The following is a 57,671-nucleotide window of genomic DNA, read 5'->3' as shown; positions in this document are numbered from 1 at the left end:
GGTCCCGCGGGGTGGCTTCCGCGGTCTCCGGGGCCCGTGCGGCCGGACGGTCCGGGGCCGGAGGCTCAGGGGGCGTCGGGCTCCGCGGTCACGTAGTAGGCGGCGAACGCCTCGAGGATCTGCTCCTCGCTGATCCGGTCGTCCCCGTCGGAGTCCAGCGCGGCGGCCACCGCCGTGCAGCGGTCGGGCTCGACGCCGAGGGCGCGGAGCACCCGCTCGGCGCCGCCCCGGGTGACCCCGGAGCCGTCCTCGTCGGCGATCGCGACGACCGCGTGCAGGAAGGGCCGGGCGATCTCCGCGAAGCGGCGGGGGTTGTCACGCAGGCGCTTGACGGCGCCCGTGACGAACTCCTGACGGGAGACCCGCTGGTCGCCGTCGACGTCGGCGATGCCCGCCATGCCCTGCCAGAACGCCTCCGCGCCCGAGTACAGGGCCTGCCCCTTGTCGGAGCGGGCGGTCGTGCCGAACTCGGAGAGGAGCACCGCGGCCGCCTTGCTGAAGTCCGCGCGATCGATGTAGCCGTTGCCGTCCTGGTCGAACTCGGCGAACCGGTGGGCGATCTTGCGCTCGTATTCTGCGCTGTCCATGCGGGGAGCGTACGTCGTCAGAGCGGTCCGTGCGTCCCGTTACGCGGACAGGGGCCGCGTCTCGTCGTCGGTGGCGGCGTCCACGTCCTCGTACACCTCGAACAGCCGGCGCACCCCCAGAGCGGCGAGCACCCGGTTCACATGCGAGCCCTCGACGGCTCCGCGGGCGGGCAGGATCAGCCTCAGTCGCCCGCGGCAGGAACGCAGCAGCCGGCGCGAGGCGATCAGCACGCCCACCCCGCTGGAGTCGCAGAACACCACTTCGGAGAGGTCCAGTACGACATCGCGGCGCCCCACGGCCACGGCGTCGTGCACATGGCGCCGGACCTCGGGGGAACTGACCAGATCCAGTTCGCCCTGAATGTGCAGTATCGTCCAGGGGGTCTGCTCGGTTCGCTCCACCCTGAGCGTCTCGCGCGGCTCTCTCGTCACGCCGGTCCCCATCCGGAAGTAGTCGTTCCCTTCCGGCGCTGCTGCCCCGCCCCACCGCGGCGAAACCCTCTACCACGCACAGTCTCCGCCGGGGCGGACTTGCCATAAAGGGGCGTGCGTTTCAGCCGCGTCGCATTACATTCGAGTGGACGACAGGACGAGCAGAAGGCGACGAGGACGGGCAGAGGCTTGGGGGCCGCCGGATGGGCAAGGACGCACCACCTCGCTGGGACCGCAGGATGCAGCAGCGGCTGGCGCGGGGCGAGGCCGCCGCGCTCGGCGAGTTGTACGACCGTTTCGCCGCCCTCGTCCACAGCCAGGCCCATCGCGTGCTCGACGACGACGCGGCAGCCGACCAGGTGACCCGCGAGGTGTTCGGCTACGTGTGGGAGAACCCGGACGCGTACGACCCCCGGCAGGGCTCGATGCGCTTCTGGGTGGCGCGTCTCACACACGACCAGGCCGTCCACCGCCTGCGGGAGCAGGAGCGTGCGGCGGCCGCCGAGAGCGGTGGCGGCACGGAGGACCTGGAGCAGAAGGTGCGCCGCGCCTCCGCCGCCGCCCGCGCGGACTACATCGTGACGTCGATGCCCGCGCCGCTGCGGGCCGCACTGGAGCTGGCCTACTTCCAGCGCAGGGACTACCGGCAGACCGCAGCCGACCTCGGCGTCACCGAGGACGAGGCGCGCCGCCGGCTGCGACTCGGGCTGCAGCTGCTGGCGACGGCCAACACCCGTGCGCTGGACGGCTCGTCGCCTCCCGGACCGGGAAGCCGCCGGTGAACGGGCCCCTGGACGGCGGCCGCGGTCCCGGCGGCCCCGACGACATGCCGGGCGCGCCGCCGCGCATACCCGGACCGCGTGCGGCGGGGGACGACCTCTCGCCGCCGGACGTGCTGCCCTCGCCGCCGCCCGAGCCCCTGGCCCACGGCGTGCTCAAGTCGCTGCTCGGCGCCTGGGCGCTGGCGGCCTGCTCGGCCGAGGAGACCGCGGCGGTGGAGGAGCACCTCACCGGCTGCGCACCCTGTGCCGAGGAGGCGCTGCGGCTGCGGGACGCCGTGGGGCTGCTGCACACCGACCGCGACCTCGACCTGGATCCGCTGCTGCGCTCCCGGGTCCTGGAGAACTGCCTGGGCCGGCGGCCCGCCCGGACCCCGGTGCCCGTCTGGGCCGGTGCGTACGACGCGGAGACCGCCCGGCTCGACGCGCTGCTGCGGGACATCGGCGACTCGGAGTGGCACGCCCCGGTGCGGCTGAAGTGGTTCGACGGCGAGGCCAAGGTGAGCCGCAGGACGACGGTCGCCGGGGTGATAGGCCATCTGATGTCCGTGGACGGGCTGGTGGCCTCGGCCCTGGGGCTGGGCGATCCGGCCGGCCCCGACGCGCCGACCTCCCCGGCCGAGCGCACCGAGCGGCTGTGGAGCTCGGGTGGGCGCCCGGTGACTCGCTCGGTGCGCGTCCCCTGGCGCGAGCAGAGCCATGCGCTGGTGCGGACGGTGTCGTTCGCCGGGCTCGGGGTGGAGCAGCTGTCGGTGTCCTACGGGGACTTCGCGCTGCCGCTGCAGGACGCGATGCTGGACCGGGCCTTCGAGTGCTGGGTGCACGCGGACGACATCGCGGCCGCGGTGGACTACCCGTACGAGCCCCCGACCGGCGCGCATCTGCACCGGATGATCGACCTGGCGGCCCGGCTGCTGCCCGGGGCGCTGGCCGCCCGGCGGCGGGCCGGGCTCGCGGCGCCGGCCCGCCGCCTGGTGACGGCCGGTTCGCCCGGTCGCTCGCTGCACCTGGAGGTGGAGGGCGCGGGCGGCGGCCACTGGTACATCGCGCTGGACTCGCCCGCGGCGGTGGGCGACCCGGACCACACGGTCGCCCAGATCGCCCTCGACAGTGTGGAGTTCTGCCAGCTCGTGGCGGGCCATGTGCCGCCGGCCGACGCCGCGGCCGGTCAGGACGGGGACCGCGAGGCCGTGCGGGACGTCCTGTTCGCGGCGGCCTCGCTGTCCCGGCTCTGACGGGGGCGTGCCCGTCGTGAGCGGCGGGCGGTGCGTGCGGTCCTCCCCGGCCCTCCTGGCCGAGGGCAGCGGTCCCGCAAGGCGCCGGACCCGTCTCCTGGTGGGCCTGCCCGGTTGATTCGGCGGCGCCCCGGGCCGCCGTGCCGGGCGTCGCGGCGGGGCGAGCGACGCCTCTGGCGGCACTCGGTTCGGGTCCCGCGGCGCGGCGTCAGGCGCCGGCCCGGAAGGCCCGGGAGGCCCGGGAGGCCCGGGTGGCGGGGTGCGGCCGGACGGCAGTGGTGCTCAGGCGGTGGAGAGCGAGATCTCCGTCGCCTTGACCAGGGCGACCGCGGCGCCGCCCGCCGCGAACCCGAGCTCGTCCAGCGCGTCCTTGGTGATCACCGCGGTCAGGTCCTGGCCGCCGTCCAGCCTCAGCCGGACGGTGGCCATCGCCGCGCCCGGGGTCACCGATGTGACCGTGCCGGGAAGCTGGTTGCGGATGCTCAGGCCCTCCACGCGCGCCGTCGCGAGGGCCACCTCGCTGGCCTTCATCAGGACGCTGACCGCTCCGCCGGGGAAGATGCCCAGCTCCGAGACGGCGTCAGCGGTCACGGCCGAGGTGACCTCCTCACCGCTGTCGAGGCGGATCCTCACCGTCGCCATGGCGGGGCCGCCGGTGACCGCGATCACTGTGCCGGGCAGCTGGTTGCGGATGCTCAGGCTCATGTCGTGCCGTTCGTGTCGGGGGTGTCGTTCACGCCCTGGATGTCGTGTCCGCCCCAGTGAACCGCTCGCGCAGCTTGTACTTGAGCACCTTGCGCAGTGTGTCGTTGCGGGGCAGCGCGTCCACGAGCTCCAGCTGTTCCGGGAGCTTGTGCACGGCGAGGCCCGCGCCCCGCAGGTGCCCGGTGACCTCGTCCAGACTCAGCGGTGCCGCGCCCTCGGGCTGCTGGACCACCGCGCAGACCCGCTCGCCGCGCTCCGGGTCGGGCAGTCCGATCACCGCCGCCTCGCCGACGCCGGGGTGCTCGTGGAGCAGGTCCTCGATCTCCTTGGCGGAGATGTTCTCGCCCTTGCGGATGATGACGTCCTTGAGGCGGCCGGTCAGGACGAGATGGCCGGACTCGGTGAGATGCCCCAGGTCGCCGGTGATCAGGAAGCCGTCGGCGTCGAACGCGGCGGCGGTCTGCTCCGGGTCCAGATAGCCCCGGCAGACGGCCTCGCCGCGCAGCCGAACCTCGCCGTCGACGATGCGTATCTCCATGCCCTCGGGCGGCCGTCCCTCTGTCGTCGCGAGGTCCTCCGGCCGGTCGTCCGGCGAACCCATCGTGATCATGGGGACCTCGGTCATGCCGTAGCCGTGGGTGAGCTGCACGCCCATCTCCCTTACGACGGCGTGGTACAGCTCGGGCGGTTTGGGGGCGCCCCCGCCGGCGAGCAGCCGGAGCGTGGGGACGACGGGCACGCCCGGCTGCCTGCGCTGTTCCTCGAGGAACAGCGAGTAGAAGGCCGTGGATCCGCCGGCCGTGGTGACCCCGTGCCTGCGGTAGGTGTCCAGGGCCTCGGGAAGGGCGAACCTCTCGAAGAGCACGGCGGGGAAGCCGTGGAGCAGCAGCATCACCAGGTAGTCCGCGCCGCCGATGTGGGCGAACGGGAAGGCGATGGAGCCGACGTCCTCGGACGTCGGCCGCAGCGCGTGGGCGAGGCAGGAGCCGCCCGCGATCAGCGAACGATCGGTGTGCAGGACGCCCTTGGGGTCGGAGGTGGTGCCGGAGGTCCAGTAGATCCAGCGCACCTCGGTGCCGTCGGCGGGCGGCGGGGGCAGGACGGAGGGGTCGCCTTCGGGGAGGTCCCCGTACGCCTCGAAGATCCCCCGGGCGCCGATCCGCCGGGCCATCGCCGCGTGGTCGAAGTCGCGCCAGACGCCCGGTACCGCGAAGAACTCCGCCGCACAGGCGTTCAGGGCGAAGCCGACCTCGCGGTCCCGGTAGAAGGGGATCACCGGGGACTGCACGGCGCCGATCCTGGCCAGCGCCCCGGCCAGTACGACGGACTCGATGCGGGTGGGCAGCTGCCAGGCCACGACCGTGCCGGGCCGCACCCCGCGCGCGAACAGCCCGGCGGCGACCCGTTCGCAGCGCCCGCGCAGTTCCCCGAAGCTGAGGCGACGGTCGTCCTGGAGCAGGACGGTGCGGCCGGGGGTGAGCCGGGCGCGACGGTCCACGAGCTCCCACAGCGTGCGGGATGCGCCAAGGGATCGTGCGGTGTCGGTCATCACGGCGGTTCCCTCCTTCCGACTGCAACTGACGGAGCGTCAGGTAACGCGGGAAGCGTAGGGCTCGTCGCCTTGTCGGTCCAGGGGTGCGCGGCTAGCCTGCTATCTGACGACCCGTCAGGCCAGTGGCGAACGGAGGGGCCCGATGGAACGGGAACTGCCTCGGATCATCAGCGTCGACGACCATGTGATCGAGCCCGCGCATCTCTTCGAGACCTGGCTGCCGGCGAAGTACCGGGACCGCGGACCCCGGCCGCTCACCGCCGGCATCGGCGAGCTCGCGTACGTCGGGGGGAAGTACCGGATCACGATGGACCCGGACGGACCGCCCACGGACTGGTGGATCTACGAGGACCTGGAGTTCCCGTACAAGCGCAACATCGCCGCCGTCGGCTTCGACCGCGACGACATGACGCTGGAGGGCATCACCCGGGCCGAGATGCGGCGGGGCTGCTGGGACCCCAGGGCCCGGCTGGACGACATGGACCTCAACCACGTCGAGGCGTCCCTGTGCTTCCCCACCTTCCCCCGCTTCTGCGGCCAGACCTTCGCCGAGGCCAAGGACAAGGAGGTCGCGCTCGCCTGCGTCCGCGCGTACAACGACTGGATGGTGGAGGAGTGGTGCGGCGACAGCGGCGGCCGGCTCATCCCCCTCTGCCTCATCCCCCTGTGGGACATCGACCTCGCGGTCGCCGAGATCCGGCGGAACGCGGCGCGCGGCGTACGGGCGGTGACCTTCTCCGAGATCCCCACCCACCTGGGGCTGCCGTCGATCCACTCCGGCTACTGGGACCCGTTCTTCGCCGTCTGCCAGGAGACCGGGACGGTCGTCAACATGCACATCGGCTCCTCCTCGCAGATGCCCGCGGCCTCGCCCGACGCGCCCCCCGCCGTCCAGGCGTCGCTGTCCTTCAACAACGCCATGGCGTCGATGACGGACTTCCTCTTCAGCGGGGTGCTGGTGAGGTTCCCGGCGCTCAGGCTCGCCTACAGCGAGGGCCAGATGGGCTGGATCCCGTACGCGCTGGAACGGGCGGACGACGTGTGGCAGGAGCACCGGGCCTGGGGCGGGGTGCGCGACCTGATCCCCGAACCGCCGTCCACGTACTACTACCGGCAGATCTTCTGCTGCTTCTTCCGCGACAAGCACGGCGTCGCCTCGCTGGACGTGGTGGGCCGCGACAACGCCACCTTCGAGACGGACTACCCGCACGTGGACTCGACCTTCCCGCACACCAGGGAGGTGGCCCTCGACCATGTGAGGGACCTCGACGACGAGACCGTCCACAAGCTGATGCGCGGCAACGCGATCCGGATGCTCGGCCTGGACCTGGACGCGTAGTGGACCTCGCGTACACCGAGGAGGAGGAGGCGTTCCGGGCCGGACTGCGGGACTGGCTCGCGGTCGCCCTCCCCGAGCTCCCGCCGCCTCCCCCGCCGGACGACTGGCCGGCCCGGCGCGCCCACGACACCGCCTGGCAGCGGGTGCTGTACGACGCCGGGTACGCGGACGTCCACTGGGACGCGTCCCCGACCCGGCGGCTGATCTTCCTGGAGGAGACCGAGAAGGCCGGGGCCCCGTACGTCGGCGCGAACTTCGTCGGACTGCTGCACGCCGGCCCGACCATCGCCGCCGAGGGCACCCGTGAGCAACGCGAGCGCTGGCTGCCGCACATCCTGCGCGGCGACGAGGTCTGGTGCCAGGGCTTCAGCGAGCCCGACGCCGGGTCCGACCTCGCCTCCCTGCGGACCAGGGCCGTCCGCGACGGTGACTCCTACGTGGTGACCGGCGCCAAGATCTGGACCTCGCACGCCGAGGTCGCCGACTGGTGCGAACTGCTCGTGCGCACCGACCCGCGGGCTCCCCGCCACCGCGGCATCAGCTGGCTGGCGATGCCGATGGACGCGCCCGGTGTCACCGTCCGCCCGCTGCGCACCCTCGCCGGGTCGACGGAGTTCGCCGAGGTCCACCTCGACGGGGTGCGGGTGCCGGTGGCGAACCGGGTGGGGGAGGAGAACGACGGCTGGCGCGTCACGATGGTCACCCTTTCCTTCGAACGCGGCACCGCCTTCGTCGGCGAGGTCGTCGCCTGCCGCCGCACGCTCGCCGCGCTGGCCCGCACGGCACGGGAGAACGGCCGCTGGGACGACGCCGTACTGCGTCGCCGGCTCGGCAGGCTCAACGCGGAGTTCGGCGCGCTGTGGCGGCTCATCCAGTGGAACGTCGGCGAGGCCGAGGCGACCGGCGGCGTCCCCGGCACCGGCGGCTCCGTGTTCAAGCTGCGCTACTCCCACGCCCGCCAGGAGCTGTACGACGCGGCCGCCGAGGTGCTCGGCCCGGACGCGCTGGACCTGTCCCACGAGTGGACCCTCGGCAGGCTGGCGTCGCTGTCGTACACCATCGCCGCCGGCACCTCGCAGATCCAGCGGAACATCGTCGCCGAGCGGATTCTCGGCCTGCCGAAGGAGCGGTGAGCAGCCGTGCACTTCCAACCGACCGAGGACCAGCGGGCGTTGCGCAAGGGGGTCCGGGAGCTGCTGGGGGCCCGCTGCGACCGGGACGCCCTCCGCACGGCCGGGACGCGCATCGACCGGTCCCTGTGGCAGGAGCTCGGCCGGGCCGGGTTCTTCGCGCTGCGGCTGCCCGAGGCGGAGGGAGGTGTCGGGCTCGGACTCCCGGAGGCGGCGCTGGTCTTCGAGGAGGCCGGGCGGGTGCTGCTGCCGGGACCGCTGGTGGCCACGCACCTCGCCGCGGGTGCCGTCCCCGGCGCCGCCGACGGGACCACCGTCGTCACCCGGGCCGACGGGCGACTAGTCCCCTGGCTGGAGGAGGCAGACGTGGTGCTCGGGGACGCCTCCGGCGCCGTGCCCGTACGGTCCGTCGATCCGCTGACGCCGCTGCACCGGCTGCCGTCCGCACCCCCCGGCGAGCCGGATCCGGCGGCCGTGCTGCTGACTGCCGCCGAACAGCTGGGCTCCGCGGGGCGCACCACCGGCATGGCCGTGCGGTACGCAGGGCAGCGCGAGCAGTTCGGCCGGCCCATCGGCGCCTTCCAGGCGGTCAAGCACCTCTGCGCGCGGATGCTGGTGCGCACCGAACTGGCCCGCGCCGCCGTGTACGCGGCTGCCGTCACCGCCGACCCCGTGGAGATCGCCGGTGCCAAGCTCCTCGCCGACGACGCCGCTGTCCGGGGTGCCCGGGACTGCCTCCAGGTGCACGGCGGCATGGGCTTCACCTGGGAGGCAGAGGTGCATCTGCACCTCAAACGGGCCTGGGTGCGCGCCGCGCTGGGCCAGACGGCCGCGCAGGCGGAGGAGGCGCTGGCGGCCGCCCTCTGAGCGGCGGCCGGGAATCGACGGGGAGGACAGCGGGTGGGCCGGAGGCGAGCCGGGCGGCGGGCGGACGAAAGTCACCCTGCGTCGATATCGGGTTGTGTCCTTGGCACGGGCCGTCACGGCCCGGAGTCGGGCCCGCCCTCGGGTACGCTCCGTGGGGTGCGAGACGCGTACTGCCCGAGGGCAGTGATCCCGACGCCCCGGCCGGATCCAGACAGGGCCGGCGGGGAAGAACGCGCCGCTCGCACAGGGTGTTCGACTATTCGCAAGGTGCGCCGCACAGTATGCACCACGGGTACTCCTTCGCGCTGGAATATGCCCGAAGCGCTTGTTGCGGTGACTGTACGTCAACCATGCTGTCTCGCAGGGAAATCACATTCCGTGATGGCTGTGAGGCGCGAGGCGATGTGTCCGCCGGTTCGGATGGTGTGAGCGGTGCAGGTGCTTCAGGTTCAGTTGGAGGTCGGGCCCGATCCCGCGGAGGTGGGACGGGCCAGAAGATGGGCCCGCTCCCGGCTCGCCGGTTCGGGCATAGGGGACGACGAGCCGCTGGCCGAGACGCTGGTGCTGCTCATCTCCGAACTGGTCACCAACGCGGTGGTCCACACGGGCTGTCCGGCAGTGCTGAGGATGCTGTTCGGCCTCGGGGCGGCGGAGGCGGGCACGGTGCGGGTCGAGGTGGCGGACACCTGCGCGCGGCCGCCGCAGCCGCGCCGCGCGGCCGGTGACGACACGGGAGGGCGCGGACTGGAGCTCGTCGACGGGCTGGCCGACCGCTGGGGCTGGAAGCGCGAGGGCGCGGGCAAGAGCATCTGGTGCGAGGTGGACCGCTGCGTGGTGCCAGGCGCCGCCGTGCCGTCCCCCGTGCTTCCCGTCGTCCAGGTCCTCCCCTCGGGGCTGACGCCCGGCGCGTACACCGCCTGAGGGTCCCGCCCGCGCCGGTGGGGTGCCGGGTCAGAGCACCGCCACCGGTGCGACCGGTGTCCCGGTGCCGCCGACGAACGGCTCGGGGGTGGCCGACAGCAGGAAGGCGTACCGTCGTTCCTCCGCGCAGGCCGCCGAGAGTTCCTCCAGGTTCCAGTTCTGGCCCTGCAGCATGCCCATCTCCACCAGGTCGAGCGCGTGCACGGGCAGCCAGAGGTTGTCGATCTCCGGCGGGAAGATCTCGAAGGTGAGGGTGTCGTTCGCCACGGCGGCGGTGTCGCGGGTGTGGAACCACTCGGGCGCCCGGACCGAGAGGCCGGGTGAGGGGTGGGCGTACGCGTGCCTGTCCCCGCCGAGGTACGCCCGGATCTGACCGGTCCTGACGAGCACGACGTCGCCCGCCCGGACCCGTACGCCCCCGAACTCCTCCGCCTCCGCGAGGTCTTCCGGCGTGACGGCATGGCCGCCGGCCAGCCGGTCCACGCCCTTGGCGCGCGCCACGTCGAGCAGCACCCCGCGTGAGACGAGGGTGCGGACGGTGTCGATGCCGCTGTAGCGGGCCCCCTCGTGGGCGGTGATGCTGTCCGCGGGGCGGCCGTTCCAGATCCTGCCCGAGTGCGAGACGTGTGTGAGCGCGTCCCAGTGGGTAGCAGCCTGCAGCCCCATCGTCACGGTGTCGTCGCTGGTCGCCACCGTACCGGGCCCGAACAGCTCCTGGTTGATCTGCACCATGGTGTGCAGGGGGTTGACCCGGCCCGGGATCACTCCGGTCTGGACGCCGTCCTGCCGTAGCGGCAGGGCGAGCGGCACGCGCCGGCCGGCGCGCACCGTCCCGGCGGCCTCCCGCACCACCTCGTCGGTGATCAGGTTCAGCGTGCCGATCTCGTCGTCGGCGCCCCAGCGCCCCCAGTTGTTCACCCGCTCGGCGATCTCGTGGAACTCCTCCGGCAGTGACATCTGCGCCTCCCTGGGGCTTGTGCTCATGCGTCCGGCGGACCATAAAATCTAACGGTCCGTCAGAAAACGGAAGGGGCCGGACGTGGGGAACTTCTTGGCAGGCAGGACCGTCGCCGTGACCGGCGCCGGACGCGGCATCGGCCGCGCCGTGGCCCTCGCGTGCGCCGCCGAGGGGGCGAAGGTCGTCGTCAACGACCACGGCGTCTCCGTCGACGGCGGAGAACCGGCCTCGGAGGTCGCCGGGGCGGTGGTCGAGGAGATCGAGGCCGCGGGCGGGGAAGCGGTCGCCGTCGCCGACGACATCTCGACGATGGAGGGCGGGCAGCGGGTCGTCGACACCGCGCTGGCCCGCTTCGGACGGCTCGACGGTGCCGTGTGCGTCGCCGGCATCCTGCGCGAGCGCATGCTCTTCAACATGACCGAGGACGAGTGGGACCCGGTGGTCGCCACCCACCTCAAGGGCACCTTCACCGTCTTCCGCGCGGCCTCCGCGGTCATGCGCGCACAGGGCGGAGGCACCCTGATCGGCTTCACCAGCGGCAACCACCAGGGTTCCGTCGCCCAGGCCAACTACTCGGCGGCCAAGGGCGGCGTCATCTCGCTGGTGCGCAGCGCGGCGCTCGGCCTGCACAAGTACGGCGTGACGGCCAACGCCGTCGCACCCGTCGCCCGGACCCGTATGTCGGCGGGCGTCCCCATGGAGCTCAAGGAGATCGGGGAGCCGGAGGACGTGGCGGCGCTCGTCGTCTACCTGCTGTCGGAGCGGGCGCGCGCGCAGAACATCACCGGGCAGGTCTACACGATCGCCGGCCCCAAGATCGCGGTCTGGGCCCAGCCGCGCGAACTGCGGGCCGCCTACGCCGACGGCGCGTGGACCCCGGAACGGATCGCGGACTTCCTCCCGGGGACCGTCGGCACCGATCCGATGCCGATGCTCGCCCACCTCGGGGCCATGGCGAGGGCGGCCGCCTCGGGCGACCGCCCGAACCGCTGACGCGGGACCGCGGCCATGGACTTCGCCTTCGGCCCCGACGACACCGCCTTCCGGCACGAGGCGCGCACCTGGCTGGAGGACCATGTCACCGGCGCGTACGCCGACGCCGCCGGGCACGGCGGACCCGGCAGCGAGCACGAGCGCGTCCGCACCCGGCTCGCCTGGGAGCGGGAACTCGGCGCCGGCGGCTGGATCGGGCTCGGCTGGGAAGCCGACCACGGCAACCGCCGCGCCACCCTCACCCAGCAGGTCGTCTGGGCCGAGGAGTACGTGCGCGCCCGCGCGCCCGCCCGGCTCGGCCACATCGGCGAGAACCTGCTGGCCCCCACCCTGATCGCCCACGGCGACACGGACCAGCAGGCCCGCTACCTGCCGGGCATCGCCCGCGGCGAGGAGTTCTGGTGCCAGGGCTTCAGCGAGCCCGGCGCGGGCTCCGACCTGGCGTCGTTGCGGACCACCGCGGTCGCCGACGGCGGCCGCTACCGGGTCACCGGCCAGAAGGTCTGGACCTCGCTCGCCCGCGAGGCGCACTGGTGCTTCGTCCTGGCCCGAACCGAACCCGGCGCCACCCGCCACCGCGGACTGTCGTTCCTGCTCGTGCCCATGGACCAGCCGGGCCGCGTGGACGTACGGCCCATCCGGCAGATGTCCGGCAGCAGCGAGTTCAACGAGGTCTTCCTCGACGGCGCCGAGGCCGTCGGGACGGTCGGCGGCGAGGGGAACGGCTGGCAGGTCGCGATGGGCCTGCTCGCCCTCGAACGCGGGGTCTCGACGCTCGTCCAGCAGATCGGCTTCGAGGAGGAACTTGGCCGGGTCCTCCACGCCGCCGCCGAGGGCGGACTCGACCACGACCCCGTGCTCCGGGACCGCCTGGTCCGCCAGTGGGCAGAACTGCGCACCATGCGCTGGAACGCGCTGCGCACCCTCGGCCGCACCGGCGACCCGGGTGCGCCGTGCGTCGCGAAACTGCTGTGGGGCGGCTGGCACCAGCGGCTCGGCGAACTGGCCGTGCAGGTACGGGGCGCGGCCGCCGCCGCCGGCCCGGGAGCCTGGTCGCCCTCCTACGAACTGGACGCGCTGCAACGGCTTTTCCTCTTCACCCGCGCCGACACGATCTACGGCGGCTCGGACGAGATCCAGCGGAACATCATCGCCGAGCGGGTGCTCGGCCTACCCAGGGAGCCGCGATGAGAGGTGTCGTCTTCGACGGCGAGCGGGTCGAGGTCGCCGACGACCTCGAGATACGCGCCCCCGGCCCTGACGAGGTGCTCGTCCGCGTCGCCGCCGCCGGACTCTGCCACAGTGATCTGTCGGTGATCGACGGCACGATCCCCTTTCCCGTGCCCGTCGTTCTGGGGCACGAGGGCGCGGGTGTCGTCGAGGCCGTCGGCGCGGACGTCGCCCATGTCGCGCCCGGCGACCACGTGTCGCTGTCGACGCTCGCCAACTGCGGTGCGTGCGCGGAGTGCGACCGGGGACGGCCGACGATGTGCCGCGCCTCGATCGGCAGGCCCGGGCGGCCGTTCACCCGGGCCGGGAAGCCGCTGCACCAGTTCGCCGCCAACTCGGCCTTCGCGGAACGCACCCTGGTGAAGGCCGTCCAGGCGGTGCGCATCCCCGGCGACATCCCGCTCACCTCGGCCGCCCTCATCGGCTGCGGGGTGCTGACCGGAGTGGGCGCCGTGCTCAACCGGGCCAGGGTGGCCCTCGGCGACACGGTCGTGGTCATCGGCGCGGGCGGCATCGGGCTGAACGTGCTCCAGGGGGCCCGTCTCGCGGGCGCGGTGACGATCGTCGCCGTGGACACCAACCCGGCGAAGGAGGATACGGCCCGCCTCTTCGGCGCGACGCACTTCCTCACCTCCGTGGAGGAGGTACGGGACGTGCTGCCGCACGGCGCACACCACGTCTTCGAGTGCGTCGGGCACACGGGCCTGGTGCGCCGGGCGATCGACCTCCTGGACCGCCACGGCCAGGCGGTGCTGCTCGGCATGCCGGCCCCGACGGCGGAGGCGACGTTCCTGCCCGCGGCGATGTTCCTGGACAAGGCCGTGCTCGGCTGCCGCTACGGCTCCTCGCGCCCGCAGCACGACATCGCCCTGTACGCCCGGCTGTACCGGGAGGGGCGGCTGCTGCTGGACGAACTGGTCACGGAGACGTACCCGGTGGAGGACTTCGCCAAGGCGGCCGAGGACGCGGAGCACGGGCGGGTGGCGCGAGGGGTGCTGACGTTCTGAGCACGGGTCCGGCGGGTCCGGTGGGTCCGGCGGGTCTGCGGGCCGGGAGGGTCCCGCGGCGTCAGGGCGAGACGGCCGTCGCGCGGAACGTCCGCCGGTAGACCGTCGGTGCCACGCCCAGCGCCGCCATCAGGTGCTGGCGCATCGACTGCGCCGTACCGAACCCCGAGTCGCGGGCCACCCGGTCCATGGACAGCTCCGTTGACTCCAGCAACTGCCGGGCCCGCTCCACACGCTGCCGGGCCAGCCACTGGCCGGGGCTCACGCCGACCTCCTCGCGGAAGCGGCGGGTGAAGGTCCGTACGGACATGGACTCCTGACCGGCCAGGTCGCGCAGCTGGATCGGCTCGTGCAGGTGCGCCAGCGCCCACGCCCGGGCCGCCGAGGTCGTCGCGGTCTGCGGCTCGGGCACCGGGCGGTGGACGTACTGGGCCTGGCCGCCGTCCCGGTGCGGCGGGACGACCGTGCGCCGGGCGACGTCGTTCGCGACCGCCGTGCCGTGGTCGCGGCGCACGATGTGCAGACAGAGGTCGATGCCGGCGGCCACTCCCGCGGAGGTGAGCACGTCCCCGTCGTCGATGAAGAGCACGTCCGCGTCCACCCGGACCTTCGGGAACGTCCTCTGGAAGTGCTCGGACGACGACCAGTGCGTCGTCGCGGGCCGGCCGTCGAGGAACCCGGCGGCGGCGAGGACGTACCCGCCGGTGCAGATCGACACCAGCCTGGTGCCGGGCCTCAGCCGGGCCAGGGCGGCGGCCAGCTCGGGCGTCAGGACCCCCTCGTCGTGGACGGGGCCGAGCTCGTACGACGCCGGCACGATCAGCGTGTCGGCCGTGGCCAGGGCCTCGGGGCCGTTCTCCACCAGCACGGCGAAGTCGGCGTCGGTGCAGACCGGACCGGGCGGTCGCACCGAACAGGTCACCACTTCGTACAGCTTCCGCCCGGCGGCGTCGGCCGCACGGCCGAAGATGCGTTGCGGAATGCCCAGCTCGAAGGGGAGGCAGCCGTCGAGCGCCAGGACGACGACGCGATGGGGGCGCGCGGCGTCGCGTGGCCCGGCGGATTCCGGGGACGGGTCGGACGGCGGAGACGGGACGGCTGCCCGAACCCGAGCCGCGGCCGGTTCGGGAGGCGTGGCGCGGCGAGGGGTGGCGGATCGCGGAGGCGCCACGGATGTCTGGTGACGAGCCATGGCCCGATCGTATCGAATGCTGTCCTTCAGGCCACTCGTTGCCGATGGCCCGCGCACGGATGCTGGTGACGTGACCCAGACAAGCGATCTCCCCGCAGCTCGGACCGCCTCCCCCGTGGGGGAGGCGGTCCGCCGCCGTCGAGTGCACCGCGCGTGGTTCGTCGCCGCCGTCGCATTCGTGACGATCATCGGCGCCGCTGCCTTCCGCTCCCTGCCGGGGTTGTCGATCGATCCGCTGCACCAGGAGTTCGGCTGGTCACGCGGCACGATCGGGCTCGCGGTCTCCATCAACCTCGCGCTGTACGGACTCACCGCGCCGTTCGCCGCCGCCCTGATGGACCGGTACGGCATCCGCCGGGTCGTGGCTGTCGCGCTGACGGTGATCGCGCTCGGCTCGGGCCTGACGGTCTGGATGACGGCGGCCTGGCAGCTGCTGCTCTGCTGGGGCCTGCTCATCGGCCTCGGCAGTGGCTCGATGGCACTCGCCTTCGCGGCTACCGTGACGAACCGCTGGTTCACCGAGCGCAGGGGCCTGGTCACCGGCATCCTGACGGCGGCCGCCGCGTCCGGCCAGCTGATCTTCCTCCCCCTGCTGTCCTGGATCGTCCAGGAGCACCAGTGGCGCCCCGCGGCCGTCACGGTCGCGCTGGCCGCGCTGGCCGTCGTCCCGTTCGTCTGGCTGCTGCTGCGCGACCACCCGGCGGACGTGGGGCTCGCCCCGTACGGAGCCAAGGAGTTCGTGCCCAAGCCGCCGCCGGTGCCGGGCGCGGCCCGTCGCACCCTGGGCGTCCTCTTCTCGGCCGCGCGCACCGGGCCGTTCTGGCTGCTCGCCGGCACCTTCGCGATCTGCGGCGCCTCCACGAACGGCCTCGTCCAGACGCACTTCGTCCCCGCCGCCCACGATCACGGCATGCCCATCACGGCCGCCGCGTCGCTGCTCGCGGTCATCGGGGTCTTCGACGTCGTGGGCACGATCGCCTCCGGCTGGTTCACCGACCGCTTCGACGCCCGCCGGCTGCTCGCCGTCTACTACGCGCTGCGCGGCATCTCGCTCCTCTTCCTGCCGATGCTGCTGGCGCCGTCCGTGCACCCGCCGATGATCTTCTTCATCGTCTTCTACGGCCTGGACTGGGTCGCCACGGTTCCGCCGACGATCGCGCTGTGCCGGGAGCACTACGGCGAGGACAGCGCGATCGTCTTCGGCTGGGTCCTCGCCTCCCACCAGGTCGGCGCCGCGGTGGTCGCCTTCGCGGGCGGCGTCGCCCGCGACGTCTTCGGCACCTACGACGTGGTCTGGTACGCCTCGGGCGCCCTGTGTGCGGCGGCGGCGCTGATGGCGCTGGTGATCCGGCGGGGGGCGCCTTCGCGGGCGGTGGCGGCGGTCTGAGCCCGGGGAACCCTCCGGTCGGAAACGCCCGTTGTTCATTCGCCCGGGTGTCGCGCCTGCGGCGCTTGACCACGGCGGGCGGGCCTCGCGCCCCGGACCTCGAAGCGTCCGAACCGCCCCCGGTGGAACAGCAGCGGATCGCCGTCGTCCTCCGCGCCCAGGGCCTCCACCCGTCCCACCACGATCAGGTGGTCGCCGCCGGTGTGGACCGTGCTGATCGTGCAGTCGATCCAGGCGGGGACGGAGGCGAGGCGGGGGGAACCGGTCACCGGTGCGGGGGTGTGGGCGACGCCGGCGAACTTGTCGGCGCCGCTCACCGCGAACGCGCGGCAGAGGCCACCCTGGTCCGCTCCGAGGACGTTGACGCAGAACGCCCCGGCGCGGGCGATGCGCGGCCACGTAGTCGACGTACGGGCGACCGTGAACACCACCAGGGGCGGGTCGAGCGACAGTGAGGCGAAGGACTGGCAGGCGAAGCCCGCCGGGCCGCCGCCCGCCGCGTCGTGGGCCGTGACGACCGTGACCCCGCTCGCGAAGTGCCCGAGCACCCGCCGGAATTCGGCGGGGGCGACCGGCAGCCGTTCGTCCTCCCCTACGGTGCGCAGCGCGGGACGCGGCAGTGCGTCGAAGTGCGGCTCGCCCGGCGGGGCGGTGCGGGTGGAGCGGAGGTATCGGACGGCGGTCGCGGCCATCCCGGCGTGTCCCATCACGACACCCATTGAACCTGACGGTACGTCAGATGAAAACCCTTCGCCCGCCCGCCCTCTTCTCGCGAAGGGCCCCGGTGGCCCCCGCCAGGCACCGGCCAGCACGCGCCCTCGGCCCGCACCCGGCACCGCCCGGCGACGGTCCGGCACCGGCCCTCGCCCGCGGCCGGTAGCGTTGCGGCCGACCAGTCGCCGCAGGAGCAGTTACGGAGAGCACCGACATGGGCACACCCCTGTTCGTCAAGGTCTGCGGTCTGCGCACGGAACGGGACGTGGACACCGCCGTCGAGGCCGGTGCCGACGCCATCGGCTTCGTCTTCGCCGCGAGCCCGCGCCGCGTCGACGCCGGTACCGCGCGTCTCCTCGCCGCCCGAGTGCCCGAATCCGTCCTGACCGTCGGCGTCTTCCGCGACCAGCCGCTGGACGAGGTCCGCGCCCTGATGGGCGAGACCGGCATGCGCGCCGTGCAACTGCACGGCCAGGAGGACCTCGCGTACTACGACGCCCTGCGCCCGGACGGCCGCACCCTGATCCGGGGGGTCGCCGTCAGGGGCGCGGTACCGCGGTACGGCGAGCGCGGCGAGGACGTCCTCCTGCTCGACGCGCCCGTGCCCGGCGCGGGCGAGACCTGGGACCGCACCGGCAAGCAACTCCCGGCCCCCGGCCGGCGCTGGCTGCTCGCCGGTGGACTCGACCCGCACAACGTCGCGGAGGCGGTGCGCACGGCCCGTCCCTGGGGCGTGGACGTCTCCAGCGGCATCGAGATCAGCCGCGGAGTGAAGAGCCCGGTACTGATCACGGAGTTCATCGCGGCCGCGCGCGGCGCCCGTACGGTGTCCTGACCGGCGGCGGCAGGCCGGGCGCCTCCCGGCCCCACGGGCTCCACGAGCGCCCTCGCTCCTCGGCCTGGGTGATGGGCGAGTTCCTGGACGAGGTGCTGCTCGGCCTCCTCGTCCGGGACTGGGGGCGGGACCCGCAGCCCCGGGCTGCCGTCCGGCCGGCGGGGGCGGGGGCGGGGGCGGGGGCGGGGCGCGAGCGGCCGGGGGCGGCTGAGGAAATCGGGTCGCGGGGGACGGCCGTCCCCGGGTTCCATAGGCCCCATGGTGTCCATCGACCGTCTTTCGGCCTTCGCGGCCATGTCGTTCCTGCTGATCGTCATCCCCGGCCCCAGCGTGCTGTTCGTGATCGGGCGGGCACTGGCCCAGGGGCGCCGCGCCGCGCTGACCACGGTCGTCGGGAACACGCTGGGGGCCTGTCTGCTCGTCGTGGCCGTCGCCCTCGGGATCGGCACCGTCGTGGAGCGGTCCGTCCTCGTGTTCACGGCGCTGAAGCTCGCGGGCGCCGGGTACCTCGTGTACCTCGGGGTCAAGGCGGTACGGCAGCGGCGGTCCCTGCAGTCCGCGATCACGGAGGAAGGCCCGGGGCACGGGAGGGCGCGGACGCTGTGGGAGGGGTTCGCGGTCGGGGTGGCGAACCCGAAGACGATCGTGTTCTTCGCCGCCGTGCTGCCGCAGTTCGTGGACCGCGAGGCCGGGCACGTCGTCCTGCAGATGCTGCTGCTGGGCCTGGTCTTCAACGTCATCGCGCTGGTCTCGGACAGCCTCTGGGGCCTGGTCGCGGCGACCGCGTGAAGCTGGTTCGCCCGGTCGCCGCAGCGGCTCGCCGTGATCGGCGGGGCCGGCGGACTCACGATGATCGGCCTCGGTGTCACCGTCGCGGCCACGGGCCGCAAGGACTGAACGCGCGGGGGCCGGGAGCCCCGCAGGCGGGGACGCCGCGCCCCTACCGCCCCCGGTACTCCGGCGCCCGGCGCTCCACGAAGCCCACCACGCCCTCGTTCGCGTCCCGCGTCGTCATGGCGATCTCCACCGCCGACGCCTCCGCGGCGAAGGCGGAGGCGCGGTCGACGTCGAGCGAGGCGTTCACCAGCTGCTTGGTGAGCGCGAGGGCGCGGGTCGGTCCATGTGCCAGGCGTTCGGCCCACGCGCGTGCGGTCCTCTCCAGTTCGCCGCCCGCGACGACCCGGTTGACCAGCCCCATCCGCTCGGCGTCGGCCGCGGACAGCGCGTCCCCGAAGAACATCAGCTCCTTCGCGCGCTGCGGTCCGACCAGTCGCGGCAGCAGATACGCCCCGCCCCCGTCCGGGACGAGGCCGCGCCGTACGAACACCTCGATGAATCGTGCCGACTCGGCGGCCAGGACCAGGTCGCAGGCGAAGGCAAGATGAGCGCCGACGCCGGCCGCCGTGCCGTTGACCGCGGCGATCACCGGCTTCTCGCAGTCCAGGACGGCGGAGATGAACCGCTGCGCGCCGAGCCGGATCATCCGGGCCACGTCGCCGGGCACGCGCTCCTGCCCGCCCGCCGAGGACGGACCGGGTACGGCACTCCCGGACGCGGGGTTACCGGTCGCAGATGTTTCGGGACGCTCGCCTGCTTCGGGACGCTCGCCTGCTTCGGGGCGCTCGCCTGCTTCGGGGCGCTCGCCTGCTTCGGGGCGCTCGCCTGCTTCGGGACGCCCACCGCGAAGGTCCGCGCCGGCGCAGAAGCCCTTGCCCGTCGCGGTGATCACGACCGCCCGGACGTCCGGATCGGCGGTGGCGTCCGCGAGGAGCGTGATGATCCGCTCGCGCTGGTCCCAGGTGACGGCGTTCATCGCCTCGGGCCGGTCGAGTGTGATCCACGAGACGCCGTTCTCCTTGCGGTGCAGTACACCGCGCGTCACCGGCTCCGCCTCGCTCACCGGCACACCGCCAGCGCGTCCAGCGCCACCGCGCCCTGTCCGCGGGGCAGCACCATCAGGGGGTTGATGTCCAGCTCGGAGAGGTCCCCGCCGAGCTCCAGCGCCATCCGCTGGACCCGCAGGACGACTTCGACGAGCGCGTCCACGTCGACGGGGGGCCCGCCCCTGACCCCGTCGAGCAGGGCTCGTCCGCGCAGTTCGGAGAGCATCGAGCGCCCCTGGTCCTCGCCGAACGGCGGGACCCGCACCGTCACGTCCCGCAGCACTTCCACGAGCACCCCGCCCAGGCCGACCGTCACCGTCGGCCCGAAGAGCTCGTCCCGCGTCACGCCCACGACCATCTCGACCCCGCGCTCGACCATCTGGCAGACGAGGACGCCGTCCAGGTCCACGCCCTCGTACCGGGCGATGTCGGTCAGCTCGCGGTACGAGTCGCGGACCTGGCTGGCCGAGGTCAGCCCGATCTTCACCAGGCCCAGCTCCGTCTTGTGCGCGAGCTGCGGCGCGGACGCCTTCATCACCACCGGGTAGCCGACCAGCCCCGCCGCCCGCACGGCGGCCGCCGCGCTGGTCACCAACTGCTCGCGCGGCACCCGGATCCCGTACGCGCGCAGCAGCTGCTTCGCCGCGTGCTCGCTGAGCCGGTGGCCGGGCCGGAGCAGTGCCTGTGCCTTGCGGAACGACGGGGAGAGGGTGCGGGGTGCCTCGTCGAAGGGGGATCGGTAGCCGGCGGTGAAGCGGTGGTGGTCGAAGTACGCCTTGACCGCCGTGATGCAGTTGCCGAAGGTACGGAAGGTCGCGACCCGGGACGAGCCGAGCAGTGTCGTCCGGTAGGCGTCCTCCGTCCCCACCGGGGAACCCCACACCACGCACACCAGCTTGTCCGTGGCCTCCGCCGCGTCCACCAGGTCCTGTGCGAGCTTGTCGCTCATGGGCGGGAAGGGGCCGGTGATCGGGCAGATCAGCACACCGACGCCGGGGTCGGCGAGGATCGCGTCGATGATCCTCCGGCCGCGCCAGTCGCCCACGGGGTGGCCGCCGTTGTCGACCGGGTTGGCGACGCTCAGGTACTCCGGTATCCACTGGTGCAGTTCGTTCTGGCGGTCCGCGGACAGCGGGGGCAGCCGCAGCCCGGCCGCGGTGGCGAGGTCCGCGAAGTGCGCGCCCGTGCCGCCGGAGATCGAGTAGACGACGACCCCGTCGGCGGTGGGCCTGCGGGCCCGGGCCAGGAGGGCTGCGGTGTCCTGGAGTTGGTCGAGGCCGTCGACGCGGATCACCCCGTACTGGCGCATCGCCGCGTCCACGACCTGGTCGGCCCCGGTGAGTTTGCCGGTGTGCGAGGCGGCCGTCCGGGCGCCGGTCTCGGTGCGGCCCACCTTGACCGCGACGATGGGGACGCGGTTGCGGGCGGCCCGGTCCGCGGCGAGCAGGAAGGAGCGGCCGTCCTTGAGCCCCTCCACGTAGCAGGCGATCGCCCCGACCTCGGGCCGCCCGGAGAAGTACGAGATGAAGTCCGCGGTCTCCAGGTCGGCCTCGTTGCCCGTCGGCGCCCAGTGGGAGAGCCGTACGCCGAGTTCCTGCATGGCAAAGACGGGGCGGCCCTGGTGGCCGGACTGGGTGATCAGTGCGATGGCGGGGCCCTCGAGATCGTCGCGGAACCGCTCGAAGGCGTTGAGGTTGGTGTTCGGGCCGAGCAGCCGCAGCCCGGACCGCTCCACGGCGGCGGCGAGCCGTCGCTGGGCGTCGGCGCCGGCCTCGCCGGTCTCGGCGAACCCGGAGGCGAACGCCACGGCGAACTTCACCTTCGCCCGGCCGAGTTCCTCGATGACGGGCAGCGGGTCGCCGACGAGGAGCACGGCGAGGTCCACGGGCTCGGGCAGTTCCGCGACGGACGGCGCACAGGGCAGCCCGAAGACGGCGGTACGGGTCGGGTGGACCGGGTGCAGTCTCGCCCCGACCCGCTCGGCCCAGGCGATCAGCTGGCGGGTGATCCCGGTGTTGGGCCGGCCGTCCGTGTCGGAGGCGCCGACGACGGCGACCGCCTCGGGCCGGAAGAAGCGGTCGAGGCCGGGTACGGGCGCGTACAGCGGACGGCCGCTGACGTCGAGGTCGCCCTCGGCCGCGGTGACGCCGTGGACGGCCGCCCCGGTCTGCTGCCCGCAGGCCACCACTCGGGCGCGGAGGTCGGTGGTCAAGGTGCCGTGGGTTGATCCAAGCATCGTTCCGCCGCTCCTTGCTCGTCGGCCACGTTACTGACGCATAATCAGATTACAGAAATGACGGCATGTCAGGAACGGTCCGTGCGCGGGGAACCGACTGGGAAGGGCCCGGCCGGACGGAGCGCGGGGATGCTGCCCGGGGCGGCCCGGAAGGAACCCGTCCCCCGGCGACCGGGCCCAGGATGGCCGGATGTGCGGGAGGGACTGGCCGGATCACCGGTACCGGTGGGGCTGCGGGGGCCGGCGGGGGCCTCGCACGTACCGGTCCGGATGGACCCGCGGGCGCACCGGAGGCCGGTGCGCCAATGCCGAAGTCGATCCCGAAGTCGATCCCGAAGTCGGAGTCGACGCCGATGATGCCGATGCCGATGCCGATGCCGATGCCGATGCCGAAACCGATCCGCCGGGGCTGCCCCGAGCCGGCACCGAAGCGGATGACGATCCCGACGCCGAGGCAGGTGTCGACGCCGGGGCTGCCCCGAGCCGGTGCCAGGTCCGTCCCGGCGGGCAAGCTCCCTGCCCGGGGCGGGGGTCACTTCGCCAGGGCTTTGGCTATCTTCCGTGCGTCCAGCGCCATTTCGCGGAGCATCCCGCTGATCGGGTTGGTGAAGCCGGTGAAGTACAGGCCCGGGGCCTCGCGCGGGGTCCGGCCGCCGTGGACGGCGGGCCGTCCACGGTCGTCCAGTACGCCGAGATGCCCCAGCAGCGGTTCCAGCGCGCGGTGGTAGCCGGTGGCCGCGATGACCGCGTCCGGCGATATGCGGGAGCCGTCCGCCAGGACCACCTTGCCGTCGTCGAACGACTCGACGGCGGCGACCGGCTCCACCGTCCCGCTGCGGATCGCGTCGATCAGGCCCACGTCCTGCACAGGGATGGCGCCCTGCCGGACCCGTGTGTACAGGCCCGCCTCCGGGCGCGGCAGGCCGTGCTCGGACAGATCCGGCACGGCCACCCGGGCCAGCAGCCGGCCCGCCGCGTCCACCAGCCGCACCGGCAGGCGCCGGACGAGGATCCCCGTGCGCTGCGCCGGCCAGCCGGCGGTCGAGCGGCGGACGATGTGCGGTGCGGTCCGCACCGCCAGGCGCACCCGCGAGGCCCCGGCCCCGGCCAGGTCCGCCGCTATCTCCGCACCCGTGTTGCCGACCCCGACGACGAGCACGTCCTTGCCCGTGTAGGGGGAGGGGCTGCGGTACGCGGAGGCGTGCAGCAGGTCGCCCGTGTACGTGTCCCGCCCGGGCCAGTCCGGCATGCGGGGGGTGTGGTTGAACCCGGTCGCCACGACGACGGCCCGCCCCGTGAGCCGGCGTCCCCCACTCGCGTGGAGCACCCAGTCCGGGCCGTCGGGCTCGATCCTGGACACCTCCACGCCCGTCACCAGCTCCAGCTCGTGGAACTCGGCGTACTTCTCGAGGTAGCGGACCACGTCGTCCCGGGAGACCCAGCGCCCGAAGCGGCGCGGTATGGGCAGACCGGGCAGTCCCGACAGGCGCCGGGTCGTGTGCAGGCGCAGCCGGTCGTAGTGCCCGCGCCAGGATGCCCCGACGGTGTCCGACTTCTCCAGGACGACCGCTCTCACCCCGCGCTCCCGCAGTGCGGCGGCGACGGCGAGTCCGCCGGGTCCGGCCCCGATGACGTACACGGGGCGGTCGTTGGTGAGGTCGATGGCTCTGTGGTCGGGCATGAGTGCTCACTGTAGTGGCGCGCGGTTGCGAAACGGTCACGGCCGGCTACCTCTTGCGCACACGGAGCGCTTCCGGTGAACTGACGTACCGTCAGAATCTGTGGGGAGGGGACCGGCGATGCGGACGATCTGGCTCACCGGCGCCGAATGGCTCGCCGTCCTGCGCATCGGCCTCGGCCTGTGGTGGCTGGAGAGCTGGCGGCACAAGGACAGGAAGGGCTGGCTCCAGCGCGGCACCGGCATCGCCTGGGCCTCCGACATCGCCGCCAAGCACCGCTGGACGGCGGTCAGGTCCGGCTTCGACCGGATCGTGGCCCCGCGTCCCAGAGTGATGGCGTACGTCGTCGTCCACGCCGAACTGGCCCTCGGCCTCGGGCTGATCACCGGCTTTCTCACCCCGATCGCCCTGATCGGAGGACTGGTCCTCAATCTCCTCTACCTGGTCCTGATGATCCACGACTGGGCCGAGCAGGGGCAGAACGCGATGATGGCGCTGATCTCGCTCGTCGCACTGCTCGCCATGTCGTGGCAGGCGTGGTCCCTCGACAGCGCGCTGGGACTCTTCCCGTGAGCGCGGGACGGAACGACGACATGAGCAGCACCGACCGAACGGCCGCGGCCCCCACCCGGGCCGTGTCCCCCTCGGCCCCGACCGTGTCTCCGGCCGCCGGGGCCCCTTCGTCTGCCCGGCCCCCGTCGTCTGCGGACCGGCAGGCCTCGGCCCCGGGCCGAACCGCTTCCCCCGCGGCCCGGACCGTGACGGCTCCCACCCGGACCGTGTCTTCGGCTGACCGGACCGTCTCCCTCTCACACAGGACCGCGGCGACCCCGGACGTCGACGACTTCACCCGCCCCTGGTGGGACGCCGCGGCCGAGGGCCGGCTGCTGGTCCGCCGCTGCGGCGCGTGCGGCCGCGCCCACCACTATCCGCGCGAGTTCTGCCCGCACTGCTGGAGCGACGACGTCGCCTGGGAGCCGGTGAGCGGCCGGGCGACGCTCTACACCTGGTCCGTCGTGCACCGCAACGACCTGCCGCCCTTCGACGCCCGCACGCCCTACACCGCCGCCGTCGTCGATCTCGCGGAGGGCCCGCGGATGATGACCGAGATCGTCGAGTGCGCGGAGGCGGACCTGCGGATCGGGATGGAGTTGGAGGTGGCCTTCCGGGAGGAGGGCGGGGGAGTGGTGGTACCGGTGTTCCGTCCGGCGGCCGAGGTCTCCCGGAGGGCTCGGTCATCCGGCGCATGACGGCGACGGGAATCGTCGGGTTCACCAGGGCGCCCGTGGCAATGGCGGCGACCGGCCGCCAGGCCGCCTGGGGCGGCAGGACGTCCTCGACCCCGGGCCGGTCGCCCACGATCTCCGGCCCGGCGCGTTCCATCAACCCGGCGAACCGTTCTCTCCACCCCTTCATACCGGCCGTGACCCCCCGGCTCAGCCCCCCGGCTCAGCCCTCCGGCGACAGGCACAACTGCGCGGTGACCACGGCGAACAGCAGCTTCGGGTCCACGAACTCGCCCACGGCCGGCGGCCCCGCGCGCCACGACAGCGGATAGGTGTTGCCGTCGGCGGCCGGGACACCGACGTACTGGTCCCGGGCACACGGTCCGAAGCAGGCGGCACCGGGCGGCCAGGAGTGCTCCTTGCTGCTGCCGGGAGGGATGAGGAAGTACGTCCACCTCCCGCGCCACATCTCCCGTACGACGGGGCCGGGATGCCCACCGATGGCCCGTACGAGGTGGTGCAGCACCGCCTCGCCGCGGACCCCGCGGACGCGTACGGCGTCGAAGTGGACCCCCGCAAGCCGTAGTCGCACACCGGACGCCGGAACCCAACCGGGGAGTTTCTCGCTGGTCATGCCCCCGAGGATCGTGCTGGTTGCGTAGCGTGACCAGAGGGACACGGTCCACATCGGGCGGATGTGGGAAGGGCGGTGGGAGCTGTGGGATCGGGCAGGGAGCCCTCGCCCGCGCGCAGGCACGTGGGAAGAATGGCGGCGAAGCTATGACCCCGGGCCTGGTCTGGTTCAAGAGCAGCTACAGCACCAACGAGGGCGGAAGCTGCATCGAGATCGCCTACGACTGGCGCACCTCCAGCTACAGCAGCAACGAGGGCGGCGAGTGCGTCGAGGTCGCCGCCTGCCCCCACACCGTCCATGTCCGCGACTCCAAGGTGCCGGGCGGCCCCGTGCTCGACGTCGCCCCGGGCCCATGGGCCGCGTTCGTCGCCACGACCGCCGCCCCGCGCGCGGCAAGGTAGTTCGGTCGAGCGTACGCGTCCTACTCCATCCACGTCGGTTCGCCCGGACCGGGCGGGCTCGGGCATGTGCGCTCCGTCCGGCGTGCGGGCTTCGGGCCGTTGGCGGCCTCTGGCCCTCCGACCACGCGGCGGTCGTTGCCGACCTCCTGGACGTCCTGCCGCCCGAGCCCCCGGACCCGTCGCGCCCGCCGCGAATGTGATGCAGGTCTCACAGGTCGACCGGTCACTTCGGCGCGCCCCGTCGGTCATACCGGCAACAGCACCGCACACCAGCGGTGTTGGCACCCAAGTACCACGCGCACGGACGACAGGAGACCGCCGCCATGACCACGCAGAGCAGCAGCGCCGTGAAGGGCCCCGCCAGCTACTTCCCCTCGATCGAGAAGAAGTACGGCCGACCGGTGGCGCAATGGAAGGAGCTCATCCGCTCGTCCCCGCTGACCAAGCACATGGAACTCGTCTCCTGGCTCAAGGCCGAGCACGGTCTGGGCCACGGCCACGCCAACGCCCTCGTCGCGCACACTCTCGCCGAGAGCGGGGCTGCGTAGCGAACGGTCGTACTCGGCCGGTTCATGCCCGGCGGCGTCCGGCGGTGAGTCGGTCGTCGAAGGTGATGTCGAGTCGAAGCGTCAGACCGGGTGACAGGGCGAACCGGGATGCACCCGACGCCAGTACCCTCTGCCGTCAGCAGGAATCCGTCAGCTGCCCGGCCTTGGGGCAAGGCCCTGTTCCGGCCCGGGCCAGGTCTCCGTACGCCCTGCCATCGGGCCCCGCCCGGGTGCGGCCCGGCGTCGTTCCGTGAGCGCATGCTGCCGGTCCGTCAGGAGTCCACGACCCGGACGGCCTTCACGGACGGGCTCCCCACGGATGCGTTGCCGGCGCGCATGCGGCGTGCCGCACGCCGTGCGCCGCCCACACCGAGCGGGGAAAGGTGGTCGCTGCGGTGGGGCGGTCCGCCATCCACCGCAGGCGTCATGCCGTCCGGGACGGGTTGCCGGCCTGTGGGCGTGAACTCGTATGGCGTAGTGCGGCGACTCCACTCTCTGAGTATTCGATTTTGTCGCTTATATGATGGTTTTATGTGTTCTGCGACTCAAAGGGGGGATCGCACCTGACCAGCCATCACACGGCCCACCGGCCGAAGGAGTCGACATGCCCCGACCGCAGGAACCAACCCCCCACCCGGACTCAGGTGCGGCTGCGCAGCCCACCGCCGTACGGGCAGCCGGGCTCAGCAGGCGCTGGGCGCTGGCCGTCATCGCGGCAGCCGGGCTGGCCACCGCCACCACCACCGCGGCCGTGCTGCCCGCCACCGCCGCCACCCCGGCCGGAACCGATCGAGGCGCCCCTGCCACCGCCGTCGGCGTGGGGGCGTCCGCCCATCCGGCGGGCGTGTCCGGCAAGGGAAGCGGCCCGGTCGAGGACGAGGACGGGGAGCGCTGGGCCGAACACACAGGCGACCCCGGCCGGTCCCGCTCCGCCGACGACGGTGGGCCCCGGGAGGGCCAGGACCAGGACCAGGGCCAGGGCCAGGGCTGGAGCGGCGAGGCCGGCGCGGGCCGGACCGCGAGCGGCGAGGGCGGGGAAGATCACGCCAGGGGGGATGAGAGCGGGACCAAGGGAGACGGGGGCGGGGGCGGGCAGGCAAAGAACGACCAGGGCCGGGGTGAGGACGAGGGCCATGCCCCGGGGCGTTCAGGCAAGGGCGACGGCCCTGCCGTACCGGTTGCGTGCAGTCCCAACGCGCTGATCGCCGCGATCACGGCTGCCAACCAGCAGGGCGGCGGCCACCTCAGTCTCGCCTCCCACTGCACCTACACCCTCACCGCCAACGAGGACGGCAACGGCCTGCCCGTCGTCATCCAGCCCATCACCATCGACGGCAACGGCGCCACCATCGCGCGGGCCGCCAACGCCGACCAGTTCCGCATCTTCGAAGTCGGCACCGGCGGCGACCTGAAACTGCGCCACCTCACCCTCACCCGTGGCAAAACCGCCGCCGACTCCCCGGAGGGCGGCGCCATCCACGTCACCCCCGCCGGACGCCTCGACCTCGACCACACCACCCTGCACAACAACAGCACCGACGACATCAGCACCGACTCGGGCGGCGCCATCTACAACGAAGGCATCACCACCATCCGCAACAGCACCCTCAGCAAGAACTCCGGCGATGACGGCGGCGCCGTCTACAACGACAACGGCAAACTCGAAATCACCAAGACGGAATTCACCCGCAACACCGCCGGCGATGACGGCGGCGCCATCTTCAGCGCCGGCTCCACGACCATCGGCAAGAGCCTGTTCAAGAGCAACACCGCCGGCGGCGCCGCCGGCGCCGTCCACGTTGACGAGGGTGGGCCGACCGACATCGACAGCAGTTCCTTCTTCTACAACTACTCCCAAGGCGGTGGCGGCGCCTTCTTCACCGACTTCAACGGAACCCTGCACGTCCGCAGGAGCACCATCGCCCACAACGCCAGCGACTTCGGTGGCGGCCTCTACGCCGACAACAGCTCCCACACGGCGATCGCGGAGAGCCGGTTCAGCGACAACACCGCCTTCGCCGGCGACGGCGGCGGCATCTACCAGGCCGGAGAGCTCGCCCTCCGGCGCACGGTGGTCAGCGGCAACCAGGCACCCACCAACGGTGCTACCGGTGGCGGAATCCTTATCGAGGCGGGCGATGTCCTGAACCTGGCCGACAGCAAGATCACCGACAACACCTCCGATACCGCACCCGGCGGTATCGACAACAACGGCACCGTCAATGCCTTCGGTACCAACACCATCGTGGACAACGTGCCGACCAACTGCGACGGCAGCGCCAACCCCGTCCCGGGCTGCTTCGGCTGACACCCACCCCCTTGCCCCGGGCCGGGATGCGCCACGAGCGGCCCCCGCCCGGGGCACCCACGACCGCACCCACACCCCCGCCTCCACCCCGACGAACACGATCCCGTCGCTGCCCGCCAGGTGGCCGGGTCAAACGAGGAGTGGCCGAACCAGGTGAGGCGCGGGGCACGGACGGCGTGTCGCCGAGGGCGACGGCGAGCACTCCCGCGGACGCCCGACCTGCGACGTGGGGCCCCGCCCGGCGGAAGCCCCACGTCCGATCACTCCACTCACCCCCGGCAGGGTCAGAAGCGGTCGCGCGTCCCCTGCAGCCCCGGGACTCCCGGAGGTGTCGGCAGCGGAAGCTGCAGCCGGTCCTTGCGCTGGCCGGCCGGGGCCCGGCAGGTCAGGTCCTTCGCCGGGAGCCTGCCCGTCGTCAGATATGCGGTGGCCGTCTTGTCCGCGCAGGACTTGGAGCCGTAGATGCCGTGGCCCACGCCGCCGAGGACCGTGACCATGCGGGAGCCCTTCATCGCCCGGTGCAGGCCCTGACCGCTGGTCAGCGGCGTCTGGGAGTCCCACTCGTTCTGCAGGACGAGCGCGCCGACCTTGTTGTCGATCCTCGTCGCCTGCTCGGGGCCGTTCTTCCAGAACGCGCACGGCTTGATGTTGGACGCGAAGTCGCCGTACAGCGGGTACCTGGCCTTGTCGCGGATCGCGTCACGGCGGTACTGCTCGGGGTCGCGCGGCCAGGAGCGGGTGTCGGCGCACACCACGGCCCAGAAGCTCGCGTCCGCGTTGTCCGAGGGCACGGCCCGGGCGAACGACGGCGGGACGGGGCTCGGCGAGGAGCCGCGCTCGCTGGACGGAGCGGGCTTCCTGCCAGCGGCGGCCTTCTTCAGGTCGGCGACCGTCTGCGCGGCGCCGGCCACGTCGAAGAAGATCGCCCTTCCGGAGCGGATCTCGTCGCCGGTGATGGGCGTCCCGTCCAGGTCGATGGGCTTGCGGTCGGCCTGGGCGACGAGGTCCCAGAAGGTCTTGCGGACCTTCGCCGGGGTGTTCCCGAGCCTGTACGTGGTGTGCCGCTTCGCGGTCCACTCGCTCCAGTGCGTGAAAGCGGGCTCGGTGCCCTCCGCCCACACCTGGATCATGCCCCGCCAGATCCGCTGCGGGTCGACGGCGCTGTCCAGTACGAACCGGTCGGCCCGCTTGGGGAACATCTGCGTGTAGACGGCGCCCAGGTAGGTGCCGTAGGAGTACCCCAGGTAGGAGATCTTCTTCTCGCCCAGCACGGCGCGGACGACGTCCATGTCGCGCGCGGTGTTGCGGGTGGTGAACCGGAGCAGCGCGTCACCGCCCTTCGCCCGGCACTTCTCGGCCACCGTACGCGCCCACTTCACGTCCTTGGCGAACGTGGCGGCCTTGTACGGGCGCTCCCAGTTGCGTTCGTCGTCGTTCAGTCCGCAGCTCACCGGGGAGCTCCGGCCGACGCCCCGCGGGTCGAACCCGATGAGGTCGTACTTCCTCTTCACCGACGCGGGCAGTTCGCCCGACAGGAACAGCGGCATGCTCAGGCCCTCGCCGCCGGGGCCGCCGGGGTTGAGCAGCAGCACTCCGCGCCGCTCCTTGGCGCTGGTGGCCTTCATCCGCGACACCGCGATCTCGATCTTCTTGCCGCCGGGACGGCTGTAGTCGAGCGGCACCTTGACCGTCGCGCACTGGAATCCCGCCGGGCTCTGCGCGTCACAGCGCTTCCAGCGCGGCTTCTGCTGGGTGTACTGCTTCAAGGGGTCCGCCGCGGCAGGGGCCTTGGGCGCCGGGGCGGCCGCCGAGGCGACGCCGGGGGTGAGCGCGGGGACGAGGGTCGCGACGGCGCTGACGGCCAGAACGGGGGCTATTCGTCTGCTTCGCACAATGATGCCGGTCCTTGTGAAGGGGGTGGTCGAACGCCATCCACCCTTTCGCAGAGCGCAGTTGTGCGAATCCCCCACCGGGCCCGAGGCCGGTCCGACCGCAGGAGGAGGGCGCACCACGACGAATGGTCCCCGTGGCTGAGAACGGAAGCGGCCGATTTCCCGTCGGGGGTCCGTAGGCGTTCGGAAGAACGCCTTTCCGGTGGACGGGGACCGACGGCGTCTCCGAGTAGCCGGAGGGGAGGCGGCGCGGCGGCAGGGCGCAGCCGCCGTAGTCAGGACGCAGCCCTCACGGCCCCCTGTCCGTCTCGTGGCCCGCCCGCTACGGCCAGAGCATCTCCCGGACCCACGCGTCCGCGCCGCCCTCTCGCCGGTAGCGCAGCCGGACGTGCCGGCGTCGCGCGTCCCCCTGGAAGAACTCGACCTCGGACGGGACGAGCACGTACACCGTCCAGGTCTCCGCCGTCGCCTCCGGATCGGTCTCGGCACGCTCCCACGCGGCCGCGCTCGCCCGCCGCAACTCCTCCTGCGAGCCGAGGACCTCGCTCTGCCGGCCGACGAGCGCCGCCGCCAGCGCTCCGGTCGACCGGGCGTGCAGATCGGCGTAGGCCTCCTCCGGGGTGCCCGACACGACCCGGCCGCGGACGCGTACCTGCCGGCCGTGCACGGGCCAGTAGAAGCCGAGCGCGGCCTCCGGGCGGGCCGCGAGCTGGCGGCCCTTCGTGCTGGTCGCGTGGGTGGCGAAGTGCCAGCCGTGGGCGTCCGCGCCGTGCAGCATGAGCGTCCGCAGGTCGGGCCGGCAGTCCTCGCCCACGGTGGCGAGGGTCATGGTGTGCGGTTCGGGCTGGCCGGCGGCCGCGGCCTCCAAGAACCAGCGGTGGAAGAGCGGCAGCGGCTCCGCCGGGGCGCCGTCCGGGTCGAAGGACGGCAGGTCCGTGTCCCAGACCTTCAGTGACCTGAGCCGCTCACGGAACTCTCGGGCGGTGCCTTCGCCGCCGGGATCGTGCGTCATGCCCCGATCATCACACCTGGCCCAGGTCGGACGACAGCCACCGCTGCGGCCGCATCCGCAGCACGACCGTCTCACCGTGCTCCTTCAGCGCGAACTCGACATACCCGTCGACCTTGTCGGGCGGCAGATAGCGGGTGGCGAGTTCCCGCAGCGCCGCCTCGGTGCCGGGCTCCGCCGATGTGACGGGTCCCTCGACCTGGACGTAGCGGACCGTGGGCTCCAGCCGGTCGACCATCAGCGTGAACCGCCCCGCCGCGCCGATCAGCCGGTGCTTGCGCGAATCACGCCCCGTCAGAATCCAGACATTACCGCCGGGTTCGTACTGGTACCAGATCGGCACGCTCAGCGGCGCCCGGCCCTCCTCGCCGGAGTCGATCGCGATCGCCGCCACATGGGGCTCCGCCAGGAACTGCTCACGCTCTTCGCGGCTGAGGGCCACCGGAATCTCCTCATGGGCTCGTGAACGCCTGCGGGAGGGCGTCGCCTTCCCGTCCTCGTCCCACTGTGCCGCAACCGCCGCCGGTGCCCCGCCCCGGACGCGCGGGAAACGTGCGGACGGCAGGGGCCGGTTCGCGGCCCCCGAACCGGCCCCCACCCGCCCGTGTCGTTCAACGGCCCAGCACCACCGTGCCCGACGAGCAGAACCAGCCGCCCGTGCCCGAGGCCACGGCCAGTTCCGGGACACTGCCGTCGGTCCGCCGCACCTGGTGCCCGCCCGCCTCCCCGCGAAGTTGGCGCACCGCTTCGACCAGCAGGAAAAGGCCGCGCATGCCCGGATGGCAGGCGGAGAGGCCGCCGCCGTCGGTGTTCACGGGCAGCTCCCCGTCCAGCCGCAGCCGGCCCTTCTCCACGAACGCCCCGCCCTCTCCCTTCGCGCAGAATCCCAGGTCCTCCAGCGTCACGAGCGTCATGTAGGTGAAGGCGTCGTACACCTCGGCGATGTCGACGTCTCCCGGCCGCACACCGGCCCGCTCGAACGCCAGCCGCCCGCTCACCGCGGCCGGGGAGACCGTGAAGTCGTCCCACTCCGACATCGTCGTGTGGGACACGTGCTCCCCGCTGCCGAGGACCCACACGGGCGCCTTCGCGGTGTCCGGGACGTACTCCTCCGCCGCGAGCAGCACCGCGCAGCCGCCGTCGCTGCGGATGCAGCAGTGCAGCTTGGTGAACGGGTCGGCGATGACGGGACCGGACAGCACGTCGTCCACGGTGATCGGGTCGCGGAACATCGCGTCCGGGTTCCGGGAGGCGTTCGCCCGTGCCTGGACGGCGACTTCGGCCAGTTGCTCCGCCGTCGTCCCGTACTCGTGCATGTGGCGTCGTGCTGCCATGGCGTACTTGGCGATCAGCGTGTGCCCGTAAGGCACCTCGAACTGCAGCGGCCCGCGGGCGCCGAAGGAGAGGTCGGAGGTGCGGCGGCCCGCGCGGATGTCGGCGCGGGCGGTCGAACCGTAGACGAGGAGCACGGCGTTCGCGTGGCCCGCGGCGATGGCGTCCGTGGCGTGCGCGGCCATGACCTCCCAGGTGGCGCCGCCGACGGAGGTGGAGTCCACCCAGCGCGGCCTGAGTCCCAGGTACTCGGCGACCTCGGCCGGGGCGAGGGTGCCCAGCCCGGCCGAGCCCAGGCCGTCGACGACGTCGCGTCCGAGCCCCGAGTCGGCGAGGGCGCGCCGGGCGGCCTGGGCGTGCAGTGCGTACGGGGTGGGGCCGTCGACGCGGCCGCAGTCCGAGAGGGATATGCCGACGACGGCGACCTTGCGGGGGTGGCGCTGACTCCTTGGCATATATCTGACGGTACATCAGATATGGCTTCGGATACGGGCGGTCGTTCGCACGCACGTCGCTTGGCCGGATCCCGCTCGATCCGACGCGAAGACGTGGACGGGCCACCTCGGGGAGGCGGCCGGTCCGGCCGGACAGCCGCCCTCGTGCCCATCCGCGAGCCGTGACCGCGCGCCACGGCGGGATGCGCAGGGCGGACCGGCCCACCCTCGGCCGGCGCTCCCTGGTCGCCTTCGGCCGAGGCCGGGTACCTCGTAGCACTCCGGCCCACCGCCGCCGTGCCGTGGGAGCCCGGTCCGACGCGACGGTCACCGCGTCGGACCGGGCCCGAGCCGTCAGCCGATGGCGCCGTGTCCCAGCCAGCTGGTGCCGACGGACTGCTTGACGACGTAGAAGGCGTTGGCGGTCGTCAACCCCGCTCCCCTGCCCGGGTACACCCGCACATCACCGTTGGCGAACAGGGCCCACACCTCGGGCAGTCCGTCCCCGTCCACGTCGGGCGTGCCGGCGAGGATCGGCAGCGCGCTGCGCGACCACCCGGAAGCCCCGTACGTGTCGAGCTGGCCGCCCGCCGCCGCCTTGGTGGCGAAGGAGCCCAGGGAGACGCCGCCGCCTGCGGCCGCCTTGCCGTAGCGCAGGTGGAGCCGGCCGACCGGGTTCTCCCGGAACACCAGGTCCACTGCGCCGTCCCCGGCGATGCCGCCCACCTGCACGAGGTCGCGCTGGGTCCAGTCCTCGCCGGAGAGATGTGTGGCCTTCTCGAAGCTGACGCCCGTGTAGCCCGTGAAGGCCCAGAGGTTCGCCCCGGCGATGGCCAGCAGGTCCGGGCGGGCGTCGCCCGTCACGTCCCCGACGGAGAGGATCTGCCGGATCGCCGCCGGATCAGGGCTGCCGGCGGGAAGCAGGACCTCGCGCCGTTCGGTGACGTCGAAGCCGCCGTACCCGTCGCCGGGGTAGACGTACAGCTTCCCGTCCGCCATGCGCGCCACCAGGTCCTGGATGCCGTCGCCGGGCAGCCAGTCGCCGTTGTGCGTGATCAGCGCCCCGGTCCAGTACCCGCCGGAGACCGGCTTCGCCTCACCGCTCCCGGTGGTGTACGCGGCGGCCATCGGGAAGTGGAGCCGGTCGTTGCCCGCGGTCTTGGCGAACAGCTCCAGGTCGCCGTCCGGGTTGACGGTGTAGACGTCGGGTACCCCGTCGCCGGTCACGTCGCCCGGTGTGTCGAGCACGGGCGAGGGCAGGACGTTGAAGAGGTACTTGGTGGCCTGGGAGATGTTGCCGGTGGAGTCCACCGAACGCACGTACAGCACGCTCGGGCCCGCGTGCGGCGGCGAGACGGAGACGATCGCCCGGCCCTCCCGTGCCGGGTTGGGCGAGGCCTTGAGGTCGAAGGCGGTGTTGAAGCTGTACTGGTACTCCTTGACGTCCGACGTACCGTTGGGGGAGAAGGTGACCAGGCCCGCCGTGCCGAATCGCACCGCCGACCACGTCGCGCCGTCGTCCCCCGGAGGCGGGAAGTCCGTCGAGGAGACGGCCGGGCTGTTGGGCGCGGTCTGGTCGACGGTGAACTGGCAGTTCGCCGTCGTGCCGCTCGGTCCCCAGGCGGACGGGTAGCCGTCGGAGTCGATGGTCCGCGCCGTCCAGCTGTAGGTCTTGCCGTGGGTGAACTCGGTCCACGGGACGGTCACGTTGATCGTGCCCGCGCTGTTCGGCACGTAGTTGGTGTTGCGCACCGGGTGCGCGGTGTCGCCCGTCGGCCAGATGTGGAGATTGACGTACTTCAGGTTCCCGTCCCGGTCGGAGCCGGTGACGGTGAAGGTCAGGTCCGTCTTGCCGACGCCGGGGAACGGGGACGCCGTGTCGCAGGTGCTGCCCGGGACGGTCTTCATCGCGGAGGCGGTCGGCTCGTTCGGAGGGTTGTTGTAGACGACCTCGATATACGGAGCGCTCTCCCCGTTCGCCATGAACTTCTTCCAGGCGTTGGTGTCGCTCTCGTTCGCGGCACGCAGCCCCAGGGTCAGGGCGGACCACTTGCCGCTCGCACCGTCCTGCGCGGCGGACTTGATGTCCAGCGCCACCCATTTGTCCGGACACGAGCCCGACTTGTAGCCGTGGCCGTTCGTCTGACTCGACAACAGCCTGGTCCACGACGGCTGCTTGTTCCAGGTGCTCGAGCTGGAGATCGATCCGGTCTGGTACAGGTTGAACTGGCGGGAGGAACAGCCCCAGGAATAGGTCTGCAAGGCACGGAACGTGGCGCTCTTGATGGTGCTGCCGTGCAGCGCCGAGCCGAACTCGAAGGTGAAGACGGAGCGCGAGAGTCCGCCCGAGTCGGACTCGTATCCGACGCGGGCCTCATTCGTACCGTTGTTGAAGTTCTGCCCGTTGTAGAAGCTGGAGCTGGGGTACGACTTGTAGAGAAGCGTCCAGTTCTTCTTCCGCCCCTTGAACGACGGGTCGATGAAGACCGGGTACACGGTGTCCGGGTCGGTCAGGAGCTTGCGGTCCGTGTCGAGGCTGAGCGTGCCGTCGTCGCCGAGACTCGCGCCGAGCACGGCATCGCGGCTTCCGGGCTGGGGACCCTCCAGGCCGGGAAGGGCGAGCGCGGTGCCCCGCAGCGCGGCCTCGAGTTCCGGAACGGGGTCTCCGATGGTGGCTTTGACCTGCCCGGCGGAGTCCCACAGATAGGGCGTGGGGGCGGCGGCCAGCTCCTGCCCGGCACTGTCGCGGGCGCTGACGGCGTTCGATTCCTCGTCGAGAGTGAAGGTCAGGGTGGCGGATGCGAGGCGGTAGTCGAGTTCACCGAGCAGCGGATCGGTCGCGGCCTCCCGGGTGCGGACGACGAGGACGTGCGAGTAGCCGCTGTCCCGTGCCGTGAGCAGCAGGTCGATACCGGGACGCACGTTCTCGTAGAGGGCGCGCGAGCCGTCCACGACCGGTTCCGGCAGAGGACCGGGCCAGCTGACGACGATCTCGTGTTCGCCGGTGGTGAGTCGTACCAGCTCGCTCCATGCCCGGCCGTCGGCGGAGGCGTTCGCCGCACGCGTAGGGTGAGTCCGGAGGGACGCGCGCGACGCGCGTTCACCGCCGGTCGGGCCCGCGGCGCTGCCCGCGCTGAACAGCAGCGGGTCGTTGACCGCCTTGGGCGCGAAACCGCCTTCGACGCGCTGAAGCGTCGTGTCGATGGGCTTCCACCCGCTGCCGGCCCGGGCGCGGATCGTGTCGCTGTAGGTGCGTGTCCTCAGCAGCCCGTCGGGCTGTGCCCAGGTGGTCGAGTTGGCCGTGTGCCGGGCGGTGACGACGACGTCCTTGCCGGTCCGCCTCGCCTCGCGGATCGCCTCCGGCTCGTCGACGGGGCGCGGCGCGACGCTGTCGCGTCCGGCGCGGGGGGACGGCTCGGGCGTGTGGTCGCCGGTGAGGTGGACGGCGACCGGAACGGCGACGGCCGCGGCGAGGACGGAGGCCAGAAGGGCCAGGCCCCGCCGCCTTCGCGAGCGCGTGGGCCGACTGCCCGCCGTGGCCGGTTCTACTGCGTGGACCGCGCTCTCCGGAGGGGAGCTCTCGCTGCCGTCCGCAGTCTTGGAGGCGTCCATGACTTCCTTCCCCCCGCAGGCGCCTGGATGCTGAGCTGCCCTTGGAATCCCCTGCCGCATTTCTGCCGCATTCCTGCTGTGCGCAGATGTGCGCCAGCAGAGCATGGCCCATCTTCACGTTTCCGTCACTGTTTCTCGGATGCGCGGGCATGCGCTCACCGTGGCGGGTGTTGCCTCCCGGCAGGAGGCCGGATCCCCGGTGCGACCGCCATCCCTCCGCGGGCCGGCGCCATGAGACGGGCATTCAGGAATATTTCACTCACGGTTATGGGTGAAATCACGCCTGTTGATCAGTTGGTGTCGTAAGTGCCGGATGAAGGAGCATCAGTGATCAGAACACGCTGATGTGCCTCGATGAGGCCAGTACGGTGATCTGGTCGAGTTGTTCCGGTGATTGACCTCACACCTGCCGGCGGGTTGTGGATTTCGTGTTCACCTCGGCTGCACAATCTCCGGGCTATTCATTGGTTTTCCCTGCCGTCTCCACTCTTCGCGGACGGCAGCGGAAGTGGGGGGTCACATGTCCTCGTCCGATTCGGGACGTTCATTTCGCCTGCCTGGAATCGGGAACGGCCGGGTGCCGCCGGCCCGGAGGAGGTTCGCGGCGGGTCGCCTCAGCCGCCGCGGCACCGGAGTGGTCCTTTCCGCGCTCCTCCTGTCAACCCTGCTTCCGGCGCAGGCCCGCGCGATCCCGCCGGCCGACCCCCGCAACGGCCCCACCCTGATCGGGCTTCAGCGGGACCCGTCCGCGAGCCCGGACGAAGCGAAGGTCGAAGAACTGGGCAGCTGGTCCGGCGACGCCGTCGAACCTCCCGCCGAGTACAACCCGACCGAGGCCGCACCTCCCGCCGGTGGCTCCGCCGCAGTGGCTCTCGACGGCGCGGGCGGAGAGCTCGTCCAGGCCGGTACGCTGCCCGTCCGCATCGGCCAGGCGTCCCCGACCGAGACCGAGCCCGACCCGCCCGCCCCCAGCGGCACCTGGGACGTCGAGGTCGAACCCCGCACCACCACCGAAGCGGCCGACGTCGACGGCGCGATCATCACCGTCACGTCTCCCGCCTCCGGATCCACGCCTGTCGACGTCGAGCTGGACTACGGCCGGTTCGAGGACCTGTTCGGAACCGAATGGTCCTCCCGGCTCAAGCTCACTCAGCTCCCCGAATGCTTCCTCACCACGCCCGAGCTGGAGGAGTGCGCCACCCCCGTCGACGTCCCGAGCGAGAACGACCCCTCCGCCGGGACCGTCCGCGCCACCGTCGATCCCGCCGCGAGCCAGGCACAGGGGCTGTCCGCCCAGGCCGGCGGCGGTCCCGTCGTCCTCGCGGCCACCGACTCCGCCTCGGGCGCGGGTGGCACGTACAAGGCGACCCCGCTGTCCGCGACCGGCACCTGGACCGCGGGCGGCAGCGGCGGCGGGTTCTCCTGGACGTACCCGTTGAGCGTTCCGGCGCCCCCGGCGGGCCCCACCCCGAAGATCGCGTTCACCTACTCGTCCCAGTCGGTCGACGGCCGGACCTCCGTCGCCAACGGACAGGCCTCCTGGATCGGCGACGGCTGGGACTACCACCCCGGATACGTCGAGCGCCGCTACCGCTCCTGCTCGGACGACCGCAAGAACAGCCCGAACAACGACAACACAGCCGACAAGAAGAAGTCCGACCTGTGCTGGGCGAGCGAGAACCTCGTGATGTCGCTCGGCGGCTCGTCGACCGAGCTGGTCCACGACGATGCCAGTGGCACATGGGTCGCCGCCGACGACGACGGAGCCAAGATCGAGTACCGGGCCAAGGACGGCTCGGTCAAGGCGAAGCAGACCGGCGCCTACGACGGTGAGTACTGGACCGTCACCACACGGGACGGCACCCGCTACTGGTTCGGGCGGCACTCCCTCCCCGGTCGTGCCACCACCACCAACTCCACCTTCACCGCCCCCGTCTTCGGCAACCACAGCGGCGAGCCGTGCCACGCCGCCGGGTACGCCGACTCCTCCTGCACGCAGGCCTGGCGCTGGAACCTCGACTACGTCGAGGACGTCCACGGCAACGCGATGGTCATCGACTGGAAGCAGGAGACCAACCGCTACGCCAGGAACGGGAAGTTCAAGCAGGCGGTCTCCTACGTCCGCGGCGGATACCCGACCCAGATCCTCTACGGCCTGCGCTCCGACGACCTCGACGGCGCCCCGGCCGGCAAGGTCGCCTTCACCGTCGACGAGCGATGCATCAAGGAGGGCACCGCCGACTGCTCGAACACCGAGTTCGAGTCCAAGAACTACGAGGACAAGCAGCCCTGGTGGGACACCCCCTCCACACTGCACTGCAAGGCCGGTTCGGAGAACTGCTACATCTCCGCCCCGACCTTCTGGAGCCGGATGCGGCTGACGGCGGTGACCACCTACGGCCAGCGCACCCCCGGCTCGACGTCGATGTCCCCGGTCGACCGCTGGAACCTGCAGCAGTCGTTCCCGAAGCAGCGCACCGACACCCACCCGCCGCTCTGGCTGGAATCGATCACCCGCACCGGCTTCGGCACCGCGAAGGACGAGGACGGCAACCAGCTGAGCACCTCGCTCCCCCCGGTCTCGTTCCTGGCGAACGTCGTCGACATGCCCAATCGCGTCGCGAAGGGAGCCAGCGACCAGACCCCGGACTTCGACCGGCTGCGGGTGGAGACCATCCGCACGGAGACGGGCGGCGAGATCCACGTCGACTACTCCGACCCGTGCCCCGTCGGCACGACCCGTCCCGCCCCCTCCGACAACACCTCCCGCTGCTTCCCTGTCCACTGGTCGCCCGACCCGGACCTGGAGACACCGCCGCTGGAGTGGTTCAACAAGTACGTCGTCGACAGCGTCACCGAGAAGGACCGGGTCGCGCGGCAGCCCGACCTCGTCACCACCTACACCTACGAGGGCGGCGCCGCCTGGGCGAAGGGCACCGACGAGTTCACCAAGCCGGAACTGCGCACGTACGACCAGTGGCGCGGCTACGCCGCCGTGGTCGTGAAGCAGGGCGTCACCGCCAACGCGGGCAAGTCCGACGCGACCGAGCAGTCCCAGACCCGTACCCGCTACTTCCGCGGCATGTCCGGCGACGCCGGCCGCCCCGCGGTCACCGTGAAGGACTCCACCGGCACCCAGACCCTGGGTGAGGACCTGCCCGCCCATCAGGGCCGGGTCGCCGAAGCCATCACCTACACCAAGGCGGGCGGCAGCGTCGTCGCGCGCGAACTGACCTGGCCGTACAGCAGGAAGACCGCCTCCCGGGCACGGGAGGGCCTCCCGGCGCTGGAGGCGTACCGCACGGGCACGACCCGCACGGACTCGATCCAGACGGTCAGCGGCGGCGCCACGCGGACGGTACGGGCGACGACGACGTACGAGTCCACCCACGACCTCCCGGTCACCACGCACACCCGCAGCCTCACCCCCGACGGATCGGGCGGCTCGACCACGGGCGACCAGACGTGCGCGACGACGTCGTACGTCCACAACACAGGCAAGCACCTGATCGGCCTGCCCGAGCGGGTCCGCACGACGGTGGGCGACTGCGCGGCGGCGGCGTCCGCGACCGGCGAACACGTCGTCTCCGACGTCCGGACCTCGTACGACGCCCTGAACGCCTTCGGCGCCGCCCCCGTCAAGGGCCTGCCGTTCCAGGTCGACACCGTCGACGCCGCCGGAACGGGCTGGATCACCTCCCAGCGGACGACGTACGACGGGCTCGGCCGCGCCACCAAGGCCATCGACGCGGCCGGCAACACCACCACCACCGCCTTCACCCCCGCGACCGGCCCGGCCTTCGAGGTGACGGCGACCAACGCGCTCGGCCATACCTCGAAGTCCGTGACCGACCCCGCCCGTGGCACGGTCCTGTCCGTCACCGACGCCAACGGCCGTAAGGCAACGAGCAGTTACGACGAACTCGGACGGGTCACCGGCGTCTGGTCGCCCTCCCGCACCCAGGGCACGGACAAGGCGTCGGCCCTGTTCGAGTACCAGATCGAGGACAACAGGCCCCCGGCCGTCAGGACGCGCACCCTGCGCGACAACGGCACCTACGAGGACACGGTCGCGATCTACGACGGTCTGCTGCGCCCGCGCCAGACCCAGGCCGAGGCCCTCGGCGGCGGCCGGATCGTCACCGACACGCTGTACAACGCCGGCGGAACCGTCCGCCGGACCGACAACGGATACCTCGCCGAGGAGGAGCCGCAGACAGGGATCTTCGTCCCGGAGACGGTCTTCGAGATCCCGAACTCGACCGAGACGGCGTACGACGGCCTCGGCCGGGCGATCCGTACGACGACGCTCCACGAGGACGTGCCACAGCATTCGACCACGGTCCAGTACGCCGGTGACTGGACGCTGACCCGCACGGGCATGTCGGCCGACGGCACGGCACCGCTGTCGGGCAGCCGCTCGGCGAAGACCTGGACGGACGCGCTGGGCCGGACCTCCCTGATCCAGCACTTCACCGCGACCGACCTCACGACCGAGACCGGAACCTCGTACGTGTACGACCCGCGCGGCCGGCTCGCCCAGGTCACGGACGCCGAGGGCAACGACTGGACGTACACCTACGACGCGCGCGGCCGGCTGACGGCGTCGACGGACCCGGACATGGGATCGGCGACGTTCGGCTACAACGCCCTCGACCAGCGGGTCTGGTCGAAGGACGGCCAGGGCCGCCAGCAGCACACGCTCCACGACGTCCTCGGCCGGCAGACCGAGCTCCGCGACGATTCACCGACCGGGCCCCTCGTGGCCAAGTGGACGTTCGACTCGCTGCCGGGAGCCAAGGGCCACCCGGTCGCCTCCACCCGCTACCACAACGGTGCCGCGTTCACGAGCGAGGTGACCGGCTACGACACCGAGTACCGCCCGACGGGCTCGAAGATCACGATCCCGTCGACGTCGGTGACGACGGGCCTGGCGGGCATCTACGCCTACACCCACTCCTACACCGAGACCGGCAAGCTCCAGTCGGTCCAGCTCCCGGCGACGCCCGGTGGCCTGGCGGCGGAGAAAGTGATCACCCGTTACAACGGTGAGGGTGTACCGGTCACCACGTCGGGGCTCGCCTGGTACACCGCCGACACCCGCTACAGCCCCTACGGAGAAGTGCTGCGCACGGTCTCCGGCGAGGCGCCGCAGCGTGTGTGGACGACCAATCTCTACAACGCCAACACCGGCCGCATCCACCAGTCGGTCACGGACCGCGAGACGCTCGACCCCTCCCGGATCTCGGCACTGACGTACGGCTACGACACCGTCGGCAACATCACCTCGATCACCGACACCCAGTCGCCCTCACGCGTGGACCGCCAGTGCTTCGCCTACGACCCGATGGGCCGCTTGGCCCACGCCTGGACGGGCACCACGGGCTGCCCGGCCGCGTCGGGCGCCCAGGGCTCGGGCCCGGACCGCGCCCAGGTGTCCCCGAGCATCGACGGCGGCGGCTACTGGCAGTCGTACGCGTTCGACGCGATCGGCAACCGCACGCGGATGACCGTCCACGACCTGGCCGACCCGGACCTGGACGACGTCCACACCTACACCCACGGCACCACCATCGGCGGCTCCCAGCCCGCACCCACGGTCCAGCCCCACACTCTCACCAAGGTCGAGTCGACCGTGCGCGAGCCCGGCTCGACGGTGGACTCGCAGCAGACCTACACCTACGACAGCTTCGGCAACACCACCCAGCGCGTGATCGGCGGCGACACCCAGGCCCTGACATGGGACCGCCGCAACAAGCTCACGTCGGTCGACACGGACAACAACGGCACACCCAACGTCACCTACCTGTACGACGCCTCGGGCAACCGCCTGATCGAGGACGACGGCACCACCCGCACCCTCTACCTCGGTGAAGCCGAGATCACCGTCAACACCTCCGGCCAGGCCATGGACGCCCGCCGCTACTACAGCCACCCGGACGCCCCGACCACGGTCCGCGCCACGGGCGGCAAGACCACGGGCCACAAGCTGACCGTCCTGCTCACCGACCACCACAACACGGCCACGAACTCCGTCGAGCAGACCGCCGGCCAGGCGATCCTGCGCCGCAAGTACGACCCGTACGGCAACCCGCGCGGCACCGAGCCCGCCAACTGGCCGGACCGTCACACCTATCTGGGCGTCGGCATCGACGACCCCGCCACGGGCCTGACCCACATCGGCGCGCGCGAGTACGACTCCACCACCGGCCGCTTCATCAGCGCGGACCCGCTCATCGACATCACCGACCCGCTGCAGATGAACGGGTACACCTACGCCAACGGCAGCCCGGTGTCGTACTCCGATCCCACGGGTCTGAAACTCGCCTGCGGAGGACCGTACGAAGGCTGCCCGAACAAGCCGGACGGAACGCCCGGTAACGGCCATCCCAGCAAGATCAACCTAGGCGGCGGCAGTAAGTCGAAGGGTAACGGCAGCCAAAACGCGGCCCCCAAGGGCAACGGCGGCAGCGGTACCCCCACAGTCAAGATCGAGCAGAAGGGTCAAAGGACCTGGATCGAGGGAATTCAGGTTCCCAACGCGGACGAATTGCTGGGAATGTTCCCTCAGTTCGATGCCGAAGACCGCCTCAGCCGGTGGGCCGAGAGGAAGTGCTCACTGGGGGCGAAGGTCAAGTCATTCTGTGATGCGGCTGAGATCTTGGGGCTTGTCTCCTACGAACAGTCCGCCTTTGACAAGGCCGTAACCACCGTCATCATCAGCGTCGTCTCGCCTGACGTGGACGCCTGGAAAGAGTGTCTGGGGAGTGGCAAGCTCTCCAGCTGCGGTTCGGCTGCAATGGACTTGCCGTGGCTCAAGCTGGTCAAGGGAATCAAGGTCATAAGGAAGGTGGCCAAGAGTTGCGACAGCTTTGTCGCCGGAACAGAGGTTCTTCTAGCAGACGGCACCAGTAGACCGATCGAGGAGCTGGAACTCGGGGACCGGGTCATAGCCACAGACCCGGAGACCGGTCAGGCCGAAGTCAAGACGATTACAGCAACCATCTTCACCGAGGACGACAAGGCGTACGTCGACCTGACCATCGCCTCAGAAGACGGCTCCGCAACGATCACCACCACGGACCACCACCCCTTCTGGTCCGAATCGGAACAGGAGTGGCTCGACGCCGGGGACCTTGAGCCGGGCATGACGCTGCGTAGGGACGACGGCTCCACGGTCTCCGTGACGGCGACCCGCACCTACGATGCCCATCAGGACACCTACAACCTCACTGTTGCGGACGTTCACACGTACTATGTGCTGGCGGGCGAGACTCCGGTACTGGTTCACAACAGTGGTGGGTGCATTCCGGCCCTCCGGGATTGGAGCAGCCAACGCTTCCAGTTCGGGAATCAGACCTTCCTTCTGGACAAGAAGGGAATGGAGCACATCCTCACTCGTCATCATCCGAAAATGTGGGATGGCTCGGTAAAGGCTCAGCAGTCCTTCTTCGACCCCAAGATGAGCGTTGCTGATGTTCAGGACGCAATCGGGCAGGTCATGCGCCAGAACAGGGATGCTCTCGTTCAGCGAGGAAGCAGGGGTATGTATCAGGTTCAGGGGAACGTCAACGGAGTAGACTATGTTCTCGGCATGAATAGAGGCCGAGTCGGCCAGTTCTACCCTGTTACTCCCTGACATGAGGAATCACGGCGTGATCGAGATCGAGACGTACCTGAGAGATTCGGGTGGCAAGTTCGTGCAGGTTGATGCTTGCACCGCACGCCCAGCCGATGCCGACTACGTCGAGGGTGCGGTGCGAATCGCCATCCACGGAGTTGAGATCATCGGGATCAGTGAATGGGATTACGTTGACCAGCTGTGGGCATACGTGGCCAGCATGGTCCCGCAACTCTCGGCCGTGGGGTACGCGTCGACCTATTTCCCGGATCAGCCGATTGAGCTCTCTTTTCGACGGCAAGGGTCTCAGGTTCTCGTTTCGGCAAAATCGGGCAACGGCGCGAAGAAGGCGAGCGTTTCAGAGTCTGATTTCGTGGCGGCGCTGAGGGGTGCGGGACTGGCGTTCTTCGGCAAGATGTCGGAGCTTCTCCCGGAGAACGCGGACTCCTATTCGGAGTCTCGTCGCGAATTGTTGTCGTGAATTGACTCGATGCTGAGAGGCCCCGCCAGAGCCGACTCTGGCGGGGCCTCTCGCCGTCTTGACGGCAGTAGTTGACGGCAACGTCAGCGGACGAGCGCGTTGCAGGGTGGCGGTTCATCGCCGTCGGAGCGCGCCGTCTCGGTGGTCTCCGGGCTACCGAGCGCGGTGCCGAGGGTGTCGATGGCGTCGCGCTGGAGGCGGAGCCGGACGTGGGCATAGACGGTGGCTGTGACGCCGATGTGGGCGTGGCCGAGGAGTTCCTTGATCACGACGAGTTCGACGCCCTGCTCCAGGAGCAGAGTGGCGGTCGAATGGCGGAGGTCGTGAAATCGGATGCGGCGGAGGCCGGCCTTGCGGAGGAAGGTGAGGAAAGTGCGGGTGAGGTTGGTCGGGTCGATCGGTCGACCCTGCGCAGTGGTGAACACGTGCCCGCTGTGCTGCCATGCCGTGCCCGCGGCCTCACGTTCGCGCTGCTGCTGTTCGTGCTGGAGCTTCAGCGAGTGGCGGCAGAGGGTGGGGAGGGCGATACGGCGCTCGGAGGCCCGCGTCTTGGTGGGCAGCGTGGTGAGCCCGCCTGCGGCGGTGCGCTGCAAGGTTCGGCGGATCGCGGCGGTGCCCGCATCGAGGTCGAGGTCTTCCCAGCGCAGGCCGAGGAGTTCGCCCTTGCGGAGTCCGGTGTGGAGGGCGAGTTCGAACAGCGCGTGCAGCCGGTGGTCCTGGGCGGCGGCGAGGAACTGCCGGGCTTCGTCGGCTGTGAGGGGTTCGAAGCGTCGGGGGCGTGGGGTGCCGGTGCGGACGTTGCGGGCGACGTTGCGCGGGATCTCTTCCTCTCGGACGGCGTGCTCCAGGGCGGACTTGAGTACGGAGTGGATGTAGGTGAGCGTCAGCGGGGAGAGCAGCTTGTGGCAGCACTGGCCGAGTGCGCAGCAGCGGGGCTGGTCGCGCCGGGCGTCGATGCCGCGTGCGCAGCACTGGCAGGTGGTGCGGAGTTGGTTGAGCCAGGTGCGGACGTCCTTGGTGGTGAGCTTGGTGAGCTTCTTCTTGCCCAGGCCGGGGATCAGGTACCGGTCGACGCGGGCGGTGTATCGCGTGTGGGTGTTCTCGCGTAGCTGGTGGACGGCGACGTTCTCCAGCCAGTACGTCAGGTACGCGGCCACGCTGCCCTGTGCGGAGGGGATGGGGATGCCGCGGTTGCTGGCGGCGATCTTCTCGGTGAGCTTGGCCAGGGCGTCCTTGCGGGTGGTGCCGTAGACGCGGACGCGGCGACGAGTGTTGCCGGGGGCGAGGACGTATCCGGCGGCTTCCCAGCGGCCGTCCTTGCGCTGGTAGAGGGTGCCTTCGCCGTTGGCGCGGGCCTTCTTGCGTTTGGGGGCGGTCATCGGGCGGCCTCTTCCAGGTGGTGCTGGACATAGTCAGCGAGGGCGTGGGTGGGGATGCGGCGGGCGCGGCGGATGGTCAGGGAGGCGAGGCGGCGGGTGCGTAGGAGGTCGTAGAGGGCGGAGCGGCCGATCTTGAGGCGGGCCATGGCCTCGGGGACGGTGAGGAGTTCGTTGTCACGCACCGGTTGTCACCGCCTGTCCGTGTGTCGGGCCGCCGCAGATGAGGGCGGCGAGGCGTTGGAGGTCGGGAGTGAGGCCGGTGCCGTCGTAGGCCCAGTGTGCGAGGACGAGGGTGGTCGGGGAGGCCGGAGGGGCGTGGCGGCGCCGTGGCATCAGGACGAGGAGGGACGTGCGGGGGTGTGCGGCGCTGGAGAGGCTGCGGTCGCGGCGGCGGCACGCGACCTGAGCTCCGAAGTCGAGCTCTCGCGCCCCGCGCCATATATCATCGGCGATATGGACAGTGAGCGGTACTCGATCGAGATCGAGCCGGAGGTGCGGCTGTGGCTGGAGAGCATTCCCGCCCATCACTACACGCAGGCCGAACGCGTCGCCGACCTGCTCGCCGAGCAGCCCACCACCCTCGATGAACCGCACTCCCGCCACCTGGGCGGCAAGCTCCGCGAACTGCGCTTCCGCCTGGGCGATGTCCATCAGCGGATCACCTACTGGCTGGCGCCCGGCCGACGTGTCGTGCTGCTCACCGTGTTCCGCAAGACCACGATGCGCGAGCAGGCCGAAGTGGACCGCGCCCACGCCGCACAGCGATTGTGCGAGGCGGAGCATGAAGCCGCCGCCGAGCACGACCTCTACAGCCGCAACCTCAAGGAGAACCGATGAACCACAGCGAATGGAGGACCCGTCGCCACCGCCGGCTGCTGGGCGAACACCTGGACGCTGATCCCGAGTACGACCGGGTCTACGAAGAGGCCGGCCTCGCCATGACGTTGGGCAAGGCCGTCTACGACCGGCGTAAGCAGCTGGGTCTGAGCGAGGCTGATCTCGCCGAGCGCATGCACGTCGACGTCGATGACATCGAAGGCATCGAGACGGCCACCGAGCTGCCGCCCATCGCGGTCATCATGCGCCTGGCCCGCGCACTGGACCTCACGGTGGACGTGCACCTCGCCGGCGGAGACGAGCCCACCGTCACCATCGTCGCCCCAGCGGCCTGAGGCGGGGAGGAACCATGCAGGACCCGCCTTCCGCGCTCGCCCGTGAGCTCGGGCAACTCGTCCACGACCGGCGCATCGAGCTCGGGCTGTCCCAGGCCGAGCTGGCCGAGCGGTGCGGGATGAAGCAGCCACAGATCTCCCGCTTCGAAGGCGGCGGGACCGTGCCCACGCTTCCCCTCCTGCGCCGCCTGGCTCAGGCTCTCGGCGCCGACCTGACCATCAGCCTCACCCCACACGACAAAGCCGCTTGACACGCATTCGGAATTCCTGGACACCGAGTGCACGTAGGTCACGGTCAAGGCGGATAGCTGCTTCTGGCAGCACTCGCCGATGGCGCAGCACCTCTTCCGTTCGGTGTCCAGGCCCCGGGAGCAGCACTGGCAGGTGGTGCGGAGGCGGTCGACGAAGGTGCGTACGTCCTTGGTGGTGAGGCGGGCGATCTTCTTGGTGCCGAGGCCGGGGATGAGGTGGAGGCGGACGCAGGCGGCGTAGCGGGTGTGGGTGTTCTCCCGGAGCCGGTGGACGGCGACGCCGTTCAGCCAGCAGGTCAGTGAGTCGCCGACGGTGCTGTCGGCGGTGGCGACGGGCAGTCCGCGGTTGCTGTCGGCGATCTTCTCGGCGAGCTTGTCGGCCGCGTTCCTGCGGGTGCTGCCGTAGACGCGGACGCGTTTGCGGGTGCCGTTGGCGGCGAGGACGTATCCGGCGGCTTCCCAGCGGCCGTCCTTGCGCTGGTAGAGGGTGCCTTCGCCGTTGGCGCGGGACTTCTTGCGTTTGGGGGCGGTCATCGGGCGGCCTCTTCCAGGTGGCGCTGGACGTAGTCAGCGAGGGCGTGGGTGGGGATGCGGCGGGCGCGGCGGATGGTCAGCGAGGCGAGGCGGCGGGTGCGCAGGAGGTCGTAGAGGGCGGAGCGGCCGATCTTGAGTCGGGCCACGCTTCGGGGACGGTGAGGGGTTCGTCGTCACGCACGAGTCGCCCCCACCTGTTCGCGGGTCGGGCCGCCGCAGATGGGAGCAGCGAGGCGTTCGAGGTGGGGGTAATGGTCCGCGCCGTCACGGACGCTGGCGGAACCCACAGTCGAGCGGTGCAGCGGTCGTCCTTGCGTTGGTGACGGTGGCCGTCGTCGTTGGCGCGCACGCGGCTGGAGGCGGGGGCGTCGCGGGGCGTGGTCATCAGCTCCTGCTCTGGGCTTCTGCCGTCACCGCCCCTAATATGACGGCCCGTCAGGAAACGAGGGGAGCCTCGATGGACGCCGCGTTCACCCCGGAGCAGTCCGAGATCCGCCGCACCCTGCGTGCCGCCCTCTCCGAAGGCGGGCCACCGGGGCCGCCCGGGCGTGACGGCACCGCTTCCGCCGCCGGGCCCGGATACGACCCCGGTCTGTGGGCACGGCTCGCCGACGGACTCGGCCTGCCAGGACTCGCCCTCGACGAGAAGTACGGCGGCGCCGGCTGCGGCATCACGGAGCTCGCCCTCGCCTCCGAGGAGACCGGCCGGGCACTCGCACCCCTGCCGCTGTTCGCGACCTCCGGACTCGCCGCCCCGCTGATCGCCGCGCTCGGCACCGAACGGCAGCGCGACGCTCTCCTGCCCGGCATCGCCGGCGGCTCGCTCACCGCCGCCCTCTGCGTACCCGGCACCGCCCTCGCCACCGCGCTCGCCCTCACCGGCTGCGACGCGCACGGCACCTGGGCCGGCGGCGGCCGTGCCGGCGGCATCCAGGCCCGGGCCGACGGCCGCGGCGGCTGGCGGCTCTACGGGGAGGCCGAACAGGTCCTCGACGGGCACAGCGCCGGACTCCTCCTCGTCGCCGCGCACACCGGCGGCTTCACCCGAGGCCGCGCCCTCCTCTTCCTCCTCCGCACCCGGGACGCCGACGGCCTGCGCCGCACCCGGTGGACCGCACTCGACGAGACCCGGCCGCAGGCCCGCGTCCAGCTCCGCGACACCCCGGCCGAACTGCTCGGCGACGACCCCGGCGCGGACGTTCCCGCCGCACTCGCCGCCACCGGCCGCACCGCCGCGGCGCTGCTCGCGGCGGAGGCCGTCGGCGTGGCCACGGCCGCGCTGGACCGCACCGTGGAGCACGTGAAGGACCGGCGGCAGTTCGGCCGGGCCGTCGGCTCCTTCCAGGCGGTCAAACACCGCCTCGCCGACCTGTACGTACGCGTCCAGGCGGCCAGGTCCGCCGCGTACTACGCGGCCTGGGACCCCGGCGAGGGCACGCTCGCCCTCGCCCAGTGCCTGGAGGCGCTCCGGAGCGTCACCGGTGAGGCGATCCAGCTGCACGGCGGCATCGGCTTCACCTGGGAGCACATGGCCCACCGCTACTTCAAGCGGGCCGCCTCCGACGAACTGCTCTTCGGGCCCGTCCACCGGCTGCGCGCACGGGCGGCGGAGACGGCGGGCCTGTTCGCCCCGGCCGCCGCTGCCCGGGTTGCCCCGGCGGCGGTGGTCGCCCGCGGGTCCGGGGACGGGTCCGGGGCGGGTCCCGGCGCGCGAGAGGCGGCCGACGTCTGATGCGCACCGGGATCCGCGTGGTCCGGAAGATCTCCTCGACCCGCGCGTTCGCACGGATCGCCCCGCACGTCATCCCCGCCCTGGACCGGGCCGTCCACCGGATGACCCGGGGCAAGGTGCTGCCCAGCGCGCGGATGCTGCCCGGGCTCGTGCTGACCGCGCGCGGCGCGAGGACCGGGCTCCCGCGCCGCACGCCGCTCGCGTGCGTGCCGGAGGAGGCGACCGGCACCTGGCTCCTCGTCGGCTCCAACTTCGGCCGGCCCGGCCACCCGGCGTGGACGGGCAATCTGCTCGCGCACCCCGAGGCGGAGATCAGCTGGCGGGGCGGGGACGTGCCGGTCAGGGCGGAACTGCTGACCGGCGAGGAACGCGGGGCGGCCTGGGGCGCGGCGCTCGCGTTCTGGCCCCCGTACGCGACGTACCAGGCGAGGATCGACAGGGAGATCCGGCTGTTCCGGCTGACGCGACGGAGCACCGCGGTGGACGGCTGACGCCGCGGGCGGTGCGGGCGGCGTGGGCGCGCCCGACCGTGGGGGCGGCCACGACGGACCTGCCGGGACGTACCGGGAGGGTCGTGGGCCCGTGAAGGGGTGCGGGTCGGCGGAGGGCGTGGACCCGTGGAGGGTCGTGCCGGGTCGGTGGGGGCACGGCCCATGGAGGTGGGGGCACGGCCCGTGAAGGGGTGCGGGTCGGCGGAGGGCGTGGACCCGTGGAGGGTCGTGCCGGGTCGGTGGGGGCACGGCCCATGGAGGTGGGGGCACGGCCCATGGAGGGGTGCGGGTCGGCGGAGGGCGTGGACCCGCGACGGCGGAGGGGCGCCCCGGCCGGTGCGGGCCCCGCGGCCCTGCGGGCGGGCCGCTCGGGGCGTACGGGCGAGAGGGCGTACGGGCGTAGGCGGAGGGCGCGACGGCGAAGGGCGGGCCGGTGGAGCGCGGCCGGCGCGGGGCGCGCCGTACCGGTGGAAGGCGTGGCGGCGAAAGGTGCGCCGCGAGGCACGGTCATGTCGGCGACGGACGTGCCGCCGCTGCCGACGGCCGACGTGGCTGGACGGGAACGGGCTTGCCTGTGACAGGACTTGGCGCGAGCGCGCCCGTCGTCGCGGCCTGCCCGGCTACCTCGTCGGCTTCCTGCCCGTGATGCCCAGGTGCACCAACAGCGCCAGGTTCGGCCTCAGTTCGGCCTGCTTGACGCCCCAGGTCTGGAAGCCCTTCTGGTGCGAGGCCACCGAGGCCAGCATCGCGACCAGCGAACCCGACACCGCCATCGGGCTGACGTCCTTGTCGACCTTGCCCTTGGACTGGAGCTCCTTCACGGCGTCCGCAAGGGAGTTGGTGACCGAGTTCAGGATCTTCATGCGGAGCTTGTAGAAGCGCTTGTCGCCCTCGGCCGCGCCGAGGTCCACCACGCGGAGGATCGCGTCGTGCCTGCGCCAGAAGTCGAGGAATCCCTCGACGAGTTGCTCCGCGGTCTGCCAGCCCGCCTTGCCGACCCAGGACCGGCCCGCGACCAGGTCCGTCAACGCGGCGCCCTCCGTGGCCATTTCCTCCGCGAGTTCGAGGACCGCGCCCTCGACGTCGGGGAAGTACTGGTAGAAGGTCGCGGGTGAGGTCCCCGCTTTCCGGGCCACATCGATGACCTTGACGTCCCGGTACGGCGAGGAGCTGAGCATCTCGCTGAGACAGTCGAGCAGCTTCTGCCGCGTCGCCTGTCCGCGACGACCGGCGACCCGGCCGTCGACAGTGCGTACTTGTCCTGTCATGCCGTCAGCTTACCGAGGGGTGATCGGCGCGCGATTCGGCCGACTGCAAATGGGGTGCTCCCGCATCGTCCCCCGGGTGGGCCAACAGTGTTATCAACAGCCTGTGGATAATTTCGGTGGACAACTCAACGACTGGACTGCTCGACGTACGGGCCCCTCTGCGTGCGGCGCACGCCACAGTCCGATTGACTGTGACTGACATCACACTCTGTGTCGAGGGCTCTGCGCCGCGGAATCCGCACCAGGAACCCGCCCCAGCGGAACCCGCACCGAGGAAGGGGCCGGACCATGGCCGCATTCACCGAGGGCACCCCCTGCTGGGTGGACGCCCAGCTGCCCGACCTCGAAGCGGGCAAGCGCTTCTACGGCGAACTGTTCGGCTGGACCTACGGCGGGAGAAGCGCTGATCACGGCCCCTACCCGCACTACACCGACGCCCTCCGCGACGGAAAACCCGTCGCAGCCCTCGCCTCCAAGAGCGACGGCCGCATGCCCACCACCTGGGGCGTCTACTTCGCCACCGGCGACGCCACCGCCACCGCCCGGAGGATCAGGGACGCCGGCGGCCAAGTGATCACCGCTCCCACGCCCGTCGACGGCCTCGGCACCGTCGTGCTCGCCGCCGACCCCGCGGGCGCCGTGTTCGGCCTCTGGCAGAAGGGCGAACGCGACGGCTTCGCCCTCCGGGGCGAGCCCGGCTCGTTCTGCTGGACCGAGGTCTACACTCGCGACAAGGACGCCGTCGACCCCTTCTACCAGGAAGTATTCGGCTTCCAGGCCACCCCGCTGCCCGACGACACCGTCGACTACCTGATGTGGTCGCCCGCCGGGACCGAACCCGGCGAGGACACCGCCGTCGGGGCCCGCAGCGTCATCACCGACGCGTTCCCCGCGGAGATGCCCGGCCACTTCCTCGTCTACTTCGCCGTCGACGACACCGACGCCACCGTCGAACACGCCACCCGGCTCGGCGCCCGCGTCACCGCACCGCCCTTCGACATCCCCTACGGACGTATGGCCGTCCTCACCGACGACCAGGGAGCCGCCTTCGCCGTTCTGGCGGAGCCCGGGCCCGGGGCGCCCCTCGGACCCGCATCCGGGAACGCGCTCGAACAAGAGCCCGACCGGAAGTCCGAACGGCAGCCCGAGCAGCAGGCCCGACCCGACGCGGAACCGCCCGGAAACGACCAGGCCCGCCCTCGAACCGAACGCACGGACGACCCCGCCCCCGAACACCAGTCCGACACGTCCGGCCGGCCCGCCGACTGAAGCCACCGAACCCACCGAACCCGCACACCACCCCCGGCAGCCCGGCAAAATAGCCCGAGACACCCCGATACCGCCCCGGGTTCGCAACCCTGCCCTCCGGCAGGAACAATCAGGTGGCGACGGGGCCGTACCTGCATGGCCCCTACGGGGAGGTGGCAAGCGAAGTGGAGCAGCTGACGCAGCACGACCCGAGGCGGATCGGCCCCTTCGAGGTGCTGGGACGGCTCGGAGCCGGCGGCATGGGGCTGGTCTATCTCGCACGGTCGGCGTCCGGCCGGCGGGTGGCGATCAAAACGGTGCGCACGGAGCTCGCCGAGGACCAGTTGTTCCGCGTCCGCTTCACCCGCGAGGTCGAAGCGGCACGAGCGGTCTCCGGCTTCTACACCGCGGCCGTCGTCGACGCCGACCCGCGCGCCGCCGTGCCCTGGCTCGCCACCGCCTACGTCCCCGCCCCCTCCCTCGAGGAAATAGTGAACGAGTGCGGGCCCCTGCCCGCCCAGGCGGTCCGCTGGCTGGCGGCCGGAATCGCCGAGGCCCTCCAGTCCATCCACGGCGCGGGCCTGGTCCACCGCGACCTCAAACCGTCCAACGTCCTCGTCGTCGAGGACGGCCCCCGCGTGATCGACTTCGGCATCGCGTCGGGCGTCTCCAACACCCGCCTCACCATGACCAACGTCGCCGTCGGCACCCCCGCCTACATGTCGCCCGAACAGGCCCGCGACTCCCGCAGCGTCACCGGCGCCAGCGACGTCTTCTCCCTCGGCTCCACCCTCGTCTTCGCCGCCACCGGACACGCGCCCTTCCACGGCGCCAACCCCGTCGAGACCGTCTTCATGCTCCTGCGCGAAGGCCCCGACCTGGCCGGGCTACCCGACGAACTGCGCCCCCTCATCGAATCCTGCATGCAGACGGACGCAGCCCTCCGGCCCAGCCCCGAGGACCTCCAGGCACAACTCGCACCCCACCTGTTCTCCTCCGGCGGCGACGACAGCGGCACCGCCTCCGCCTGGCTGCCCGGCCGCGCCGTCTCCCTCATCGAGGACCGCCGCGGCGGACGTCTGCCCGGCATCGGCGGCCCCGCAGCCCGGCCCCGACCCCCCACACCCCCCGTACCCCCGAGGCCCGAACACGCCCCCGCCCGACCCACCGGCGGACCCGACCCCCGCAACACCGCACCCGTCCGCCCCCAGCACGCCCCACCCGGCCCCGGCCCCGACCACGGACCCGTCCGACTGCCCGGCGCCAAGATCCCCATCGGCCCCGGCCCCCGAGCCGCGGCCGACGCCCGAGCCGCCGCCGTCGACGCCGGCCCCGCCACCGGCTGGGTCCGCCCGCCCGGCGGAGAGGCCGCCACCAACGCCATGACCCCGGCCCCGCCCGTACCCGCACCCACCACACCCCCGGACAGCGGCCCCGCACGCTGGCGCCCCTGGCGCTTCCGCATGTCCAACGACGTCTGGGGCACCCCCGTCGTCGACGGCGACCTCCTCTACGTCACCTCCTTCGAGGTCCACGCCCTCGACGTCGCCAGCGGCCGCCGCCAGTTCAAGACCCGCGACGTCGCCTGGGCCATGACCGTCCACGGCGGACGCATCCACGCCTCCGACGGACCCACCCTCTACGCCCTCGACGCCAACGACGGCGGCGAACGCTGGCGCACCCACACCGACGCCTGGGTCTACTCCCTCGAAGCCGCCCGCGGCACCGTCGTCACCGCCACCCGCGGCGGCGGCGTCCAGGGCTGGGAAGCCTCCAACGGCGAAAAACTCTGGGAGATCACCGGAGCCCAGAGCGACTTCGAAACCCCCGAAGCCGGACCCGCCCTCTGCGACGACACCGTCTACGTGTGGCGCAACGCCCGCCTCCAGGCCCTCGACGCCCGCACCGGCACCGAACGCTGGTCCTACCCCGTCGGCGACGCCGCCTCCTGCGGCGGCGCACCCGTACGCGTCACCCAGGCCCCCGACGGCTGCACCTACCTCGCCGCCGGCACCCGCGTCCTGTGCGTCGACACCATCACCGGCCACGTGCGCTGGCACTTCGAAGCCCCGGCCGTCTTCCTCTCCCCACCCGTCTTCGCCCCCGGCCCCGCCGTCACCGGCGGTGGCATCTACCTCGCCGACTACCTCGGCACCGTCTACGCCCTCGACGCCACCACCGGAAAGGACCGCTGGCGCATCGCCACCGAGGCCCGCCAGTCCGTCGAACCCGTCCTCGTCACCGACGGCAGCGTCCACGTCGGCAGCGGCAACGCCCTCTACACCCTCGACGCCGTCACCGGCACCCCCAAATGGAGATTCGCCGCCGGCGGCGAGGTCACCGGCAGCCCCGTCGTCGCCGACGGCCGGATCCACTTCGGCTCCGCCGACCACGTGCTCTACACCCTCGACGCGGCCGGCGGACAACTCCGCTGGAAACTCGCCACCGGCGGCGAGATCACCGGCTCACCCGTCGCCCGCAACGGCGTCGTCTACGCCAGCTCCAAGGACCGCTGCGTCTACGCCCTCGACGCCGCCAAGGGAACCGCCACCGGCCGCACCGCCGCACCCCGGTAACCCCCGCCGAAACCCGGCCGGGTGCCCCCGGCACCCCGGCCGGGACGAACGCGGGAACTACGGCCCCCGCCCCTCGTCACGGAACGGATCCTGAGCCGGACCCGCACCGTACGGGTCCCGCCGAGGCTGCCGGGGCCCCGACCCGTACGGCGGAGGAGGCGGAAACGCCGGCAGCCGCTGCGTGTCGTCCGGCCCCGGCGACCACGCGTACGGACCCCCCTCCTGAGGCGGGTACACCCCCGGATCACCCCCCGGCGGATACCCGGCCGCATACCCACCCGGATACGCCCCCGGACCCTCCGGCGGATCGTCGTAGCCCGGCTCCTCGAACGCCACCACCCGCGGCGCACGCCCACGCATCACGACCGCCGCCAGCAACAGCAGAAAACCGCCACCCAGCGCAGCCGCGACACCCTCACCCAACCCCGGGAGCCCACCCCCCACCGACAGATAGCCCGCCGACTGACCCTGGCGCACCATCCACAGGACCGTGAACCCCAGCACCACCAGCCCAGCCAGCCCCACCAGCAACCGCGACCGCAACACCACACCGAGCAACGTCACCAACGCCGCGAACGCATACGGCAGCACAATCGACGACACGACCTCCGTCTGAGCGTCCGTGATACCGCCGAACAGATCCTGGATCCGGTAGTCGATGCCGGGACGGCCGTCGTACCAGGCACGGAAGGGGCTCCATACGGCGGCCGCCGCTCCGGCGAGAGCCAGGACCGACCCTACGACGTTGCGGACCATGGCCGGCCTCCTCTCCGCAGCACGACGCTACGCCCGTGGTACCCCGATCGCGACCCCTGAACCGGCCCCCGCCCCGCCCCCGCCCCACCCGGGACGGACCCGGCCACGGGCAACGCCGGCACACGGTCCTCACCCTCCATACGGCCGACCGGGCACCCCGCACTCACCACCGGCCGCCCCAACCGCCCCACCGCACCCAGCCGCTACATCGGTGACCGCCCCACCGAGGACGCCGGCGGACCAGCCTCCTGTGGACCTTGTCGGCGCCCGACGAGCGCTCAGCAGACGAACACCGAACAGCAGATGTCGTTCCGCGACCGCTGGTCGTCGAGCACGAGTTCGCGAATCGCCTCCGGGAGCCGGTCACCCTGCCACTGGCATTCGAGCCGCCCTGCCGCCTCGCTCTCGCCTTCCGGCGCGGCAGCGCGTACGGCCTTGACCGCATAGGCAGCCGCACCGAGCTCGTGCGCCGCGACATGGGCGACGATCCGGCCTGCCCGGCGGACCAGCGCAGGCGCGAGCCCACCGACCGCGCCTGCGGTCTCCATGGCGTCAGCGCAACCGGAACCCCGGTCGGCGCGCGGTGAACAGCTCCGCCTGCCGCTCCGGCGGCAGGTTCCCCAGCGTCACCAGCTGCGGTGCGTGCGCCAGTGCCTGCGCGCGGACCGCCTCCTTCGCCGACCACACGGCGCGGACCGTCCCCTGCACCGCCTCCGTCGGATACGAGGCGATCACCCCCGCGCAGCGCACCGCCGCCGGTACCTCGTCTCCCGGCGGGGTCAGCTCGCTGACCAGACCGGTCTCGTACGCCCGCCGGGCCGACAGCCGCTCGGCCGTACCCATCAGCGCCGTCCTGGCCACCTCCCCCAACGGCATGCGCATCGCCATGTACACCGACTCGTACGCGCTGACCATGCCGTAGGCGGTGTGCGGGTCGAAGAACACGGCGTCCTCGGCGGCGATCAGGAACTCCGCCTCACCGAGCAGATAGAACGCGCCGCCGCACGCCAGCCCGCGCACGGCCGCGATCACCGGCTTCCACAGGTCGTTCGCCTTCGGCCCGATCCGCACCAGCGGATCGTCGACCGAGTACGGCGACGCCGGC

The 57,671-nt window shown here is 72.0% G+C and carries 46 protein-coding genes and 4 pseudogenes (1 of these 50 only partly in view); 26 read left to right on the top strand and 24 right to left on the bottom strand.

What is annotated here, in order from left to right; translation table 11 throughout:
* Positions 1-65: 65 nt before the first annotated feature.
* Together AB0J10_RS01810 and AB0J10_RS01805 are read right to left on the bottom strand one after the other, a co-directional pair.
* A complete protein-coding gene (locus tag AB0J10_RS01810) occupies positions 66-587 on the bottom strand; it encodes an EF-hand domain-containing protein (RefSeq protein WP_363056685.1) in 522 nt (173 codons plus the stop codon).
* A gap of 39 nt (positions 588-626) precedes the next feature.
* Positions 627-1,031 (bottom strand): STAS domain-containing protein, encoded by a 405-nt coding sequence (locus AB0J10_RS01805; RefSeq protein WP_363056683.1) that lies wholly within the window; start codon positions 1,029-1,031, stop codon positions 627-629.
* A 191-nt stretch (positions 1,032-1,222) separates the two neighbouring features.
* Here AB0J10_RS01805 and AB0J10_RS01800 point away from each other — a divergent pair, with 191 nt between their 5' ends.
* Together AB0J10_RS01800 and AB0J10_RS01795 are read left to right on the top strand one after the other, a co-directional pair.
* Positions 1,223-1,801, top strand: coding sequence for a sigma-70 family RNA polymerase sigma factor (locus AB0J10_RS01800; RefSeq protein ID WP_363056681.1), 579 nt, complete (start codon positions 1,223-1,225; stop codon positions 1,799-1,801).
* Between the two features lie 44 nt (positions 1,802-1,845).
* A complete protein-coding gene (locus AB0J10_RS01795) occupies positions 1,846-3,033 on the top strand; it encodes a maleylpyruvate isomerase N-terminal domain-containing protein (protein ID WP_363056845.1) in 1,188 nt (395 codons plus the stop codon).
* 282 nt (positions 3,034-3,315) lie between these two features.
* Here AB0J10_RS01795 and AB0J10_RS01790 read toward each other — a convergent pair whose 3' ends face one another.
* Positions 3,316-3,738 (bottom strand): TOBE domain-containing protein, encoded by a 423-nt coding sequence (locus tag AB0J10_RS01790; protein WP_363056679.1) that lies wholly within the window; start codon positions 3,736-3,738, stop codon positions 3,316-3,318.
* Positions 3,739-3,766: 28 nt separating this feature from the next.
* On the bottom strand, positions 3,767-5,287 hold the full coding sequence (locus AB0J10_RS01785) for an AMP-binding protein (protein WP_363056677.1): 1,521 nt from the start codon (positions 5,285-5,287) through the stop codon (positions 3,767-3,769).
* Positions 5,288-5,432: 145 nt separating this feature from the next.
* Between AB0J10_RS01785 and AB0J10_RS01780 the strand changes: the two genes are divergently transcribed.
* From AB0J10_RS01780 to AB0J10_RS01765, 4 genes are all read left to right on the top strand, one after another.
* Positions 5,433-6,629 carry an amidohydrolase family protein gene (locus AB0J10_RS01780; protein ID WP_363056675.1) on the top strand — a complete coding sequence of 399 codons (1,197 nt, stop codon included), beginning with the start codon at positions 5,433-5,435 and terminating at the stop codon, positions 6,627-6,629.
* A complete protein-coding gene (locus AB0J10_RS01775) occupies positions 6,629-7,762 on the top strand; it encodes an acyl-CoA dehydrogenase family protein (protein ID WP_363056673.1) in 1,134 nt (377 codons plus the stop codon). Before AB0J10_RS01780 ends, AB0J10_RS01775 begins: the two co-directional genes overlap by 1 nt.
* A 6-nt stretch (positions 7,763-7,768) precedes the next feature.
* Positions 7,769-8,626 (top strand): acyl-CoA dehydrogenase family protein, encoded by an 858-nt coding sequence (locus tag AB0J10_RS01770; RefSeq protein WP_363056671.1) that lies wholly within the window; start codon positions 7,769-7,771, stop codon positions 8,624-8,626.
* A gap of 432 nt (positions 8,627-9,058) precedes the next feature.
* Complete coding sequence (locus AB0J10_RS01765) at positions 9,059-9,547, top strand: ATP-binding protein (RefSeq protein ID WP_363056669.1); 489 nt, start codon at positions 9,059-9,061, stop codon at positions 9,545-9,547.
* 30 nt (positions 9,548-9,577) lie between these two features.
* On the opposite strand, the gene AB0J10_RS01760 is transcribed toward AB0J10_RS01765, so the two are convergent.
* Positions 9,578-10,504, bottom strand: coding sequence for a cyclase family protein (locus AB0J10_RS01760; RefSeq protein WP_363056843.1), 927 nt, complete (start codon positions 10,502-10,504; stop codon positions 9,578-9,580).
* Between the two features lie 82 nt (positions 10,505-10,586).
* Between AB0J10_RS01760 and AB0J10_RS01755 the strand changes: the two genes are divergently transcribed.
* From AB0J10_RS01755 to AB0J10_RS01745, 3 genes are read left to right on the top strand one after another with little or no spacing between them, the layout of a single operon-like run.
* Complete coding sequence (locus AB0J10_RS01755; RefSeq protein ID WP_363056667.1) at positions 10,587-11,498, top strand: SDR family oxidoreductase; 912 nt, start codon at positions 10,587-10,589, stop codon at positions 11,496-11,498.
* Positions 11,499-11,513: 15 nt separating this feature from the next.
* A complete protein-coding gene (locus AB0J10_RS01750; RefSeq protein WP_363056665.1) occupies positions 11,514-12,689 on the top strand; it encodes an acyl-CoA dehydrogenase family protein in 1,176 nt (391 codons plus the stop codon).
* A complete protein-coding gene (locus AB0J10_RS01745; protein ID WP_363056663.1) occupies positions 12,686-13,735 on the top strand; it encodes a Zn-dependent alcohol dehydrogenase in 1,050 nt (349 codons plus the stop codon). The genes AB0J10_RS01750 and AB0J10_RS01745 overlap by 4 nt, the downstream gene beginning before the upstream one ends.
* 61 nt (positions 13,736-13,796) lie before the next feature.
* On the opposite strand, the gene AB0J10_RS01740 is transcribed toward AB0J10_RS01745, so the two are convergent.
* Positions 13,797-14,927 carry a helix-turn-helix domain-containing protein gene (locus tag AB0J10_RS01740; protein WP_363056661.1) on the bottom strand — a complete coding sequence of 377 codons (1,131 nt, stop codon included), beginning with the start codon at positions 14,925-14,927 and terminating at the stop codon, positions 13,797-13,799.
* A gap of 70 nt (positions 14,928-14,997) precedes the next feature.
* On the opposite strand from AB0J10_RS01740, the gene AB0J10_RS01735 reads away from it, so the two are divergent.
* Positions 14,998-16,314: an MFS transporter gene (locus tag AB0J10_RS01735; protein WP_363056659.1), complete on the top strand. Its 1,317-nt coding sequence runs from the start codon at positions 14,998-15,000 to the stop codon at positions 16,312-16,314.
* 35 nt (positions 16,315-16,349) lie between these two features.
* Here AB0J10_RS01735 and AB0J10_RS01730 read toward each other — a convergent pair whose 3' ends face one another.
* The gene (locus AB0J10_RS01730; protein WP_363056841.1) at positions 16,350-17,006 is read right to left on the bottom strand and encodes a flavin reductase family protein; all 657 of its coding nucleotides are present in this window, start codon (positions 17,004-17,006) and stop codon (positions 16,350-16,352) included.
* Between the two features lie 236 nt (positions 17,007-17,242).
* On the opposite strand from AB0J10_RS01730, the gene AB0J10_RS01725 reads away from it, so the two are divergent.
* Both AB0J10_RS01725 and AB0J10_RS01720 read left to right on the top strand, forming a co-directional pair.
* Entirely contained in the window at positions 17,243-17,863 is a 621-nt protein-coding gene (locus AB0J10_RS01725; RefSeq protein ID WP_363056657.1) for a phosphoribosylanthranilate isomerase, read from the top strand.
* 258 nt (positions 17,864-18,121) lie between these two features.
* Positions 18,122-18,760: pseudogene (locus AB0J10_RS01720) on the top strand (LysE family translocator).
* 43 nt (positions 18,761-18,803) lie between these two features.
* Here AB0J10_RS01720 and AB0J10_RS01715 read toward each other — a convergent pair.
* The 3 genes from AB0J10_RS01715 to AB0J10_RS01705 all read right to left on the bottom strand — a co-directional run bounded on the left by AB0J10_RS01715 (position 18,804) and on the right by AB0J10_RS01705 (position 23,663).
* Positions 18,804-19,763 (bottom strand): enoyl-CoA hydratase-related protein, encoded by a 960-nt coding sequence (locus AB0J10_RS01715; RefSeq protein WP_363056655.1) that lies wholly within the window; start codon positions 19,761-19,763, stop codon positions 18,804-18,806.
* Complete coding sequence (locus AB0J10_RS01710; protein ID WP_363056653.1) at positions 19,760-21,982, bottom strand: acetate--CoA ligase family protein; 2,223 nt, start codon at positions 21,980-21,982, stop codon at positions 19,760-19,762. The genes AB0J10_RS01715 and AB0J10_RS01710 overlap by 4 nt, the downstream gene beginning before the upstream one ends.
* Positions 21,983-22,514: 532 nt before the next feature.
* Positions 22,515-23,663: an NAD(P)/FAD-dependent oxidoreductase gene (locus AB0J10_RS01705; RefSeq protein ID WP_363056651.1), complete on the bottom strand. Its 1,149-nt coding sequence runs from the start codon at positions 23,661-23,663 to the stop codon at positions 22,515-22,517.
* 118 nt (positions 23,664-23,781) lie between these two features.
* Between AB0J10_RS01705 and AB0J10_RS01700 the strand changes: the two genes are divergently transcribed.
* Together AB0J10_RS01700 and AB0J10_RS01695 are read left to right on the top strand one after the other, a co-directional pair.
* Positions 23,782-24,234, top strand: a complete 453-nt coding sequence (locus tag AB0J10_RS01700) for a DoxX family protein (RefSeq protein WP_269729822.1) — start codon at positions 23,782-23,784, stop codon at positions 24,232-24,234.
* Positions 24,235-24,440: 206 nt separating this feature from the next.
* Positions 24,441-24,911, top strand: coding sequence for a Zn-ribbon domain-containing OB-fold protein (locus tag AB0J10_RS01695; protein WP_363056648.1), 471 nt, complete (start codon positions 24,441-24,443; stop codon positions 24,909-24,911).
* 199 nt (positions 24,912-25,110) lie between these two features.
* On the opposite strand, the gene AB0J10_RS01690 is transcribed toward AB0J10_RS01695, so the two are convergent.
* Positions 25,111-25,521, bottom strand: a complete 411-nt coding sequence (locus tag AB0J10_RS01690) for a hypothetical protein (protein WP_363056646.1) — start codon at positions 25,519-25,521, stop codon at positions 25,111-25,113.
* A 146-nt stretch (positions 25,522-25,667) separates the two neighbouring features.
* Here AB0J10_RS01690 and AB0J10_RS01685 point away from each other — a divergent pair, with 146 nt between their 5' ends.
* From AB0J10_RS01685 to AB0J10_RS01675, 3 genes are all read left to right on the top strand, one after another.
* Positions 25,668-25,922, top strand: a complete 255-nt coding sequence (locus AB0J10_RS01685) for a DUF397 domain-containing protein (RefSeq protein WP_363056644.1) — start codon at positions 25,668-25,670, stop codon at positions 25,920-25,922.
* Positions 25,923-26,245: 323 nt separating this feature from the next.
* A complete protein-coding gene (locus AB0J10_RS01680; protein ID WP_363056642.1) occupies positions 26,246-26,470 on the top strand; it encodes a DUF4287 domain-containing protein in 225 nt (74 codons plus the stop codon).
* A 604-nt stretch (positions 26,471-27,074) separates the two neighbouring features.
* Positions 27,075-28,778, top strand: a complete 1,704-nt coding sequence (locus AB0J10_RS01675) for a right-handed parallel beta-helix repeat-containing protein (RefSeq protein WP_363056640.1) — start codon at positions 27,075-27,077, stop codon at positions 28,776-28,778.
* Between the two features lie 284 nt (positions 28,779-29,062).
* On the opposite strand, the gene AB0J10_RS01670 is transcribed toward AB0J10_RS01675, so the two are convergent.
* The 5 genes from AB0J10_RS01670 to AB0J10_RS01650 all read right to left on the bottom strand — a co-directional run bounded on the left by AB0J10_RS01670 (position 29,063) and on the right by AB0J10_RS01650 (position 37,057).
* On the bottom strand, positions 29,063-30,670 hold the full coding sequence (locus tag AB0J10_RS01670) for an alpha/beta hydrolase (protein WP_363056638.1): 1,608 nt from the start codon (positions 30,668-30,670) through the stop codon (positions 29,063-29,065).
* Positions 30,671-30,992: 322 nt separating this feature from the next.
* A complete protein-coding gene (locus AB0J10_RS01665; protein ID WP_363056636.1) occupies positions 30,993-31,682 on the bottom strand; it encodes a pyridoxal 5'-phosphate synthase in 690 nt (229 codons plus the stop codon).
* A 10-nt stretch (positions 31,683-31,692) separates the two neighbouring features.
* Positions 31,693-32,121: a pyridoxamine 5'-phosphate oxidase family protein gene (locus tag AB0J10_RS01660; RefSeq protein ID WP_363056634.1), complete on the bottom strand. Its 429-nt coding sequence runs from the start codon at positions 32,119-32,121 to the stop codon at positions 31,693-31,695.
* Positions 32,122-32,290: 169 nt separating this feature from the next.
* Entirely contained in the window at positions 32,291-33,466 is a 1,176-nt protein-coding gene (locus AB0J10_RS01655) for an acetyl-CoA acetyltransferase (RefSeq protein WP_363056632.1), read from the bottom strand.
* A 333-nt stretch (positions 33,467-33,799) separates the two neighbouring features.
* On the bottom strand, positions 33,800-37,057 hold the full coding sequence (locus AB0J10_RS01650; protein ID WP_363056630.1) for a DNRLRE domain-containing protein: 3,258 nt from the start codon (positions 37,055-37,057) through the stop codon (positions 33,800-33,802).
* A gap of 577 nt (positions 37,058-37,634) precedes the next feature.
* Here AB0J10_RS01650 and AB0J10_RS01645 point away from each other — a divergent pair.
* On the top strand, positions 37,635-44,696 hold the full coding sequence (locus tag AB0J10_RS01645; protein WP_363056628.1) for a polymorphic toxin-type HINT domain-containing protein: 7,062 nt from the start codon (positions 37,635-37,637) through the stop codon (positions 44,694-44,696).
* A 16-nt stretch (positions 44,697-44,712) separates the two neighbouring features.
* Positions 44,713-45,159, top strand: a complete 447-nt coding sequence (locus tag AB0J10_RS01640) for a hypothetical protein (protein WP_363056626.1) — start codon at positions 44,713-44,715, stop codon at positions 45,157-45,159.
* An 83-nt stretch (positions 45,160-45,242) separates the two neighbouring features.
* Here the strand turns inward: AB0J10_RS01640 and AB0J10_RS01635 are convergent, their stop codons facing one another.
* Positions 45,243-46,538 carry a site-specific integrase gene (locus tag AB0J10_RS01635; protein WP_363056624.1) on the bottom strand — a complete coding sequence of 432 codons (1,296 nt, stop codon included), beginning with the start codon at positions 46,536-46,538 and terminating at the stop codon, positions 45,243-45,245.
* Positions 46,535-46,720, bottom strand: a complete 186-nt coding sequence (locus AB0J10_RS01630; RefSeq protein WP_363056622.1) for a helix-turn-helix domain-containing protein — start codon at positions 46,718-46,720, stop codon at positions 46,535-46,537. Before AB0J10_RS01630 ends, AB0J10_RS01635 begins: the two co-directional genes overlap by 4 nt.
* 271 nt (positions 46,721-46,991) lie before the next feature.
* Here AB0J10_RS01630 and AB0J10_RS01625 point away from each other — a divergent pair, with 271 nt between their 5' ends.
* The 3 genes and pseudogenes from AB0J10_RS01625 to AB0J10_RS01615 form a co-directional block, all read left to right on the top strand.
* Positions 46,992-47,375 (top strand): type II toxin-antitoxin system RelE/ParE family toxin, encoded by a 384-nt coding sequence (locus tag AB0J10_RS01625; protein ID WP_363056620.1) that lies wholly within the window; start codon positions 46,992-46,994, stop codon positions 47,373-47,375.
* Positions 47,372-47,710, top strand: a complete 339-nt coding sequence (locus tag AB0J10_RS01620; RefSeq protein WP_232649539.1) for a helix-turn-helix transcriptional regulator — start codon at positions 47,372-47,374, stop codon at positions 47,708-47,710. Before AB0J10_RS01625 ends, AB0J10_RS01620 begins: the two co-directional genes overlap by 4 nt.
* A gap of 29 nt (positions 47,711-47,739) precedes the next feature.
* Positions 47,740-47,961: pseudogene (locus tag AB0J10_RS01615) on the top strand (helix-turn-helix transcriptional regulator); the annotation flags it as partial.
* 9 nt (positions 47,962-47,970) lie between these two features.
* Here the strand turns inward: AB0J10_RS01615 and AB0J10_RS01610 are convergent.
* A pseudogene (locus AB0J10_RS01610) lies at positions 47,971-48,495 on the bottom strand (site-specific integrase); the annotation flags it as partial.
* The gene (locus AB0J10_RS01605; RefSeq protein WP_363056617.1) at positions 48,492-48,641 is read right to left on the bottom strand and encodes an excisionase; all 150 of its coding nucleotides are present in this window, start codon (positions 48,639-48,641) and stop codon (positions 48,492-48,494) included. The pseudogene AB0J10_RS01610 and the gene AB0J10_RS01605, both read right to left, overlap by 4 nt.
* A 311-nt stretch (positions 48,642-48,952) precedes the next feature.
* On the opposite strand from AB0J10_RS01605, the gene AB0J10_RS01600 reads away from it, so the two are divergent.
* Complete coding sequence (locus tag AB0J10_RS01600) at positions 48,953-50,227, top strand: acyl-CoA dehydrogenase family protein (RefSeq protein ID WP_363056615.1); 1,275 nt, start codon at positions 48,953-48,955, stop codon at positions 50,225-50,227.
* On the top strand, positions 50,227-50,718 hold the full coding sequence (locus AB0J10_RS01595; protein WP_363056613.1) for a nitroreductase family deazaflavin-dependent oxidoreductase: 492 nt from the start codon (positions 50,227-50,229) through the stop codon (positions 50,716-50,718). The genes AB0J10_RS01600 and AB0J10_RS01595 overlap by 1 nt, the downstream gene beginning before the upstream one ends.
* 620 nt (positions 50,719-51,338) lie before the next feature.
* On the opposite strand, the gene AB0J10_RS01590 is transcribed toward AB0J10_RS01595, so the two are convergent.
* Positions 51,339-51,986: a TetR family transcriptional regulator gene (locus AB0J10_RS01590; protein WP_363056611.1), complete on the bottom strand. Its 648-nt coding sequence runs from the start codon at positions 51,984-51,986 to the stop codon at positions 51,339-51,341.
* 288 nt (positions 51,987-52,274) lie between these two features.
* On the opposite strand from AB0J10_RS01590, the pseudogene AB0J10_RS01585 reads away from it, so the two are divergent.
* Both AB0J10_RS01585 and AB0J10_RS01580 read left to right on the top strand, forming a co-directional pair.
* Positions 52,275-53,063, top strand: a pseudogene (locus AB0J10_RS01585) (VOC family protein); the annotation flags it as partial.
* A 356-nt stretch (positions 53,064-53,419) separates the two neighbouring features.
* Positions 53,420-55,810 (top strand): PQQ-binding-like beta-propeller repeat protein, encoded by a 2,391-nt coding sequence (locus AB0J10_RS01580; protein WP_363056609.1) that lies wholly within the window; start codon positions 53,420-53,422, stop codon positions 55,808-55,810.
* Positions 55,811-55,867: 57 nt separating this feature from the next.
* Here the strand turns inward: AB0J10_RS01580 and AB0J10_RS01575 are convergent, their stop codons facing one another.
* The 3 genes from AB0J10_RS01575 to AB0J10_RS01565 form a co-directional block, all read right to left on the bottom strand.
* Complete coding sequence (locus AB0J10_RS01575) at positions 55,868-56,566, bottom strand: hypothetical protein (RefSeq protein ID WP_363056607.1); 699 nt, start codon at positions 56,564-56,566, stop codon at positions 55,868-55,870.
* Positions 56,567-56,844: 278 nt separating this feature from the next.
* Positions 56,845-57,114: a putative immunity protein gene (locus AB0J10_RS01570; RefSeq protein WP_363056605.1), complete on the bottom strand. Its 270-nt coding sequence runs from the start codon at positions 57,112-57,114 to the stop codon at positions 56,845-56,847.
* A gap of 4 nt (positions 57,115-57,118) precedes the next feature.
* Positions 57,119-57,671, bottom strand: partial view of an enoyl-CoA hydratase/isomerase family protein gene (locus AB0J10_RS01565; protein WP_363056603.1) — the 3' portion only. The gene runs 227 nt beyond the window's last position; 553 of the gene's 780 nt are visible here — the last part of the coding sequence; its start codon lies off the right edge, out of view; it ends in the stop codon at positions 57,119-57,121.

Source organism: Streptomyces sp. NPDC049887 (genome assembly GCF_040656535.1).
Lineage (GTDB): Bacteria > Actinomycetota > Actinomycetes > Streptomycetales > Streptomycetaceae > Streptomyces.
The sequence above is the reverse complement of the archived record's forward strand: the minus strand, read 5'-3'. Positions and strand labels throughout refer to the sequence as shown.

Coding starts and splice junctions, on each gene's coding strand:
- AB0J10_RS01810 (WP_363056685.1), bottom strand. CDS start 587: ATGGACAGCGCAGAATACGAGCGCAAGATCGCCCACCGGTTCGCCGAG.
- AB0J10_RS01690 (WP_363056646.1), bottom strand. CDS start 25,521: ATGACCAGCGAGAAACTCCCCGGTTGGGTTCCGGCGTCCGGTGTGCGA.
- AB0J10_RS01805 (WP_363056683.1), bottom strand. CDS start 1,031: ATGGGGACCGGCGTGACGAGAGAGCCGCGCGAGACGCTCAGGGTGGAG.
- AB0J10_RS01800 (WP_363056681.1), top strand. CDS start 1,223: ATGGGCAAGGACGCACCACCTCGCTGGGACCGCAGGATGCAGCAGCGG.
- AB0J10_RS01795 (WP_363056845.1), top strand. CDS start 1,846: ATGCCGGGCGCGCCGCCGCGCATACCCGGACCGCGTGCGGCGGGGGAC.
- AB0J10_RS01625 (WP_363056620.1), top strand. CDS start 46,992: ATGGACAGTGAGCGGTACTCGATCGAGATCGAGCCGGAGGTGCGGCTG.
- AB0J10_RS01620 (WP_232649539.1), top strand. CDS start 47,372: ATGAACCACAGCGAATGGAGGACCCGTCGCCACCGCCGGCTGCTGGGC.
- AB0J10_RS01760 (WP_363056843.1), bottom strand. CDS start 10,504: ATGTCACTGCCGGAGGAGTTCCACGAGATCGCCGAGCGGGTGAACAAC.
- AB0J10_RS01705 (WP_363056651.1), bottom strand. CDS start 23,663: ATGCCCGACCACAGAGCCATCGACCTCACCAACGACCGCCCCGTGTAC.
- AB0J10_RS01685 (WP_363056644.1), top strand. CDS start 25,668: ATGACCCCGGGCCTGGTCTGGTTCAAGAGCAGCTACAGCACCAACGAG.
- AB0J10_RS01710 (WP_363056653.1), bottom strand. CDS start 21,982: ATGCTTGGATCAACCCACGGCACCTTGACCACCGACCTCCGCGCCCGA.
- AB0J10_RS01750 (WP_363056665.1), top strand. CDS start 11,514: ATGGACTTCGCCTTCGGCCCCGACGACACCGCCTTCCGGCACGAGGCG.
- AB0J10_RS01780 (WP_363056675.1), top strand. CDS start 5,433: ATGGAACGGGAACTGCCTCGGATCATCAGCGTCGACGACCATGTGATC.
- AB0J10_RS01570 (WP_363056605.1), bottom strand. CDS start 57,114: ATGGAGACCGCAGGCGCGGTCGGTGGGCTCGCGCCTGCGCTGGTCCGC.
- AB0J10_RS01590 (WP_363056611.1), bottom strand. CDS start 51,986: ATGACAGGACAAGTACGCACTGTCGACGGCCGGGTCGCCGGTCGTCGC.
- AB0J10_RS01595 (WP_363056613.1), top strand. CDS start 50,227: ATGCGCACCGGGATCCGCGTGGTCCGGAAGATCTCCTCGACCCGCGCG.
- AB0J10_RS01655 (WP_363056632.1), bottom strand. CDS start 33,466: ATGCCAAGGAGTCAGCGCCACCCCCGCAAGGTCGCCGTCGTCGGCATA.
- AB0J10_RS01650 (WP_363056630.1), bottom strand. CDS start 37,057: ATGGACGCCTCCAAGACTGCGGACGGCAGCGAGAGCTCCCCTCCGGAG.
- AB0J10_RS01665 (WP_363056636.1), bottom strand. CDS start 31,682: ATGACGCACGATCCCGGCGGCGAAGGCACCGCCCGAGAGTTCCGTGAG.
- AB0J10_RS01635 (WP_363056624.1), bottom strand. CDS start 46,538: ATGACCGCCCCCAAACGCAAGAAGGCCCGCGCCAACGGCGAAGGCACC.
- AB0J10_RS01785 (WP_363056677.1), bottom strand. CDS start 5,287: ATGACCGACACCGCACGATCCCTTGGCGCATCCCGCACGCTGTGGGAG.
- AB0J10_RS01790 (WP_363056679.1), bottom strand. CDS start 3,738: ATGAGCCTGAGCATCCGCAACCAGCTGCCCGGCACAGTGATCGCGGTC.
- AB0J10_RS01675 (WP_363056640.1), top strand. CDS start 27,075: ATGCCCCGACCGCAGGAACCAACCCCCCACCCGGACTCAGGTGCGGCT.
- AB0J10_RS01725 (WP_363056657.1), top strand. CDS start 17,243: ATGGGCACACCCCTGTTCGTCAAGGTCTGCGGTCTGCGCACGGAACGG.
- AB0J10_RS01600 (WP_363056615.1), top strand. CDS start 48,953: ATGGACGCCGCGTTCACCCCGGAGCAGTCCGAGATCCGCCGCACCCTG.
- AB0J10_RS01730 (WP_363056841.1), bottom strand. CDS start 17,006: ATGGCCGCGACCGCCGTCCGATACCTCCGCTCCACCCGCACCGCCCCG.
- AB0J10_RS01575 (WP_363056607.1), bottom strand. CDS start 56,566: ATGGTCCGCAACGTCGTAGGGTCGGTCCTGGCTCTCGCCGGAGCGGCG.
- AB0J10_RS01700 (WP_269729822.1), top strand. CDS start 23,782: ATGCGGACGATCTGGCTCACCGGCGCCGAATGGCTCGCCGTCCTGCGC.
- AB0J10_RS01745 (WP_363056663.1), top strand. CDS start 12,686: ATGAGAGGTGTCGTCTTCGACGGCGAGCGGGTCGAGGTCGCCGACGAC.
- AB0J10_RS01680 (WP_363056642.1), top strand. CDS start 26,246: ATGACCACGCAGAGCAGCAGCGCCGTGAAGGGCCCCGCCAGCTACTTC.
- AB0J10_RS01740 (WP_363056661.1), bottom strand. CDS start 14,927: ATGGCTCGTCACCAGACATCCGTGGCGCCTCCGCGATCCGCCACCCCT.